The sequence below is a fragment of the Akkermansia sp. KLE1798 genome (genome assembly GCF_001580195.1).
GTDB lineage: Bacteria > Verrucomicrobiota > Verrucomicrobiia > Verrucomicrobiales > Akkermansiaceae > Akkermansia > Akkermansia biwaensis.
The window spans coordinates 57,672-115,342 of record NZ_KQ971082.1; the positions used below are offsets into that span (position 1 = coordinate 57,672).

The following is a 57,671-nucleotide window of genomic DNA, read 5'->3' on the forward strand; positions in this document are numbered from 1 at the left end:
GAAAATGGCAGATGCCCTCATCGCCCATGGCGGACTGCCTCACCATTTTCATGCAGAAGGCGCACATAAAGGGCCCCAGAAAACAGAAATTGGCAATCCAGCCGAGCACGGGAGCCCACAGGGCCAGGTACATCGCCCAGACAATCAGCACGCTGAAAACAAAAACCATGGGCCGTTCCCGGAAAGGATAGCCCAGAGAGGAAAGGTAGTTGGACATGTGAAAAGTTCTAGAACATTCTTTTTACATCGTCAACGCATTATTATCCATTTTCCAACAAATTCATGATGCCCTGTCAGGAATAAAAATCCTCCACCGTCCGGGCAATCCGTTCCATTTCCTCCCTGCCGCAGCGCTGGTCCACCGGCAGAGGCAGCAGGTTCAGCGCCAGCTTCCGTTCCTCTCCGTCAAACGGGGCCCATTCCAGAACCTCCGGCCACAGCAGGGGAATCAAAACATGCGCGTCTATCAGCACATCCCGCAATTCCGGCAATCCCGTCCGGAACGGATAGCAGTACGGAGCGGACATGGCGTTTACATCCGGAGACAGTCTGTTCAAATGCCCCAGCCGTTCATGGAGGAACAGGAAATTTTCCATTCTCCTGTGCCGTGCGCTTTCATAATCAATGCCGTTGATCAGGCGTTCCGTCAAACGGGACATGCGGCGCAGGGGGGAGGACTTCAGACGGCGTTCACTCCGTTCACATGCGCCCGAGGCCGCTTCCGGCCCGCAGGCCGCGCATTCCAGCAGAAAAGCGGCATGCGGGAGGGACTCGTCCCGCTCTTCCAGTTCCAGGCAGGGGCAGTCCATCACGGCCACGCCGCCGTCCGGCAGGCCGGAAAATTTGCGCGGGCTGTACAGGGCCGCCGTTCCGGGACGCGGCGGAGAATATAATGCCAGCGCATTGTCCACAATCAGCCTTCCCCCGTACCGCTCCGCCAGCACATCCACGCATGCCTCCTTGATGCCGAAGTAATTGGCGTACAGGAAATACTCCCCCTCCTCCAGAACGGGCAGGCTTTCCGGTTCCAGCCTTTCGTTAATGCGGTAAAAGGAACACGGAATCTGGAGCAGTTCCATCGGTTCCAGAATTGCAGCGCATGTGTACCAGGGAACATAGACGCGGCGCACGCCGCCCAGACAGCGCAGAATGTATTCCAGAGCCCGCCTCCCGGAATTCACGGCCACGCTCCGTCCGGCATGCCATTGCGGGAAATTGCCGTATTCCGGCAATTCCAGCCCGAAAAACCCGCCTATGTCCGTGCTCTTTTCCATGCACACCAAACCATACCATATGTTATCCCGAAAAGAAAGCTCCGGAAAAACTTCACAGCCCCGGCAGCCGTCAACGGTGACCGGACCGCCCCCCCAATCACGGTGAAAGAAAGAGAACCGGAAAATACCCTGGTTCCGCTTGCGGACTTTGAAAAGGGGGGAGGCGCCTCCGGGATTACCGGCTTGACCGGACATGACCGGGAAGGCAAGATCAGGAAGGAGTGGATACGGTCCATGCGCGGCAAGACCGAATCCACACTGCGGGGGCAATCCCCCGGAAACGGCGTCCCCTGAAAGGGCCGCCGCATTTTGAACGAATCATCCACAGAGAAGATCATCATCCCCATGCCATCAACATTCACTCTTCACAGCAACGACCTCGGCGGCGTAGTCCAGCAGCCCCAGCGGCATTTCAGCGTGGGCGGCGGCAACCGGTCCCCGCAGCTTTCCTGGACCAATCCTCCGGAAGGGACAAAAAGCTTCGCCGTCACCATTCATGACCCGGACGCACCCACGGGCAGCGGCTTCTGGCACTGGCTGGCCGTCAATCTGCCTTCCTCCGTCCGGGAACTGCCCTCCGGCGCGGGTGATCCCGCCCTGGGCCTGATGCCGGAACAGGCCGTCCAGATACGCAACGACGCGGATTTTGCAGGGTACAGCGGCAGCTTCCCGCCCGCGGGCCACGGATGGCACCTGTACCTGGTCACGGTGTACGCGCTGGACACGGATTCCCTGCCCGTGGCGGAAGACACCCCGGCCGCCCAGGTGGGGTTCCAGCTCTGGCAGCACACGCTGCAAAAAGCCTCCATCGTCTTTTACGACCGGGTGCAGGCGGAATAAAGACCGCACCGGAGAAAATCCCCGCCTCTACCGGGCTTCCGGCGCGGACGCCTTTCCGGCGTGCATCCAGGTCGCCCGGTGCCACAGCCCTTCCAGCACTCCATAGCGGTGGCGTTCCAGCCACCAGCGGCAGAACCATATCTGCCCGACCATGGCGACGCAGCCGATTGCAAAACTGGCCAGATACCCGCAACAGGGAGCCAGTCCCAGAGCATACGGGAAAAAGATCAGGGAACCGATCATGGACTGGGAAACGTAGTTGGTCAGGCTCATGCGCCCGTAGGTCAGCAAGGGAACCGTTACTTTCCTGAAATATTCCAGCCGGTACAGCAGAACGAAGGCGGCCACCCATATGCCGGTAAAGCAGACGTTGTGCCACATGGTAAAGATAGTATGCAGGGGGCCGGACAAGCCCGGAAGGTCCATCACCACATAAAACGTCACGGTCCCCGCCAGGGAAAGCAGAATGGCGCGGGTCCAAAACACGGCGTTCCGGTCATTCTGCAAAAAGAATTCCTGCCGCCCCAGCACGAAACCCAGTAAAAACAGCCCCGGCGCCTGCATCAGGCGCCCGGCCTCAATACCCCAGGCCAGGCTGGCCCACTGCCCCACCGTCAGATTCTCCCAGGCCATCAGCCAGAAATTGCCCGTATCCACGGCCGTTTTCAGGGAAGCGTACGATTCCGCGACGGACAGGGAGGGCGGCGCCCAGCCGGGATTCACCCACTGCGCCGCCGCATAAGCCCACTCCAGGGGCTGTGCCAGGAAAATCAGGGATAATATGACCAGCGTGGAGGTTTTCAAACGGCGGCACGGCACCAGCAGAAGCCCTGCGATGGAGAAAGTCAACAGCACATCGCCCCCCGGAAAAAACACCGCATTCATGCAGGCGAACACGGCCAGCAGGCACATGCGCCAGACAAACCTGCCCGCAAAGTCCCGGCCCTTCCGGGCCTGGTTGCGGTACTGGATGGCAAAGGTGAACCCGAACAACAGGGCGAAAATGGTATAGGACTTCCCGGCGAACAGGAAGAAAAAAGCTTCCTTGAACTCCTGGTTGGCTGCCTCCATCACCGCGGAAGAGGCCACGGGATAGGATTTATAAATGAAATGCTCCAAAAAATGCAGCAGCATGATCGCCATCACGGCAAAGCCGCGCAAGGCGTCCACCACATAAATACGTTTGCTGTCCGGAGAGGGTAAAAATTCCACAGAGACCGTGTATACATGATGGCGGAGCCATTTACAGCCCAAAATGCCGGAGAGGCATGTTTTTGGAAAAATTTCCTTCCTTCACTGCCGGAAAAACTACCACGACCGGAACGGGGCTCTTCCATCATATTCCTGAAAATTAAAAGGTCCCGCCCTCTTTCTGCTTGCAGAACGCCGGGGGGAATGGCATAAAATTATCCAGAACTCTAACAATTCCCCCTGCCCTTTCTTTCAAGAAGCCGGGGCCATCCGGCAGTTCCCCATGAATACCCACTTTTCTCTCTCCCCGGAAGAGCTTCGCACTGCCGTGCAGAAGCTTGACGCCCTGGCCTCCGCCATGAACCAGGTTCTGTTCGGCAAGGAAGATCTCATTGAACTTATCCTCACCGGCGTGCTGGCCCGCGGCCACATCCTGCTTGAGGGCCTGCCCGGACTGGGCAAAACGGAACTGGTCAAGGGGCTTTCCAAGGCGCTGGACATCACGGCAAGGCGCGTGCAGTTCACCCCGGACCTGCTGCCCGGAGACATCACGGGCACCCCCGTCCTGCAGGAGACGGACGGGAGAAAATCCTTCGTCTTCCAGGAAGGCCCCGTATTCGCCAACATCATGCTGGCGGACGAAATCAACCGGGCCTCCCCCAAAACCCAGTCCGCCCTGCTGGAAGCCATGCAGGAAAGGAAGGTCACCGTCATGGGCCAGTCCCATTCTCTTCCGGAACCCTTCTTCGTGCTGGCTACCCAGAACCCCATTGAACTGGAAGGCACCTACCCCCTGCCGGAAGCCCAGCTTGACCGCTTCCTGTTCAAAATCAACGTAGGCAGAAATCCCGCGGAGGTGCTGACCCGCATCGTCCTCAACCGTGAAATGGGCGTGGAACCCGCCGTTCCCCACGTGCTGGACGCGGAGGAACTTCTCCGCCTGATGGAACTTGCCCGGCGGATCGCCATCCCGGATGCCGTGGCCGGATACATCGGAAGGCTCGTCAACGCCACCCATCCCGGCGAATCGGAAGCGGCCCGCGGTGTCAAATACGGGGCCAGCCCCCGCGCCGCCCTGGGACTGGCCGCCGCCGCCAAGGCGCGTGCCCTGCGCCAGGGACGCCCCTTCTGCTCCTTTGAAGACGTGCAGGCCGTCATCCGTCCCGTGCTGGAACACCGCATTCTGCTGGACCACATGGCGAAGCTGGAAGGAGCGACTCCCGGAGACGTCGTGGAACGGCTCCTGAAAGAAATTCCAGCCCAGGACAAGCCCCTGCCACATTCTCTCGCCGCAGCTAAAATCCATTAATCCCACCCCCTGTTCAACCATGTTCCGCCAGTTGCTGAAACGCCGTGGACTGCTCTTCGCCTTTCTTCTGCTTCCGCCGTCCGCCCTTGCGGCCCCTGCGGGAAGCGCGGAAAAAGCCCCCCGAATTGAAGTAAGCTCCCCCTGCGACAAATTCCCGCGCAATTCCATCTCCCCGGCCCGCGTCCTGATAGAAAACGTCCCGAACGGGAAAGACACCCATACCCTTGAATTCCAGACTTTATGGAACGACAACAGCAAGCAGAGGTATTCCTTCTCCGTTCCTCCGGGGCAAACGCGGCAGGCTGTCATCTATCCGTCCATGACGGACATCCAGCTCTTATACCGGAATTCCGCGGATGAATCCATCAGCCTGTTCGCCGCCAATGAAGACGCGCCCTTCTTCGCCGTTCTTCAGGAAAAAACGCCGTCCGAATGGAATATGTTGTCCGACAGTCCCTTCAACGCGCAGGTGAATACCTTTGACCTGATGGACTGGCCGGCGGACTACCGCATGTATGCAGCTCAAAACTGCATCATCATTCCTGAAAAGCTATACGATTCTTACCTGGACGAGCCCCACAGGAAAGCCCTCCGCCAGTGGGTGCTGGGAGGAGGAAGCCTCTGGCTCATCGGGGACCGGGGGAGGAAAATCACCACCGCTCCTTTGGGCCGCGGTCTTATTCTGCACGTCCCTTCCCTGGAAGGCCTGACAGACAAGGAAAAGGAAGCGGCACTCCTCAAGCTGAAAACTGAAACCAAGGATATTTTTCCCGTAAAGGTTGACGGATATTACCAGACGCGCCTTCATCCGAAGGTGCCGGACGCCTCTCCCTACTTTTTCACCACGCCGTCTTTCCTGCTCGGCCTCATCCTGGTGGCCTTTGCCGTATTGGTGGGTCCGGTCTGCCTGCTGCGGTGGGCGCCCGTCGGCAAACGGCAGCGCCTGTTCATCCTGATTCCCGCCATTTCCCTGGGTGTTTCCATTCTTTTGGCGGCCGTCATCCTGATCGGGGACGGCACGGGGGGACGCGGCAGCCGTGCCGTGCACATCCTGGTCAATCCGCAAGATCATACGGGACTGATCACCCAGAGCCAGGTCTGCCAAACCCTTATTCTGACGAACAACGAATTCACGCTCCCGGAAGACGTCCACCTCCAGGGTTGCCGGCTGGAAGAAGAAAAATTCCAAACCTTCCATGAAGACGGATACGCCCGGGAGAAACTGGAAAACTACTTCCGGGAGGGGAACTTGTGCAGCGGCGGCTGGTTCACCAGCCGGTCCACCCTTGAACACAAGCTGGTGCGCCCCATCACCACCAGGGCGGCCGTTACCGTTATTCCCATGCCGCATCCGGACGGAGCGCCGGTCTTGCAGAGCACCTTCCCGGGCGCCCTGTCCAACCTCATTTACCGCGACGCCTCCGGAACGTACTGGCGCATTCCCAACCTGCCGCCCGGAGAAAGGAAGACAGCCGTCCGGAGTGAAAAAATACCTTCTGAAACACCGCCTCCGGGTCATTTCCACGCGGAAATGATATCCGCGCAAGGAGAATTGGGCCCCATTCCCACCCTGGACTCCATCAAGTGGGAAAACACCCGCATCACCGTCTCCGGCCCCGCCGCCGGGAACCAGCCCCTCCCCCAACAGCCATGACAGAGCCCATTTTGCTTGAAGTTTCCGGACTGTCCAAATCCTTTGACCAGGTTAAAGCCGTCAGCGGCGTCTCCTTCCAAATCGGGAAAGGACAGGTGGTCGGCCTGATCGGTGCCAACGGAGCCGGAAAGACGACCACCATGCGCATGCTCGCCACGCTGGAACTCGCCGACTCCGGAAGCATCCTGATCAACGGCATCAACACCGTGGACCATCCCCATGAGGTGCGCCCCCTGATCGGCTGGATGCCGGACTACTTCCACCCCTACAAAAACACCAGCGTCCGGGAATACCTGGATTTCTTCGCCAGGGCATACGATATTCCCGGTAGCCGCCTGCTCTCCGCCGTGAACGAAGTGCTGGACTTCACGGAACTGGGAGAGCTGCAAACACGGCTCATCAACAAGCTCTCCAAGGGGCAGACCCAGCGCCTGTGCCTGGCGCGCACTCTGATCAGCGATCCCGAACTCCTCATTCTGGACGAACCCGCCGCCGGTCTGGACCCCAAGGCGCGCATGGAATTCAAGAACCTGGTGCATCTGCTCAAGGCCAGGGGGAAAACCCTGCTCATCAGCTCCCACATTCTCTCCGAACTGGGGGAAATGTGCGATTCCCTGATTTTCATGGATGGAGGTTCCATCGTCCATGACGGCGACAAAAGCTCCCTGCTGCACCGCCAGGAGGAAACCGGCTGGCCCTTTGAAGTGAAAATCGCCGGAGAAAACACCGCTCCTCTGGAAGAATGGATGGCCATTCATCCCGGCTGGAAAGTGCGTTCCGTGCAGGAAAACGGCGTTACGGCCACCTTCTCTTCCTGTGAGCCGGAGCTGGTCGCCAGGGAACTCAGGCAGCTCTCCGCAGACCTGCCCGTCATCGAGTTCCACCGCAGCGAACGCCGGCTGGAAGAAGCCTTCGTCGATATCCTGCTTAACAAGGATAAAAAACCGGACTCCGCGTCCGGACAAACCGTCTCCCCCTCCTCATCCGCCTCATGAGCACGCCCGCCACCCCCTCCCCGGACTTTCCGTCATGGTTTCCCTCCGCCCTGGTCAAGGAATTGCGGCAGGGACTGCGCACGCTTTCCTTCATTCTGCTCCTCAGCCTGTTCCCGGCAGCGCTGGCCCTGTTCTTCCTGTTCAGCTTTATTCCGGACCCCACCGACAGCGGGACCCTTGTCAGTTCGGGCGTCTGCAACAGCATCTTCTGGACCTTCCTGATATTCGCCGTAGCGGGAGCCATTCCCTTCCGGGCCCTCTTCTCCATCAGGGAGGAGCTGGAATCCCGCAACAGCGAACTCCTGCTCCTTACCAGGCAGACCTCGGGACGCATCATCATGGGCAAGTGGGCCTCCTTCATGGCACAGGCCCTGCTCATCATTTTCATCTGCCTGCCCTTCGCCTTCATCAGGTACTATTACGGACAAATCAACCTGGTGCAGGACCTGACGGCCATCTCCTTCATCTATCTGGCCTGCGGCATTCTGACGGCATTCTGCCTGTGGGCGTCCGCACTGCCGCTGCTCCTGCGCCTGGCCACCATGGGCGCCCTGTTCCTCATTTGCAGCACGAGCCTCTCCCTGTTCAGCTCCGGCCTGGAAATCAACCTGTTCAAGGACGGATTCGGAATGGGGCTGCTGCGGACGGCCGTCATCCTGACGGACGTATTCCTGGTCATCCGCACCCTGCTCATCCTGGCCCAGCGCTGGTTCGCTCCCATTGCGGAAAACACCTTCGCCCCCCTGCGCAAGGCGCTCCTGCCCGTCTATATTTCCACCATCGTATTCATGCTCTTCATCCTGGACTCTCCTTCCCTGATGAAATCCCTGGTTACCGTCCACCTCATTTTCCTGTGGATCTACAGTATCTTCCTGATCGTCATCGAACTAACGACTCCTTCCACCCTGCTCCCCATCCATGTGCAGCAGACGAATGAAAAGCAGACGGGATGGTTCCAGCGCCTGTTCTTCCTGCCGGGGATGCCCGGAGGCTTCTTCTTCTCCATCCTGACAGCTTTTCTCATCGGCATTTCCGGCTATCTCTTCCATCTCATGGAACATTCCACAAGGTCTGGAAACGGAATCCAGTCCATTCTGTTCATGATCTGCCTGACCATCTTCGGGTGGTATGCCGTCGTCATGCCGGCCCTTGTGCTGAAACCGGCCTGGAAAAGGCTGAAAAACAACACCCTGCTCGTCTATATCCTTTTCTGGTGCGTTTCCTCCTTCTTCCTGGTCCTTCTGGCAACCATGGACGGATACCTGCCCCTCCTGCCCGGCAGCACCTTCTTCGCCCTCCTCAGCAAGGAGGAAATAGCCACATTCGACACTTCCGGCTTCTTCATCTTCTTTGCCCTGCTGGAAGTGATGGCGGCTTTCCTGATGATGGGACTGAGCAACGGAGAATGGTTTGCCACCCTGAAAAAAACCCTGAACTCCCGCCAGGACGGAGAAAAACAGGAAGACGGAGCGGAACAGCCCTGACAAAAGCCGCCTGAGCCGCAACCACGCCGAAATTTTTTCCCGCCATGTTCATGGAAAACGCATCCCCTTCCTCCACAGGCATCCGGCAGGAAGCCGAGCAGGCGGCCCGGCGCTTCCGCCTGCCTTTTTCCCGTCAGGCGTGGAAAGGGGTGCAGGGCGGCTGGGCGGGACGGGAAACCGGCAATTCCATAGACTTTCAGGATCACCGCGCCTACCAGTGGGGCGACGATCCGCGCGGCATCCACTGGGCGGCCTACGCCCGGACCGACCAGCTCACCATGAAGGTTTACCAGGCGGAATTGTCCCCCCTGGTGGACATTGCCGTGGATGTTTCCGAATCCATGTTTCTTTGCGAAGAACGGGCCGCGGCAACGGAGGCCCTGCTGCAATTCTGCATGCTTTCCTCCCTGCAGGCGGGCGCGCAGGTGCGGATGCACGCCGTCAAGGGACGGCACGGCATTCCGCTGGAAATGGAAGACGTCCACTCGGGCCGCTGGCGCGCCGGACTGCCGGAGCTGCCCGCGGATGAAACCATGCCCGTTCCCGCCTTCTGGCGCGCCAACGGCCTGAAAATATTCATCTCCGACCTTCTCTATCCGGGGGAACCCTCCGCCCTGCTGGCTCCGATGACCTCCCGGGGCGGCCTGTCCCTGATCCTAGCCCCCACTCTGCCGGAAGAAGCCGTACTCCCTGAAACCGGCAACGTCCGCCTGAAGAACTGTGAATCCGGCGCCACCCGCAACCAGTACCTATCCTCCGGCCTGTCCAGGCGTTATGCCCATGCCTATGCCGTCCACTTTGAACTATGGGCCGCGGCCTGCCGGCGGCACCAGGCCCTCTTCTCCCGCATTCCCTGCAACCTGCCTCTGACGAAAGCCCTGGCGGCGGAAGCCTTCAGCGGCGGAGCCGTGGAACTCGCCTGATTCTCAACATCCGCCTTCTTTCTCACCATGCTCCCTCATCTCACCAACACGGCCGGCCTGTGGGCGCTCCTGGGAATACCCCTCATCCTTGCCATTCACTTCCTTCAGCACAGAACGCGGGTACGCCTTACGGCCACCATGTTTCTGCTGGAATCCCTGGCCCCGGAGGCAGCCACGGGAAGGAACTGGGACAGGCTGCGCTCCTCCCGCGCCCTGTGGCTTCAACTGCTCGCGGTCCTGCTGCTGGCATGGGTGCTTGCCGCGCCGTGCTGGGTCCGGCAGGACGCGGAGCAGACGGTCGTCTTCATCATGGATGACTCCGCAAACATGTACCCTTTCCGTGAAGAAGCCGTTCAGGCCGTGGCCGAAGACATGGAAAACATCGGAAAACAGGGCATCCCCACCACCTGGGTTCTGATGGGAAGCCGCCCGGCGCGCCTGCCCTTCTACCGCGGAAATAACAGGAACGCCGCCCTCCAGTCCCTTTCCCGGTGGATGCCGGACGCCGCCACCCACGACCTTTCCGAATCCCTGCGTACGGCGGCCTCCATGGCCGGAGCCGGCGGCCTCACACGCTTGGTCACCTGCACCCCGGAACGGGTCCCTGCCGGCCAGCCGGCCCGCGGCGTGGGCAGGCCGCTTGACAACGCCGGATTTGCGGGCATCACGCACATGGAAGGGCCGGGAGAGCCGCACTGGAGAATCGCCGTAAAAAACAACTCTGCCGCCCCTGTCCAGAAAACCGTCTCCATCCGCGCAGGAGATGTGGCTCAGGAACAATCACTGACGCTCCATCCCGGCGCCGTCGCGGAATTTGAATATACCCTGCCGCCCGGCTGCGGCACGGCCGTGCTCCGTCTTGCGCCCGATGCCTTCCCGCTGGACGACGTTCTGCCGCTGGTACGCCCCACCCCCAAACCGGTCGCCGTGGAAATGCAGGTTCCGGAAAAAACGGCCGATGTTTTCCGGAAAATCTACTCCGGCCTGCCCGGCTTCTCCTCCGGCTCTTCCACGGACTCCACGGCCGCGCTCCGCATCCTTGTTGAAGACAAGGCAGACGCCCACCGGCCTCACGGCGCAGCCATCATTCTGGGGCGCCCGGCGGAAAAATCCTCAGGAATACGTACCGTGACGGCGGAACGACATCCCCTGACGGACGGCCTGAACTGGAGCGGGCTGCTTGTGCCCGGCACCGGAAGCATGGCTCCGGGGGAAAACGCTATGATGCTGCTCTGGCGGGAAAACACCCCGCTGGCGTGGCTGGAAGAAGGCGCTCTCTTCCTCAACTGGTCATGGGAAGACTCCAACGCGGACCGTCTGCCGGCCACCGTGCTGATGGTACGCCGTTTCATGGAAGCCGTTCAGGCCCGCGCACCCGGCGTCACCACGGGCAACCTTCCCGGAGGAACGCGCCTCCGTCTCCCCGGAGGCTCCCGGATCATCCACACGGCGCCGGACGGGGAGCGGAAAGAAGCGCCCTTCTCCGGGCGCCTGCCGGAAGAACCCGGCTTCATCGACATTACCGGGACGCCTGCGGAAACGGCTCCCCTCTTCCACGGGGCCGTCTGGTTCTCCGACGCCCGCATGGGCGACTTTTCCCACTGCTCCACTTTTGACAGCGGACTACAGTATCTGAAACAGGAAACGCAGCGGCATCTCGCGCCCGACCCTCTTGCCCCCCTGTGGCTGGCCCTGGCCGGGCTGGCCCTGATGGCCTCCTGGATACCGTCAACCCCCAACATCCTCCGGCGCCCATGATTCAATTTCTCTCTCCGGAATGGTTCTTTCTCATTCCCCTGCTGGTTCTGGCAGGCTGGAAATACAAGCGGCTGCGCCTGGCTTCCCCCGTGCGCCTGCTGATCCAGGCCGTGCTGCTTCTGGCACTGGCCCAGCCCGTGATAACCAGGGGCGGAAGCGACATGGACCTGTGGGTGCTGATCGACCAGTCCGGCTCCACGGACGGGGCCGCCGCCGCGGACGCTCCGGAAATTCAGTCCATTCTGGAACGCAGCAAGCGGCCGGGCGACCGCATCCGGCTGGTGGACTTCGCCCGTGAAGCTGTGCTCCGGGGACAGGGGGACCCTGTTTTCAATGGGGGCCCCTCCAACACATGCATGGCGGAAGCCCTGGCCTACACCCTTGCACAAATGGAGCCGGACCGCGTCAACCGCATCCTGATGGTCACGGACGGCTGGCCCACCACCCCTCTGGACAACACGCCGGAACAGCTCCTCCGCGCCGGGGTTCCCGTGGACTACCGCATGATCTCCGTCAACCGGGAGGCGGATATCCGCATCGATCATATCAAGGCCCCCGCGCGCATCCGTCCGGGGGAAGCCTTTCTGCTGGAGGTCGCCATCGCCGGGCCGCCCGGTTCCGGGGCCGTGGTCCCCTGGCGGATAAGCAGAAACGGCGGAACACCCCTGACGGGACAGGCGGTTCTGGTTGACGGAAAAGCCGTCGTACGGCTGACAGACCGCCTTTCCACCCCCGGATGCGCAGCTTATGAAGCATTCATCTCCCCTCCCGGCGATCCCGTGACGGGCAACAACCGGGCGGAACAGCTTGTGGAAGTAACGGGAGGCAGCAAGGTACTGCTCCTTTCCGGCTATGACCGGGACCCGCTTGTCCCCTTCCTTGCCGCACAGGGATTCGACGTCCAGCGCCCGGCGGATCCCCTGCAGCTGGACTCCGGCCACCTGTCGGGAGCCGGCCTAGTGATCATCAACAACCTCAGGGCCTCCGCCGTCTCCCGGAAATTCCTCCATGCCCTGAACTACTATGTGCGGGAACAGGGCGGCGGCCTGCTCATGGCCGGAGGCAGGCAAAGCTTCGGTTCCGGAGGCTATTTCTCCTCCCCCGTGGACGAACTGCTCCCCGTCTCCATGGAACTGAAAAAGGACCGGGTCGGCCTTCTCACTTCCATGAGTATCGTCCTGGACCGTTCGGGGTCCATGTCCATGTCAGCTTCCGGAGGCAAAACCAAGATGGACCTGGCGAATGCCGGCGCCTGCCAGACCATCCTGAACCTTGCTGATGAAGATTTTATCTCCGTCCTCGCCGTGGACAGCTCTCCCCACGCCATTGTGAACATGAGCCGGATAGGCCCCAACCGGGACCAAATGCTCCGCAGCGTCTCCCGCATCCAGTCCATGGGCGGCGGCATCTTCGTGGGGGAAGGGCTCAGGGCCGGATGGGAGGAACTGCAAAAAACACAGGCGGGAACCAGGCACCTGATCCTTTTTTCCGACGCCGACGACTCCGAAGAACCGGACGATTATAAAACCACGCTGAGCCAGATGACCCGGGCAGGCGCCACCGTCAGCGTCATTGCCCTGGGAACGAAAAAAAGCCAAGACGCCGACTTGCTCAAGGAAATAGCAGAACTGGGCCAAGGCCGCATCTTCTTCTGCGACCGCCCAGGGGATATTCCCGACATCTTCACGCAGGAAACCATCTCCGTGGCCCGGGCCGCCTTTCTGGAGGAACAGACGCCCCTGCACGGCACGGCCGGATGGAACCAGATTGCCGCGGCACAGCCGGACTGGCCCCGGACGATAGACGGGTACAACCTCTGCTACCTGAGGGATGAAGCCACTGCCGCCTGCATCTCCGCCGACAGCTACCAGGCGCCCCTGATCTCCTTCTGGAACCGGGGCGCGGGACGCGTAGCCGCCGTCACCTTGGCGCTGGGCGGCCCCTTCGGGCAGTCCGTGCAGAACTGGGAGGGATACGGAGACTTGGTCCAGACCCTCTCCCGATGGCTCAACAGGCAGGACGCGCCGCCGGGCTACTCCGTACGCACGGAAACCGCGGGGGACCGCCTCTTCGTCCACCTCTACTACAGCGAAGAAAACATTCCGCAGATGGCGCGCCAAATGCCGGAAATCACCGTGGAACTGGCCGGCCGGGACGGTACCCGCACCATTCAGGGAATCTGGGAGCATCTTCAGCCGGGAGCCTTCCGGTGCAGTTTCCCCCTGCCTCCCGGAACCACGGCGCGCGGCGCCGTCCGTATAGGGGGCAAGGCAATGCCTTTCGGCCCCGTCAACCAGAATCTGGACCCGGAATGGGCCATGTCACGCCCGGCCCGGCAGGCCTTTCTGGACATGGTGCACAGGTCAGGCGGCCGGGAAAGGCTGGACCTGGCCTCCATCCTGAACGAACCGCGGCCCACCTCCCGCCTTGACCTTCAGGCCTTCCTCCTGTGGGGGCTCCTGATCCTGCTTGTCACGGACGCCCTGCTCACGCGGACGGGGATTCTGCCGGGGACAAAACGCGCCGGGCGGGAATCCGCGGAATAACACCAGGCCGCAAGCCCGTCACTTGAAAATTCCTTTCAACGCGGACTGTTCCCGGGGCGTCAGGTTCTCCGACCAGACCGCATCCCCGCCGCGGGCAGGCTGCGCGGCACGGCCGCCGCTCTCCATGCCGCTGCCGCCTTCTTCCGGAGAGGGGGCGGAAACTTCTACTCCCGCCACAGAGCCCAGGGCGGCATGTTCCAGGTCTTCGTTGCTCACCTGGTGTCTCCGGGTCTCCAGCTTCTCCCGCTCTTCCGGCTGAAAAGCCAGAGGCGCATCACTGCGGCCGCGGGAAATCCCCATCTGTCCGGGCAAATCCCCTTCCCCCGCATTCCGGCACACTAAATCATCATCCGGAGACGCCACGGACGCCATGCCGCACTCCTCACACATCTCCTTCAACCGGGAGGAAGCATGCTTCAATCTTTCCTGCAGCCGGCGCAGAGTTTCCGGATCAATCCGGCGGGAAGAGGCGGAAGCCAGCTCATTCAACCGGGCTTCCATCGTACTATCCATCCGCAAGCCGGAATGATCCAGGCCTTCCATGGCGGCACGCAACGCCTGCACAGCCTCCTGCATGTCCTCCTGGTTTTGCGCGTTGGGGCTGCCGGACATCGCCAGCGCCTCATTCGCCTGCTGCAAACGGCCGCCCAGTTCCTGCATGGCCGTTCCAATCTTGTTCCTCAAGGCATCCAATGCCTCAAGCCCCGCGTGGGAATACATCTCTTCCCGGGACATCTGCTTCAGAACTTCCAACTGCTCACGAAACGGCTCCACAGACGTTCTTTCCACCTCCTCCATCTTCTCTACTTCATTCAACGCGGCCTCGGCCTGAACAAGAGCCGGCGGGACATCGGGAAGAACGGGCCTGATCTCCACCCGCGGCAAAGGAAGAAACACTCCGCACCAAGCCAGGGCCAGCCCTGCGGCCATCCACGCCAGCGGACTCCAGGAACGCACCCGCACCACGGGGCCGCCCTGCCGCATGGTACAGGCAGGCATTCCCTCATCCCCCCATTGCACCCCGGCGCTCAACGCCGCATTCAGTTCAAGCTGTTCATCCATCAACGCAGCCGCATCCCGCAGGCTGAACATGCGGCCCCGGAGAATCCGCCAGCCCCAAAACACCAGAAACATCAAAGCCGCTAAAACGGACACCCCCAACAGCCACGGCAGCTCCATCCCCATTCGGCGCCCTCCGTACGAGACGAGTCCCAGCACCGCTCCGGCCGCAAAACAGGGAATGCACAAGGCCTCCGCCACCATCACGGCATTCACCAGCCGCCGCAGCCGCAGAGCGCGCACCATCCCATCCTGTCCCTTTGCCGAATGCATAGTCACACATGTACTCAAAAATCAACCTCCCGGAAAGAGAAAAGTACAAATCTCCTCCCACTCAAAAAATGCGGAAGACAACCATTTAACCGCTGAATACGAACCATGTTTCACAGACGGATAAAAATATGGCCGGGATTCCTGACCGCATGGGACGCTTTCCTATTAACAAAGAGGATTCCTGCCCAGAAATATTCGGGATCAAATAGTCATCATGAAAGTCGTTATCATCAATACGACTTTTAAAATTTCCAGGAAGAGAAAAGAGAAATATCTGTGATCACAGACTGCCGGGGAAATAAAATGTATCTTCCCAGGAAGAATACGGCAGCATTCATTTCAAATGAGGAAATCCAACCCTCTCTATTGTTCTATTATTATTTCTGAAAAAAGTAAATGAGTGTTTTCAGAAATAAATTCTTTTATCATACAGGCATTCTTGTTAGCGATTTCTTTTGAGGGATATGTAATCGTCTGGAACAACGGAACATGAATATTCCAAGGAGGAAATTTTCCTTTCCGGAGTATGATGATTTCACCTTTCAGGAGACTTCCTATGGGTGAATCATATATTTCCAAGACAAGTGCTGCTTTTTTATTTGCTAACCGACTTTTCCTGGAGATAAAGGCACCAATAAATGAGAATTGACCGCTACCAAAAATGACTTTGCTTGAATACAAAGTATTTATAGAAGGAATCCCTGTAAAACAGATGACACTTATAAGAATCATCAAAGGAAGAGCCTCCAGGCAATTGGCAGCATACTCCAAACCTGCAAAAATTGCGTAAATACAGTATAATGCTGTCAATAAAAACCCGAGAGAAGGAATGAAAAACAATCCGGTTAGAAGGATTTTCCTCCACCAAGGTTCATATGACAACCTCTCAACTGTTAGAATTCCACCATCCAACGAAAAGACAAGCGAGTAGCTTCCACGAGTTGAAAGACATTTATCCAAAACAAGTCTTCGCGTCATGCCAATTTTATATTAATAAAGAATACGATGATTTACGGTATTTTTAGTAGGACAGGATAGAGTAATGTCCCCAGATTTTTTCCTGGGCAATTACAGTTTCCACCTTCTTATATAAGCCTGTGATATAATAGGATTCCTACATGACACAGGCACTTCATGCAACACTTTCCTGTAACGAAATCTTGGCCGCCTCCCTACTACCTGGTCTGGAACTCCTGCCGTTGAACCTTGATCACAGAATCGTGTTTCACCAGGAAAGATTTAGAAAAAATACCATGATAAAGCTTATTACGATTGGAATTGCTCCCATGATTAATCCCGCTATAAAACTTAAAAAAAACTCTCTGGGTGATTCTTCCCGATGAATATCCATCGGAAATATGACGCCTTTTTTACTCTCATTAAGACTATTCAATATAATTAAAAAGCCAAGTAAAAAAAACAATATCGGAGCAAGAGAGTTAGGGAATGGAAAACCAAGCACAATCAATCTGGTACTGAGAATGGCAAAAAGAATTACAGCAACCGTTAGAAATAACTTTTTGCTCATATATGGTTTAAATTTATAATTTATATATTCTTTTTTATCATTCATGATTTATACGATATTTCATAATTATACCTCAAATCCTCTTTCATTCTTTATAAACCTATTGAAACCTCCTACGGAGTCTTCTTGGAAAGAAAACGTATAATTGACCTCAACGCCGTCTCATATTCTAAATCTCTCCCAACAAATCCCTCCGGCCCCCACATGTAGCTGCGGGCGAACTCCGGTGTTTCCTGCGCAGGCCGAGTTCGGTAATCTGCGAGTAGCCTCTGTTGTCTCGCCGTTAACGACGACTTTTTTCTCGAAACGCCTGCCTATTGCGTATTTTTTTACCAAGCACAAATTCATTTTTTGATCTTGAAATACACAGCTGAAAATATTCATACTTATTACTAATGATTTTATAAGATTTGCAATGTTCGGGAACTAGGCAATTTGGAAGGAATTTCCTCTGGACTAACACATAAATTCAAACCTAGTTCATTAATGCTAAATAGGAATAATACAATGATCTAGAAATAAAATTAATTTATAATACCTTCTATATTTTTTAATTCCAAAATATTTTCTTTGAAATTGATATCAAATATTCCTTTAAATTCTAAATAAATAATATCAGCTGGTTCAGGAGATTCTTTAGAAGAGCATTCTATTGAATAATCAGATACTAGTTGTCCATTTTCTAATTTAAGCAATGTTCCATTTACAAATCGAATGGGATAATATTTCATGCTCCGACATTGATCCATAAATAATTTGAAATTATTTTTTTCAGTTACAGGAATAAATGCCAATTCATTATTTTTTCTTGTGATAATAAAAATAATTGTTTCTCTTTTTAACAGACAGGTCAAAACAAATTTATTCTTGTATTTAAGAATATATGGAGGGTCTATATATTCTCCAGGAATATCTTTCTTTAAATCGTTAATTTTAATACAATAACTTTTCCATATTGAATCCCCGGATGATTTCTCTATTATTTGAATATTATCAGTAATATTACTATAATGTTCCTTATTATTTTCTATAATCATTTTAGGATTATATTGGCAGTTTGATGTACTGAAAAGTAATACTAAAGATACTATGTATAATTTCATATGATAGTCATGTTGCTTTTTATGATATTTTTACCAAAGTTCTTTACTTTTTTTGAATAGATGCATGGGAAACTTTATCATTATCAAATCTTTCAGCAATTCCAGGATGTACTAAATGGTGAAACCTTCTTTGCACTTACCCTCTCTTTTCTATGGCCTGGATTTCCTTTTAATTCCTTCACTAATTTTACGTATATGCAATATAGGAATTAGAATTCCGATCTCGCTTCAACTTATTAAACGGGCATTTTCCCATGAAAATAAAATAGCATCATTGACTTTCTTTACAGAGTCAAACCATTTAGTTTTAACATGTAGATTGTATTTATCATGAAGGATCCATAAATCAAATATTTGATATTTCCTAAGTCTTTTAGAAATCTATGGCCCCCTAGCTTTTACCTATCTTATAGGCATCAAAACATGACGCGCTGACGATAAGTTTATCTATATCGTCAAATCCATATTTGTCAAGGAAAGTAGGGGAGGGGCCGTTGTAGTAAATCAGGCCAAACTCATCGTTTGTGGTTTCACAAAAGAGAGGAAGTTTTCAACGTATTATAGAAAAATATGATTCTTTTTCAAAAAAACCTATCCTGTTATTAGAACAGGATAGGCTAAAGATAATTATTTTATTATTAATTCAGTTTTTATTAAAAATTGATATAATTTTATAAAGGAATAAGAAGCTTATTAAAAAAATAATTGATCCGTAAAAAATAAAACTATCATACATAAGAACGTTGTAAGCCATTTCTCCATCAATAATTATTTCTGGATAAAAATTGCTTATAACTATTTTCATTATATGCATAGGAACATAAAACTCCATAACATCCGCGCCTATAAGTTTACATGCTAATGTAAAAATAAGCACTGTCATGATACTACAACTAATAAAACAAAATATAACCTTTGTCTTAATTTTCTTTAACTTCCAAAATTCCATAATATATATTTTGTTCCATCTGCTCCTTTTACTGTTTTGGATTCAGTTTCAAGGATAAATTCACGAGCTTTTTCAAAAACATCTTTATCTAGGAAAGTAATATATCCCAAAGATCTTGTTCCATGATGCATTCGAAAAGAAGATCTAAAAACTCCATTGATTTCTTTTTGATCAAAAAATACACCATATATCGCAATAAAAGCAAGCCATTGAATTTTGTCATTGTCATTCCACATTTTGTATATCCAAACTTCAAATTGGCTTCGAATCCCTCCAGATTGTCTTTTTATTACATAATATTTCCCCGGTGGTATGGGGCCATTATCTTATTACCTGTATTGCCTGGATTATTTTTCCCATTGTCATTGCCAGAAAATACTCTACCCGTGGCAGAGCGAAGGATATTGCCGTCTTTGCCTATTTTTCGTATCAATATTGGATGGGTTTTTACTGTATTCTGTGGTGAATATCAACTTGATTCAGGATTTTATTTTATGCAAAGGCATATAAATTTATACCACCACTCTCGGTAATAGGATCCAGTTGATCCATCGTCCGTCGAATGGATTGGGGTTGACAGTAATTGTAGTAGATCAGACCCAATTCATCGTCCATATCTTCACTGAAAATCAAGGTGACGTTTTGCAGAATGTCGTGCATGAAATAGAGATGTTCATGGCCTCCGTACCATTTTTTCCGGCGAGTCATCATTAGGATGCGTGTGGCAGCAGATTTCTCCGGATCCATATATAGTTTTGTGCATCAGAACAGGCTTTTCTGCATTCAGATCAAACTCCGAATTTGAAGATGGTCGCGGCTAAATTAGATATAATCATTACAAAACCTCTTCATTTTTTATTAATTTAATACTGGGAGAGTTTTTTAACACCAGATTAACAAGTTGAACAATACATGATTCCAGGAATGAGGAGTAGCGCAATAAAAGCACATATGAATCCTGATAGGGATAATAAGAAGTTCCCCATATCAAATTAACAATTACCAGTTCAGCAATACATATGCCATTCCTATAAAAGGGATGAACACAATTATGTTCCAGAGGAATAGATTCCGCTGTCATAGCTATCTCCCATGATTTATGGTCAAATGAAGCATCTGTCAGCTCGCAAATATACAAGGGGAGTTCTCTAAATGCACGGCTTTCTTCCGGATATGCTGCTGGACTTAAAATGCCTTGTACGAAATCAATGCTGTGTGGATTTTCAATAGGATTAAATTTATAAATCTGCATATCGCAGAGTTTTCCACTAGAACAAAAACCTGGTGCAACAATAAATCCTCCTTCAAAAGGATAAAGACCTCTTATTCCTTCCCAATAAAAAGGAATATTTTTATAAGAGGAATTATCCATAAAATTTTGGATATGAATTCCGAGACTATCAGCCTGTTGGCTTGTGTAAAAATGAATTGTATCTCTCTCTTTTTTCCCTTTGTTTTTTAAGAGAATATGGATGACAGCCCCACCCTTCATAAAATAAAGGGTATCTATGCTGGATTGGAAACCAATGTGTAGATGAGAATAATGCTCATGTGACGGAACACAACTGGTGTCCCTCCGAACGAAATTCCTCCATAAAGAAGAAAACCATTTTCTATCAAATTGATTCTGCGCATGTGGATATTCGCAAGCATTCGGCGGTAACTCTGGAATATATGAACATATTGAGTTGGAAAGCATATAATACATGCCATTTTTACACTTAAAGAAAATATAATCTCCTTCGCCAACAACATCAAAATAATATTTATTTATCTCGAAATTCATTTTTTATAAAAATTATTTAAAATATAAAAATAACCAATGCACAAAAAATTATTCAATCATATGCAAATTCTTCAACTAACGAACCGATCAACCAACCATCACCACATCCTATCCGCCCCAACTACCCCACCGCTACCAGTAAAGAAAACAGGCGAGGAAAATCATTCTGCCGTGAATAAGAATTTTTCTTGAAATCACCTGTCTATATAGCCTTAAGCATATTCCTCCGTAGTAGCGTTTCCTCATTTAGAACTTCACGAGTCCATTTTTCAGTGTTGCAGGAGACGTTCCAAATACAAATACGGATTTGACCATGTCTGGTTGTCTCGAAATTACCTCATATCCTTTCTCCTGTTAAGCAAATGCTTTGGATGTGTCCAAAGCATTCGACGGTAAATTGAGCTTTCGGTCTTGTTTCGTTACAAGAATCATACTCGATTCATTTGGTGGAAGTTAAAGTATGTTATCTAGTATTAGCAAGCTACTTATCGAGTATTGCATTCCAACAGAGAGAATGGCTGAAAAAGAATCATCCCCAGTCGGCGTGTCAGATTCCCTCAATATATTAGAAACTGTTGCAACAGTAATATTTCTTGATAACCTATATCGTATTTTCGCCTTTGCTGAATTCAATATTGAAAGAGAAGATTAGCTGCATATGATAATATTAAAAATATAATGATCCATTTAATAACTAATTTTATGTCATGTACAGTAGAGGAATTAGAATTCCGATCCTGTTTCAATTTATTAGGAGGACATTTTTCAATGAGAAACGCAAGGGCTTCATTGACTTGCTTCACGGAGTCGAACCATTTGGTTTTAAAATGTATAGTGCTTACATTTCCAATGAGCCATACATCAAAGATTTGATATTTCCTAAGTTTTTCAGAAATCTGTGGTCCCATAGCTTTACCTATCTTATAGGCATCGAAACATGCAGCATTGATAATAAGTTTATCTATGTCTTTATAGAAAATTTCATTTTGTTGCCACCACAGTTTTCTGATAATTCTGTCATTGTATAATATCAACTGATAAGTACTCAATTTAAGAGTTAAGTAAAATCCTATAGAAAAAATTGCTGCTAAAACAGACAATTCGCCATTATGGATATTGCCTGATTCTAAAAATTTCCATAAAAACAAAACTAATATAATTCCACAAGATATTATTGCAAGAACAAGTGCTTTACGTGGAACTAAACAGGCAATAATTGTTTTTGCAGTTGTCATTTTAGTATAGCATTTTAAGTATAATCTCTTATTGCTCTTAACAAGTGCAAAATTGCGTATGGATTTGATTCATTTGTGTATGATTAGTTGGAAGCCGTCTCAAAAATTCTCATCATCAAGCAAATCATCACGTTCGTAATTTGCCGTGGTATGATGCACGGTCCAAATGATCGGATGAAGTAGGGGTACAAACCGACACCTCGACCGCTTATATGGACACGTTCTAGAGGATGAGGACGTTCTTTTGGATTCGTTTCGTGCAAATCATATTTCATCCATTTCATGGAAGTCAAGCTGCGTCCGCCAATTCCGTCCGATTTCGATTACAACCTTGAGAAAAAGTGAAATTCTTAAATTGCATCTCTTTTCAAAGAGTAACAAATAAATATTTAAGCTTAGTTAAAGTCATAAGAGAATTGGAGACTGCCAACGATTGAGGAAAACTATAGTTATCAGTTTCAATTCTATGAGAAGCATGTGTAAAATTAAATACTAATTATACTGTAATTAGTATTTTACACATATGACATTTGTGCTGCGGTAAAGTGCCTAATATGAAACACCCGGCAAGTTACAACTTGCCGGGTGTCCAAGAAGACGTTAAAGCTCTATCTAACTGGAATATTCATCAAGATGAGAAACTATCGCCCTGAGGTATTTGCTCCCTTGTACAGGCCTCGGTTTTTAAAGGAAACCGATAATATTTCGCAACGCCATGCCTGAAAGCAACTTTCCAATACAGAATAGCAACTGAAAGACACAACAAACCTGTCATCCAAAGCCTTCCGACAGGAATATCATTCATTTCCAAAAGGAAAAAACCATAACAATCTTTTAAGAAGGCATACAGCAATAGAATAAGAGGAATACCAAGATACCATTGGCAATTACGAGCAATAAATTGAAAAAATTGATCACGTTTTAGTATTCCCCCGTTAACATCTTCAGGTGCAGTGGAAAGTATTGTTTCCCCGTCTTTCTCTAATAATACAAACGAGGGAATGTCCGGAACAGGATCCCCTATGCAATTATAAGAAGGAGTCATTTCATTTTGCAAAAAACCTTCAATTGGTCTCATTGCATTCCATATCAGACATAAAGCAAAGATACACCATTGTTTTTCTAAAGGCATGTTAACAATTATATTTTCATCATTTTCATTTAAAAGACGAGAACGTCCGTAATACCCGCAAAAGGAGGCAAACACAGCGTCATTGCTTACAAGTAACGTTTCCCGGTAATTCCTAAATTTATTTGCATCACCATAAGAACATCCTTGAGCTCTAGCCCACAAAAATCTACGAGCATTATCATCCTGTACGATCTTTAAAAACCCCAATTTGGGGTCTTCAAATTTAATTTCCCCATAAGAAATATATTGTGCAATATTTTTCCCGTTGAAAATAATATTCCCTTTACCCCATGGCATAAAGAGCTTATTTATCCATTGGATGGAATCACTCATTGATTTACGTATATCAACCTGAAGTTCTGAAGATTCTATAGATATATGCACACGGCATCTCTGAGGAAAGGCTTCTACGGAATATTGACCACAAACAGACCCGCCCATTTTCAATAATGATCCATTGAGCGTTCTTTTACCAAGTACAAATTCATTTTTTTGATCTTGAAATACACAACTGAAAATATTCATACCCTTAATAATAATTTTATAAAATTTAAGGTGCCCAGAAACTAGGCAATTGGAAGAAGTTTTTTCTAAATTAAGGCATAAATTTAATTCTAGTTCGTTAGCACTAGAATGATAAAATAAGTTCTTTTCAGATTATATTTAAATAATTCTTAATTTCCGTACGAAAAATGTGTCAATATTTTTTCTTTACCTATTGTTATATTTTTCAAAAGAAAAGAAATAGGATGATTTAGTATTCATAATATTCAATTTTTACATATGAAAATAAGGAATTTGCATTTTTAGAAATAAATTCTTTTATCATAGAAGCATTTTTGCAAGCTATCTCTTTGGATGGGTATGTAATCTTCTGAAACAAAGAAACATGAATGTCCCAAGGTAGAAAATTTCTTTTTCTTTGTATTCTGATTTTACCCTCTAATTGTCCCCCGAGTGGCGAAGCGTATACTTCTAGAGTAAGAATAGGTTTCCTATTTTCTACTTGAATTTTTCTTGAGACAAAAACACCCATAAAGGAGTATCGGGAGTTATCCAGACTACTCTTACTAGAATATAAGGTATCTATAGATGGAACTACCAACAAACAGGCAATAGTTATAAGAATCAGAAGAGGGAGAGCCTCCGAGCAATTGCTGGCGTACTGTGTATCTACAGTGATTGCATAAATACAATACAACGTTGCCAATGTGAATCCAATAGTAGGAATGAAAAGTAAACTTGTAAGACCTATTTTTTTCCAAAGAGGTTCGTAGGATACTTTTTTTACTGACAAGATTCCATTATTTACTGAAAAAGAAAGCGAGTAATTTATTCGATTTATTAAACATTCATTCAAGTCAAGCTTTTGAGTCATTTTATTTTCAAATAAATATTTAGTATTATGATTTACAGTATTTTTTTCATATAGCTAATGAAGAAACTGTTGCATAATTTCTTTCGGGGTAATTATAGTTTCCTCCTGCAAAAACTGTCTTATTAAATGATAAGATACCTATATTGATATAGGCACTCCAGGAAATATTTGCCTGAAGCGAAATATTACCATTACATAAATTAAGACACAAGTCTCCAAATCCTGAAGCATTTACACCGAAACGTTGTCGATTGGACCAACCGGTCGATTATTCCTGTAGCCACTGCGTCTGTATTCTGCGGCAGCAAATGCTTCTACGGATATGCATACTTTAGTGTTAGATAATTTGTTACATTTATCGTAAGAAATTTTCGCTTTGCCTCCTACCCTGAGTCCAGCGTCCATATGTATACCCAAATATTTGGATGTGAGCTGATCAATTTCTTTAACAAGCGAAATTTGTTTTCTCCCGCCATGTTGTCATCAGCCGTAATGAGACTGCCGAAAGTTCGGTATTCATACAAGCAGGACGCCCTCGGCCTTCGGCGAAAATGGAAGTGACGTTCTTCAGAGCGTCGTGCATGAAGTAAAGATGTTCATCAACCTCCGTGCCGTTCGTTTTCCAGCACATCATCATCAAGATGCGTTGGAAGCAGGTTTCACCAGCCCCATATGCTGGAGGAAGTTTTCATCAGTGTCTGATTGCGCTCCTCGTTATAAGAAGGGATAAAGGATTTGGCGTCATTTTTGATGATATCGGAAGACTGGTTGAGGGCATTGGCTGTATGATCTACGGTATTATCTAATTTGAAGGTAGTATTGTTGTTGCCAATGTTGACGTAGTTCGGAGTCCTTTTACTTTCCTAATTTACTCCGTCCATTTCATGAAAGTTAATTATGAAAAAGAAACTTGATCATTCTTAACAAATATAAAAACACCTGGCAAGCAATAACTTGCCAGGTATTAATTAATTCAAATTATAATTATATATCAGTAATGATCAATTTCTTTACAAGTATCAGAAAATTCTTCCGCCGTGGGAAACCAATAACCGAATATGCGCATATTAAATAAATAACAATCTCTCATTATATAACAATCTTTTTTTCCGTAGTCTTTAGAAATCCTGACTTCAAATGGATAGATGAAAATCGGGTTATCATTATTTTTCTCACTATAAAACACACTATAAATAGCTGTCAACAAGGAAACAATCATCCAAATACTAATAATTATAAATATTTTTTTCATATTATTTATCAAGATGATTTTTTTAATTTATCAATACGCATATATATTCACAGAAATTAAATTATTCAAATTTATTTATTTTCAATTCCCGTAAAAAATTTTGTTTCATGATAGTTGAATTTCAGTAGAAATTGTATCAGTAATATTTTACTCAAAAATTATAATCCTTACAAAAGAGCTCCTTCCGATAAATCGGAAGGAGCTCTTTATAGAATTAAATAAGCTTCATATATTAATTTTATAAAAATAAAAACATTAGTTATATTTTTTGATTTTCCAATTACATATTATTCAATTTATTCCATATCTGTTTGATTATACCACAATTCCTCTGTCCATTTACTAACTAAATTCCACAGTTTTTTTCTATCTACATCGGAAAAATTAGCATCATAATCATAAAGAATTGTCATAATTAGGGTACATTCTTCTCCAGAAAATGTAGCATAAATCTGATAGTTGGGAAACTGATTAGCGAGTATTTGATTAAATTTAGATAATTCTTCAATTTTTACATTTCCTAATATTAAAGGAGGATCATAGCTAAAGCTATATGTATTTTCAACTTCTCCTAGCAAATGAGATTTTTTTAAATATTTATTAAAAATTAAAATAGATATACATGCTAAAAAAATAGCAATACTACAACATATAATATATTTCTTCATCATAATATTTCGAAATTTTAATAAGGAAATTGATAATCAGACTTAAGTGGTTCTTCCGGAAAATCCATTGTTTGTTCTGAAGGATTTCCCCCATTTAAACATTTTTTATAAAATTCTCTTACTGAATCATTATAATTTTTAATATTTGTTTTCAATTTTTCTCTTTCTTTTTTATATTGATTACGCACTCCATTTATATTCTTCAGTTTTCTACGAGTATAATCATTGACATCGAATTCAAGATTCTCAACTACTGATTGTTGAGATCTTAGCGAAATAGTTGCCGTTCCATATGCCACAGCTAATCTATAACAAGGTTTACACCACTCACGTTCTAAATAATTAATTTCTTTGGCAAGCATATTCCAATATTTTAGATTAATACTCCCATGATATAATTCATGCTTAGTATCTTTGTCAAGGGATTTACTTTTTACCACCTTGATCGTCATTTCCAGATCACCTTGTACAGAAACAGCTACATTTCCAAAATCTAAAAAAGTATTAGGAAGTTTTACTTGGGCAGCAAATTTACGCTCTGTTGCTCCATTTTTACCTCCAGAAATAGAAGGAACTTTTTGCACATGATATTCTCCTATATTGTGTTCTTTCAATTTAAATCCGAGTTCATCGTATAAATTTGTTGGTCTATTTTTAACTAACCCATACAAATTAACACCTCCTCTCTCCAAGAAAGGATCTCGGTTAATCCAGCGCCCATCGAATGGGTTGAGATGGCGGTAGTTGTAGTAGATTAAGCCTAATTCATCGTCCATGTATTCGCACGAGAAGCGGAACTTGTTTTCTTCCGCCATGTTGCCTTCCGATGTGATGAGACCGCCAAAGGGACGATACTCATACAGGGCGCGGCGGCCTCGGCCTTCACCGAAAATCGAGGTGACATTCTTCAGAGCGTCATGCATGAAGTAAAGATGTTCGTCAACCTCCGTGCCGTTCGTTTTCCACCGCGTCATCATCAGGATGCGCGTGGAGTCAGGTTCCGACGGATCCCAAATGTAGCTGCGGACGAGTGCCGGCGTTTCCTGCGTCAAGTCGAGTTCGGCGATCTGCAGGTAGACTCTGTAAAGAAAGCGCGCGTGGAAAGTCGTTTCACCGTTGACGACGACTTTTTTCTCGAAACGCCTGCCCATATAGTCGTAAGCGCATTCCACTGTGGTGGCACCATTTTCGTTTTCAAACTTCACGGGTCTGTTTTCGGCGTTGTAGGAGACGTTCCAGATGCCGGTGGCGGTTTTCACCTTCGTCTGGTTGCCGTCCTCGTCGTAGGAAGGAATGAAGGATTTGTCGCCATTCTTAACGATACCAGCGTACTGGTTGAGATCATTGGTCGTATAATCCGTAGTATCGCCGAATTCGAAGGCGCTCTTGCGGTTCCCGATGTTGTCGTACTGGTAGCCGAATCGGCCGCCAGGACGAAGTTGGTCACCAATCAGTTCACTGCGGCTGTTGTAGGTGAAGAGGCGTGTCGTTTTGGGTGTTGCGGTGTTCCACGTGTCTTTGCGCTGCGTGGGACGTCCCAGCTTGTCAAAGTCATATTCGTGACGGGCTGGCGAATAGACACTGTTCGGTCGCTGGTAATCAATGACAGTGACAAGATTGCGTTTGTCGTCATACGTGTTCTTGCGACTCATTCCGTTGGGGTAGTCAAGTCCTTCCACGAATCCGCCGCCGGCGGCATAGGACCAGGTAAACGGCGCCGCGGCCCCATCCAGACTCAAGGAAGCGATGCGGCCACAATCATCGTAGGCAATTTGCGTATTCTGAATGTCCTGGACATCATTTACCAGGCGATAACCCATACTACGCCCACAGGAATCAAAATGTTCGGACACCCGATAAGTCGAGCTGTCCATTGTCACACTTTCAGATTCGAGCTCTCCATATACATTGTACGTCATCAAGCGCAGGCCGGAAGCGTCGACGAGGCGGGTGATCTGGCCCAAATGATTGTAGACGATTGTTTGTCCCGGCGTGTCGTCGGAGAAGGAAACGCCCGTCAACAGGCCTCGTTTGATGTCGTATGTGCAGGTTTTGACGATGCCTCGGGCGTTGGTTTCAGTAGAGAGCTGATTGAAAGCATCGTAGGACTTGTCGACATGCGAACTGTCGGCGTAGGTTTTACTCGTTTCAAGGCCAGTTGCGTCGTGATAGGCCCATGTCGTCATATCGCCATCGGTGCGGTCCGCCGGATCGGTAGAGATATCCCCGGCGGAGGTACGGTAGGTGGTGAGCGCCACCATACGGCTGGCGTCGTCGTAGGCGAACAAGGCTGGCTGGATCGCTGTCCCCCATTCCGCGACTTTGCGGCCGAAGAGGTCGTAGCGGTAGCATGCTGTGTTGCCGAGGGCATCGGTCACGACGGACGGCTGGCCGGAGGCGGCATCGTATTCCGTTGTCGTTGCGTGCCCCGCCGCATCGATGAGGCGAACAGTGCGCCCGGTAATATCGGTTTGCGCCGTGGTCGTGTTACCGCGCCCATCCGTAGTCGTCAACGTCATGCCGGTTGCCGTAAAAGAGCGGTTTTTCATCATGGCAATGCCTGTGTAATCGGTTTGAGAAAGCACAAACCCGTCGATGCTGACAACTTGTGCTGTCACACTCGAGGAGGGAATTACACTCTTTTGGATTTTCTTCGTATTTTCAGCATACTCTATCCATTCCATGGAAGTCAAGCCGCGTTCGTCAATGTTGACCGACTTCGATTCCAGCGCGGATGAAAGTTCGGAGACGAGCTGCTTCTGTACGGAGACAAGAGGCTGTCCCTCGGCATTGTACCGGGTTTGCGTCGTAACCGTATAGACACCGTCTTCGGTATTTTCAACACCATAGGCGTATTCCTGAACAGGAGAATTCAAGACGGAAGGCTCGTCATCACAGGCCAGGGTTTGCTTCACAAGGTTGCCGAAAGCGTCGTATTCATAGAGAGTAGGAGCCATGGAAACGGCGTTGGCGCCGGAACCCGTGTCACGCCCGGTGCGCACGATCTTACCTTCCGCATTGTATTCACTGCGGTCATAGATGAAGCCGGAAGTGGAGGGAGTCACCTGGGCAACGATTTGCCCGAAACCGTTGGTCAGAGTCTGGGAGAGAATCGTCGACCGGTCGGCCAGATAGACGGTTTCCCGCAGACAGTTGCCGTCGAGATCGTAGACGTGGTAGAGTTGGCGCTGTCCCGTGCCGTACTCGTGCATGATGCTGCCGTCGGCGTGAAGTTCAGTGACGAGGGTAGCCCCGGCAGGTGTCGTGACAGTGGTTGTTAGTCCGTCTTCGCTGTAGGCCGTAGTAGTGACGCGACCCAGAAGATCGGTCTGAACGACGGGACGCCCCAGTTGGTCGTAGACGATCGATTCCACAGTCGCCATGGCCCCGGTATCGCGGCGCGTCTGCAAGGGGCGGCCGGCGGCGTCACGGGTGTAGGTAACGATGGTTTCCGGAGTGACGAGGGTTTCGCCGTCCCGGATTTCCGAGCGGATGGTTTCCACAAGCTGAAGCGCGGAATTGTAGCCGTAGGTGGTCGTGATGCCGTCTTCATCAGTTTCACTCAACTGGCCGCAGCACATCCAGGACGCGGTGCTGACGCGGCCATTGCCGCGCGTGGTCCTGATGAGCCGGCCCTGTTCGTCGTATTCGTGGACGGCCGTGGAGAGCAGAAGCCATTGTTCACCATCCCAGATGGACTTCCGTTCGAAAACGACGGTATCATCAGGCGCGATGCAGCTTTCTTCTTTCGTGCTCTGGCCGGCGACGAGTTCACCGTTCGCCCGGGTGGTTGCGGTACGCTTGTGGACGGCGCCGTGTTCGGTCGAGGCCTCGTAATCGTAACAGGTTTGGATGCCCATGGCGTCCTGCGTGAATTTCGTTTTACCGGCCGCATAGGAATAAACCGCCGCTTCTCCGTAAGTTTCGGAAATCCGGGTCTGCCGTTGTTCGCTCCCGGCCGCGGCGACGGTCATCGTGACGCGTTCGGCAAGGGGGGAGTCTTCATAGGCGTAAGTTGTGGCCGTCAGTTCGACTTCCGTGCCGTCGGACAGAACACAGGATTCGGCAACACGAGCCGGACGGTTGTCGTAGAAGCGCTGATCGGCGTACACGGTGCGGATGGTTTTCTCCCGGCCGCCCGCCCAGGACGAGGCTTCCAGGATGATGCGGCCTTCGCCGTCGTATTCATAACGCGTATAGCCGCCGGTCGGCCGGTTGACACGGGAGAGGCGGAACTGGCTGTTGTATTCGTAAGTCGTCGTGCGCGCCAGCGGCGTGTTGAAGGCCTCCGTTTCGCTCATCAGCAGCCAGCCGCCGTCAGTGTATTGTTTGACGGAACGGTTGCAGGAAACGGGTTCGGCATCGTTGATGCCCTTGACGGATTCGATGCGTTCCACCATGCCTCCGTAGAGACGGTTTGTTTCAATGGTGCGGATGATGGCGTCATCCCCTTCTCCCGTGGTGATGGTAACTCTGCCGGGTTCCTCGCGGCGCGTGATGGTGTGGGCGGGCAGACCGCGCTGTCGGCGCGCAATGACGGTGGTACGCACGCCGTTTTCTTCAAATGACGTGTACGCTGCCGTCTTGAAGGGTTCTCCCGTTACTTCGTATCCCCCATCTTCCCGTACCGTGACGGCGGCAGGGGCAAACCATTCCATGAGGAGGGATCCGTTTTCACCGGTACGGGTGCGCATCAGCCCTTCCGCAGCACTGTAGCTGCTCACCAAGCTACCTTCTTCATCATAGGTGTTGATCACATTCCGGAAGTAATCTTCCGCCAGAACAACCTTGCCGGAAGCGGAAGTCATGCTGACAACCTCTCCCATTGCCGCCGAAAAACGGACTTTCTGCCCGTCAGCGTCCACCAGAGAAAGAAAAGCCGGAGAACCCTCCGTGCAAGGGGCGAGATTCTCATCCAGCAGCTGCACCCTGAAGTCACGCTTGCGGGAGATGCCCGCAGGCGGCGCTACATCCGAACCGGGCTGAATATTGAAATAAAGTGCGGCCCCTGTCGGCGGCGCCATGGTGATGAGGCCGGACTTTGTGTCCAGACTCGCATGCCAGGACCACGGGCTTACATATTTCAGTCCGCCGCAGGCTTCAGCCGTTTCATGAACATCTCTTGTAGAGAGGAGGCTGAAAGCTGCGGGAGACGGCGACGGAGATCCTCCCTTGGCCAGGAATTCGGCCAGGGACATGCAAGTCTCCACACCGGGATCGCCCGGCAGCTTTTCCGTGGCAATCGTATATTCATTGCCTTCCGAATCAGTGCAGGAACCGCATTTGCAGCAGATTTCCTTGTCTTCCGGAGGCACGTCGGAAGAAGAACTGCTTGACGATGAAGGAGGATTGTCGGAGCTGGAAGATGAAGAGGACGAACTGGAAGAGCTCGAACTGGAGGAAGAACTGCTGGAACTGGAAAATGAACTTTCGGTTCCTCCATGGGCCGTCACTGTGATGGAATAACTGCACAATGACTGGTTGTATTCATTATGCGGCATATCGATGTTCTGGTGCGTGATGGAAACCGTATAGGTGCCGGGGGACAATTCAAACGAATCGGACTTGGACCATTCCTGGTGGCCTCCCAATTCACCGGGTTCATCGGCGGCGGAGGTCAGATCCAGCTCGAACGTGCCGCCGGGGCCGGAAATGGTGAGTTTGCCCCAGTCATCCACCGTCAGGCTGGCCACAGCCGTGGCCCCGCCTTCCGGGACGGTAAAGGTATCGTTGACGGGGGGCATGAAAACATCGGCTCCGGCAGACGTCTGAACAAAGTTGTCGGATTTCTCATAAATGACGGAGTCTGCGCTGTATGGCTGAAGTTGTGTGGACATGGTATTGAGTAGGGTTGTGGCGCGCGGCGCGCCAGGTTGATTTGCCGCGGCAGATTGTCCGGCGGCGGGGTTGGAGTTGATCATGTTTGCGGAATCCCTGTTAAAAGAGGGATTGTCGTTTTGCTTGTCGTTGGTAAACATAGCGTTATAATTTTTGTTTTACTGCGGCGCGGAATGCGCCGACTGGGTTGGTTTAATATTCCTTCCCCTCTCTGCGCCATGGAGGGCGGCGGGGAAGAAAAAGGGAGTGGAATCCATGCCCGTCAGGACACGGACTCGGGGAAAGGTATCGGCCTGCTGCCGGCGGCGGGGGTCAGGAAGAACGAACCGCGGGAGAATCCATGGCCGTCAGCTTTCAGGGTCTCCGGTTCCCAATTGTCCCAGAACAGCGTGAGAACCCCGTCCTGCAGGGTGTAGCGCCCGGTACAACCGCTGGCGCCGCGCATGAAACGGTCATGGGTAAAGAACAGGAGCTCATCTCTCCAATAAGGATGTACGGCGTCGTAAACGGCCACCGGTTTATCGTAAAAGAGGGCCTCAATGCCGTGCAGTCTTCCCGGAGAGCACCAATGCGCGCTCACCCGGTCATTCAGGCGGTGGGGCGCCGGAACATGGCTGAGGAAGAGGCGGGGCGTGGCATGGATGCGCGCGCCCAATTCCCGCGCCAGTTTGCCGAAAATGACATCCTCAGCCCCGGCGACAGGCACCCGATCGCCGTGTGCCACCATGTCTTCCACAAGAGCCCGGCTCATCAGGTAGCCTGCGCCACCGCTGGGGAAGCCCCTGTCCGCCAGGGACATATCGCCCACAAGGTCATAGCGGCCATCGCAGAGGCTTTCCAGACGGTCAAGCACCAGGTAAGTGTCGTCGTCACATTTGAAAAGCCAGTCGAACTCGTAATGTTCCAGGGCATATTTATAGAAGGCAAGCCCCTTGGCGGGGAGGTGTCTGTAATCGTCTTCCACCCACAGGGCAACGACATCGGGCTCATTGGGCAAAGGGGTGCGGCGCCCCAGGAAGAACCTGCATTCCACCCCCTCCTGCAGATGGGAAAGCCACGTCTCGCGGCAGGCTTTGCGACGATCCGCCGCACCTGTACAACTGCAGATTCCCACCAGAATGTTCACTTTCTTTCGCGGTCCGGGGGCAGGCCTCCCGGCGTGGTCCGGCAAATGCCTGTCCAGCAGTTCGCCTACGAGGCTGTTGCGGCGCATATTCTCCCACGCATCCGGCTCCCGCCTGGCCATCTCGCCCCAGAGGTGGACGCACCAGGCATTGGACAATTCCGGTCCGGCGAGACGTATGTTGCCATTATAGCAATCGCGCCACCGCGTCCAGGGAACCGGGTACATATGGGAAGACGGAGCAGCCTGGCCAAAGAGGCCATAATGGCGCAACGCGCGCGTCATCCCGGTAGGGCCGCAGAACCCCCACGGCACCTGGCGGCGGCGGTCGGCAACGTCCGGCACCCGGCGGAGCAGCTCCTTCTTGGCCCGGACTTCTTCCGGAGAGTCCCACGGAACGGGTAGTGCCGGATCTTCAGCCAGACAGCACAAAGTTGCGGGGATAGAATGACCGGAAGGAAAGGCCATGGCGCCCACGGCCACCACCTCCGACCACTCCTTGCAAAACCAGAAAGGGGAGGAAGGCAATTCATCCCCCAGGCAGATGACGTCCATATCCACCCAGAAACCGCCTTCCTGTGAAAGGAATTTCATGCGGAACCAATCGGAAAACGGCGCCAGGCTGTTGTGAGAATCATGGAAAATCGCATCTTCCGGCAGGATATCCCGCGCGTCGCGGACAAGCGTTCCTGCGGGAATATTGTCATAACTCTTGTAGGTAAAAAGCTGGAAGGCATGGCCATGATCCAGGAAAGACTTGATGCAAAGGACGGACATCAGGGGGAGTTCCTCTCCCACCCAAAGGCTTGTAACGGTTCTAGTATTCATTGTTGTATGGGTACAGGTTCATGACGGAATTACAGTTTTATCCAGTGGGGCAGATAAATGTCCCGGTAGTCTTCCATGCCGCCGACAAACCAGTCGTGCGGAACGATGACCTTCCGAGTATTTCCCAGCCACGCGCCCCACCAGGAAAAGGAAGAACAGGAAATGACGAGTTCCTCCATCGCCGTCATGCGATGGAGGGATTCGCACGGAGCGCCGCGGTCGATCTCCAGCGTAAAGCGTCCGAATTCCGGCACACGCGCAAGCATGTCCGCCGCCTCATCCGGCTCATCGCTGAACAGCACCAGGTGACGCACTCCGGGCGACAAATGGCCGGCGGCACGCCGCAGGAAATCAAGGTCCAGAACTCGGTGCTTGTCACGGAGCCGTTTATAGTCCCCGAGCCGGATGTGAACACCAAGGGTGCCGGATTCCTTTTCCGCGATGAAGGGCGCAAAAAGCGCCCGGATGAACGCTTCCTGCTCTTCAAAATACCGCACGCTCTGGAAGTAGCCGCAAAGGCCGCCTTCCCGGATGTTGGACGGAATCGGACAGTAGGAAAAGGAGGGTTCCTGCCAGGATGGAGGTTCATTCGTGCCGCACGGCGTAGAAGGGAGCACCCAGCCGCCGAGCCAGGAGCGCAGCATCAGGGAAGCATCGTTGTAGGTCCAGGGAACCTGGCACTCCACCCCTACGGTCCGGGCGTGGGAACAGGCGGCCGCCAGCGTGAACATGATGTTGCCCAGGCGCATGCCGGGCAGAAAACAGGGAGAAACATGAATTTTATCCATAAGATCGGCTTCCTGATAAATGTTTATTCCGGAAGTTTTGCCATGGCTTCAAAGACCTGCTTCCAGCTCTCCATGGAAACTTCCAGGCCGCCCAGCTCCAGACCGCGCAGGCGGGCGGCCTCCGCCATGTCGTTGCGCAAACTGGGCTCATAGGCCATTTTGGAGGCGTAGTAGATGAAGTCCCTTTCATGATCGCAGAGCCACCCCGTTTTGCCGTGCTGCACCATCTGCCGCCACCCTCCCCGGTTATCCACAATGAGCACACTGCCGCTCGCCATGGCCTCAAAGCCGATGCGGGGCCAGTTTTCCGTGGTATCCGAAGGCTGCAGAACGATGCGGGAATGCCTGTAAAAATCCTGCTGGGAGACCTCGCGCTGATTATGGGCAATCTGGATCCAGTCGAAGGGACGGCCGATCTTGGCTTCGCTTCTCTTGTCAAAACCGAGGAAAAGACCGTGCTTCATGACGGGCGCCACGAAGGCATCGTAGATATGCAGAGTACTGGCGGAGAATTTGTCCGCGTCCTGGCGGGAAATGCGCCCGCAACCGAAGAAATCCTCATCGCGTTCCCGGATAAAAGGAAAGGAGTCGGCATGGAAATAGGGGCTGAACGTCATGAAACAAATCTCCGGGCTTTCATTAAGCTGGCGCAGGACGGGCATGACGTTTTGTCTGACAGCCTCGTTCTGGTACAGAAACATGGCTATTTCCCCCTTTTCCATCGCCTCCCTTTCCCTGGGAAAGAGCCAAGTCATGCAGTTCACGAAAACCGTCCGCCTCGTATGCCTGCGTATCTCCGGCAAGGCATTGAGGAACTCGGCGTTGCAAAAGCCTAAAACCGGATCACCGGATTGCACGGCAGACCAGTCTCCGGGAGCATGCATGATGACGCCGAGGCCTGCCATCTCGTTATAGAGGGGTTCTCCGTGATAATCCCAGGACGGAATGAGATGGACTTCCATGCCCAGCTTGCGCCAAACGAGAATCTGGTGGTGGAGTTCCGTTCCCGCTCCACCATAAAGGCTGGGGAACCCGTTGACGAATAATCGTTTGATTGGAATGCTCATGATTGCTGTCTTTAAATGCGGCTGATAAGAAAAGATTTAACCGATGCTCCTGATGAAGGAGGCGAACTCCGGCGTACTGCGGCCCGCACTGCGTAGCGCAGGAATGAAAATGCCATTGTGCTCCAGCTTCCTATACCTGGTCGTAAGCTCCCATTTTCCGGTGAACAATTCGTTCCGCAGGGCAAATCTGGAAGCCGTGAGAATATCGCGCCCCGCAAGGTAATAAGCCATGCCGCGCAGAGACCAGGCGGCCAGCCCGAAAGACTTGCCTCCGTATTCCAGAGGAAAGGCGTAATCCACACCCTCCGGCGCCTTGAAAAGCGCCTGCACATGCAGAATGGGCGTGAAAGAAGGCTGGTTTCCCTTCCCCCTTCCGACCGTGCCTCCGACGGCTTTCACTTCTTCCAGGGAATTGAAAACGGCTGGCTTCTCCACGGAATCAAAGGGAAGTTTTTCCATGAATTGCTTGCGCGCGGAAAGCACGGAAAGCTCCAGGGGAACGCTCCCGTCGGAAAGCACGACCTCCCTGTTGAAGACGATACTGCCGGGGGAAAATATTCCGGAAAGGGCGCCTACGCTCTGAACGATGTTCAGGCGGGGAAGAACGATGTCGTTGCTTCTGATATCTCCGGTCACCGAGCCCACAGGAAGCAGGGTTTCATGGGAGGGGACTGCCGTGGCATCTGTCGTGGAGCAGGAAGCGGGATTCTCCGGACACTGAGGCCGGGAACTGGAAATTTCGTATGGATTGGTTGTATTCATGATTATGTTTTTCAACTGTTGATGGGTATTGGAAAAAGCGAATAAACGGCCCTCATAGGTGCGTCCCGCACGGGACATGTGTTAGGAGGAAAAGTCGTTCATCTGCCTTCCTACGATTGCTTGCCGCGTTTCCGGGAATTCGTCGCCCATTTCTCAAAAAAGCGAATTTCTCCTCCCGGATTCGTTTCCGGAGGCGGCGCGCCTTGCTTTCCTCCAGATGAATCTTCCTGGCGGCCCGGGACAAATTTCCTTCGGCGTCAATCAAGGCGTCAACCAACGCCCTTTCCAGCGGAGTCAGAGATTCCATTTCACGTGCGAGGTCTTCCCTGAACATCAACCCGGAAAGAAATTCCGAGCGCTCATCAGCGTAGATTTCCCGGCCATCCTCGTACTCAAGCGGACGGGCTTCCCGCAGCAGCAGCCTCTTCTTCCGGTTTCTCTCGCGCAAATAACGCTCCGGATCAAAAACGGTTACATTGCCCAGATATGTTTTCATGCTGGCTCTGCCGCCTTTCCGGTAACGGCGGCAAACCTCCCAGCATCGGAGCCTGAAACGTTGAAGAATATCCAGATACTCTTCCTCGGATATCGGAAAACCGATGGATTTTGCTTTTGAACGGAGGCGCTGGGCGAGATACAAGGCGTGGCTTTCCACGACTTCCGGCAGTGGTTGTGATTGCTTTTCATGCATATTCACCAACCCTGTGCGAACTTATCCAGCTAGCAAAAAACACGCAGCATCAGCAGCGTCAATCTTCTTTGATTTTCGTTTATTTATAAAAAAAATCGGCTAGCTGGACGAATAAGTTCATCCAGCTAGCCGCTAATGGGGAAATCAATAACCGTCTGGCCGCCTACCTGCGCCTTTCCGGCTCTCTTTCAAGGGAGAGCATAAATTCCAAAGGACGGATATAAGATTTACAGGGAAGTACCTGAAACCGGCGGTACATGCCCTGCCGTGATTTTTCCCTCTTCTTTTCAAACGGATCCCTTTCCGCCAGCCGGGGCAGTCTTTCCATCAGAACTTTCCGCAAATCCGACCTGGCTTCCGCCTCATTTCCGATTCCGGCCCTTTCCAGAAGCTCCTTGTCCAGACAGGCCACATCCGGATTCATCACGTACAAAAACAGCATTTTATAAGCCGGCTTCGTGGAATCCTTGGCCGCCGCCGCTCTTTGCCTGCTGAAAAAACGGTTTTCTTCCCGGTAGGAAAATCTCATGAATTCTTTCAGTTCCCCACCGCCCCGTGAATGGGAAAAAACTATTTCCCGTTCATCGGTCACGGAAATCCAGATATCCTCCCACGCTGTGCCAGACGGAAGCCCCTCCCCCGCGCGCGAATGAACGGGCATGCCATCCCTGATCCATGCCCAGGAATAGCCGTGTGCCCAGGCAAATCCGTCTTTCGTCGTCACCATGACGTCGGAAACGGAAACAACGATGCCCTTGTACTTTTCAACGATTGCAGCCTCCATGGCTCCGGTACGCCAACGGCTGCCCATCACAAAAAGAAGGAAGGGGTTTTCCGGCTGTGCCTGCCGGATGGTGCGCAGGCATCTGGAAACCAGGCGTTCATCAAAAGCGAAGGCAAAATAGGCGGCCATGGGAAAGTCAAAGAGCTTGATGAGGCACTCCGGAATCAGTTCCGTCCCGCTCATCCCCCGTTCCGTTTTTCCGCAGGAACGGGCAATATTCAAAGCTATCTTCCTGAACACCAGGGCATGAACGAAAAGCTCGCTCCTCTCAACCGGCTCCCGGCAATAGGGTTCCTTTAACACGTAGAAACGCCTGCGGTCTTCTTCTCCGGGATTCCCGCCGTACTCGTAAAAGGGATCGTCCTCCGGGGGCAGTGCCACCACTTTCAAAGGATTGCCGATATCGTCAGGGTTGTAATAATCACTGGATATCCCGGCAAGTTTACAGCCGCACACCCAGTGGCCCGGGTAGAAATCTCCTCCCACCCTGGCTTTCCATATCCAATCGGGTGACTCCAGACTCTCACATTCAATGATGATATCGAGAATATTGCGGTAATTAAGCTCCATGAGTCCGATTGTACAACTGGTCAAAGCCCGCCTGTTCAAAATACATGTCAATGAGCCTGTACTGTTCATTTTCCAGTTCCAGGCCATTCGAATCGGGAGTCAATGAAACGGTCTTGGGGTTGCCTTCCTCGAATTCAAAATGAAAAAACGCTTTGTCCACATGGAACCCGCTGGGGACGACAATCTGGGGACCGTCTTCGTCGCAAAGTTCGGAAAGACTCTTGTAAACGCCCGTAAATCCCCGCATCAAGACCTCTCTTTCCGTCTTCCTTCTCGCATGGAGCGGCCTGGACATGAAAAGTTTATAAATGGTAACTTTTCTAAGCCCCGGAATATTGTTGAATAACTCAATATCGGCAATGGACTTTTTATTAAATACGCCCAGGGAGTAACGGTTTCTTAATTCCCAAATATCCGAGCCGAACAGCATGCGACCGGCAATCACGGCGTAGGTTCGCATCATCCATTGGATTCTGGCATTAACTTGTAAATTGACGTACAGACATTTCGAACTCCCCCTGTAGATGACAATGTCCGTATTCCCTGGAGTACGTGTGCTGCTGACGATCTCTTTGGCCGACATGTCCACTTCATCAACGGTTTCCTGGTAATGCCCACGTTTGATGGTGAACCAATAATCCGAGGAAATCCGGTCGCAGTTGATGACGCATACATCAGTCATTCCCTTCTCCGACAATATTCGGGACAGATATTGCCGACAACCTTCTTTTTCCTTCTCCCTTTCCTCTTCCGTAATAATGGGAAAAGGAAGCGCATCGCTTATGGGAGGAAAAATTCGATACGATTTCCCCTTTTTAATGGAATGCAATTCCTCAATCTGCCTGAGCAAGTTAATATTTCCGGCCAGAAAATGCAGGACGGCAAGCTCGATTCCATTGGAAAAGTCTCTGTCCACGGAAACTCCCAGCGATTCGGCGTATTCCCGCAAATCTACAGTCGCTTCCCCGGAACTGCACGTTTGCAGAAGACGAAAAATACGGTAAATCCTGTCCGTCTCCTTCTTAACACCGTACATCCGATAACAAATACCGGAAATGATGGTTTGTCCGAGGGCTCCGCGATATGCCTCCAGCTGTTGACGATCGGAAAAAGGTTCGGGAGGAATTACCGTAGGAAAATCGGTTACCTCTTTCCTGAGGTATGCTTCCAATTCCCTGAGATATTCATAACGAAGGGATGGCAGAAGTTCGCGGATAATAAACGATGTTAACCGATTATTCATAATGGCGTTGGTTGGTGCATTATGGTATCTTTATGGGTAAAATACAAGTGTCGTTTCCTGTGACGAATTTTGCTGATCAGGGCAAGCAATAAAAGTATCCGCGGAATCTCTTCGAATCGCGGCAACAGCATCAAATCAACTTGTGCGGAGAGCCTGTGGCCTCCATCTGCCTTGTGGCGGGGAGGAACCGAAGAAGTCCTTTCTCCAGAACCTTTGGTGTTCCCGGCAAGCCGGAGGAGACTTCTCCCGCAGAGCAACTTTTCAACACCAACCAACAATCACATGTTCAAATACATTCTCAATCGACTGACGGAACGTTCCACATGGCTGGGGCTCCTTGCCCTGGCCACAGCTTGCGGAGCCACTATCGAACAGACGCTTGCCGACCAGATCATCGCCGCAGGAATGGCGGTGGCAGGTCTCATCGGCATTGTCACGAAAGACCGGAACAAGGAACAAGAAGACCACGACAATGGCTGACAGCATTTCCGACCTGCAGAAAGACCCCTTCTACTGGCAAAGACTTTTGCGCCTGGCCGGGTATTACCACGGTACCATTGACGGTATTACAGGCAGCGGCACACGGGACGGAGCGGAACTCTGGGCCCGGGATGCAGATCGGTACAGAATGGAGACCAACCGCTTCGACGAACGCACCGAACGAAACATCTCCACCCTTCTGCCGGAAGCGCAAAAGGCCGCCCGGCAGTGGTTCCAAATGGCCCGGAATGAAGCCCGGAACCGGGGATATGAAGTAAAAATCATCTGCGGCACACGCACGTATGCCGAACAGGATGCCCTTTACAGACAACGCCCGAAGGTAACCAATGCCCGTGGCGGCCGGAGCTGGCACAACTTTGGCTTGGCCTGGGATTTCGGAATTTTCCAGGACAGCAAATACTTGGAAGATCATCCTCTTTACATCACTCTGGGCAAACTTTGCACAAAGGTTGACGGGCTGGAGTGGGGAGGCACATGGAAAACCTTTGCGGATCCGCCGCATGTGCAACTCAACAAATTCGGCAGCATTTCGGAGGCGCGTCGAAGCTTCGAAACATGACCCCTCCTTCACCATGACCCAGACCGTTGTCACTACAAGTGTCGTTTTAGCCAATACCCTCGCGGTTGTTTGCATGGCAACTTCGGAACTCAATCCCCTGCTTGAATATGTCCAGAACGGTGCCTCCGTGGCAGCCGTGATGGGCATCTTCCTCTGGAGGGAAATGAAACGCGCCGAACGCTACGAAAAACTCTATGACCAGGAGCGCAGGCAACGCATTACCGCTGAAAGAAAATGTTCCGCCTGCGTCTTCATGAAGCTGGCCCAGGAGGAATTCGCAGGCATCCACGCCAAAAAAGAAAAAGGAACCTATCCTGAAAATCACAGGCATTCCTTAAAAACGGATTTATAAATCTTATCCTTGCCTGAAATGGAAAGAATCTTCCTGGTTTCCCCCGTTTTCAATGTCCCTTCACGGCCTTTTGATTCTACATCAAAACCGGCACATGGAGCAAACCAGCCGTCAAACCATAGAAAAAGAAACCAGTAAGGCCCTGCAAGCAGTTAACTTGCAGGGTCTTGTTTGGTGCGCCCGAAAGGACTCGAACCTTCACGGGGGAACCCCCACTAGAACCTGAATCTAACTCTGGCTACTGATTATCAATAAAAAACTACTGTGTACACAGATTGTACACACTTTCGGTTTGTCAATAGAAATAAGACATGGGATACTGTGAACCGTGAGAAGATCCCGGAAAAAGCTGTATGGTTCACATGCCTCTCTTTCCCCGAGAAAGCACCGGGGCAAGAAAAAATGGCTGGTGCGCGATATGTCCGGTGACAGGGAAACTCACCGACTCTTTGATTCCTACGAAGAAGCTCTTGAAGCCTATCAACGGCTTCAGCATCAGTCTTTGGATGATATGCTTCCGGAACACTTGCGGAAGCAGGAATGGAGGGAACATGTGGATGAAAGCGATTACAACGCCATCCTTTTGTGGCGAGAGTTTAGGAACATCTATGATGAAGTGACTCACCAATCTTCTCTTCCTCTGTATCTGGTAGTACGTGAAGCCTTGAAGAACCTGAAGCAGGAAATCGCCGACGGAGTGAGTTATGGCCGGAAAGACGCTGATGGAAATTGGATCATGACGAGTACGGACGAGCAAAACCTGAATCGCCTTGAGGAATTGACCAACCTGTTTTCTCTAACCAGATACCTTGCGAACAAGAAAGAGCAGGTCAAGGTGGACTTCAAAAGAAAGTTCGGTCCCCTCGCAGGGCAATATCGGGAAGTGATCGATAAGAAGCTCGAATCAAACCTCATCAAAAAAGCGCACCATGGGAACATGGTCAAGGAACTACAAAAGTGGACGCAAGATTGGGAAGAACTTCCTCTGAATCAAATCACGCCGGACATGATCGAAGAAAAGCTGAATTCCTTTCGATATCGAAACCAGACCCTCAGCAATGCCTCGAAGAGACGTTACCGGGCGACCCTTCATGGCTTTTTCGTCTGGGCTCAAAGCCGGGACCTTATCGCATACAACCCTGTCGAGAGGACACTCGCCCCCAGAGCAGAATCTGCTGCCATCGGAATCATTACTCCCTCCGATCTTAAGAAACTTCTTCAGGCCGCACTCGAACATGATCAAGGAATGCTGTTTCGTCTGACTCTGGCGGCCTTTTGCGGCCTTCGTCGTTCAGAATGCGTCAGAATCTCGCCGGAGGCCATTCTCGATGAGAAGAATGAAGTTTTTGTCTCGGCTTCTATAGCCAAGACCGGGAAGCAACGATTTGTCCCCCTTCCTGAGGCAGCCAAAGCCTGGCTTGCGTTGGCTGAATATGAACCTGTATCCGGCCAGTCAGACTGGCAATACTACGAGGGACAGCACGGAAACCGCTTGGCCAAACTGGCGAAGCAGGCAGGCATCACGCTGCCGCGTAACGCCCTGCGCCATTCGTTTGCTTCATATGCAGCCGCCAAGACACACGATATCCCCCGGGTATCCATGTGGCTTGGACACTCGGGAACCAACATGACGGAAAAGCACTACCGGGAAGGTGTTCGTGCTGCCGAAGGCGAAGCATGGTTCCATGTATTGCCGGAACAAAAGACGAATAAATTTGAACTTTAGCACCAGACTGTTTTTAGCAAGACCGGGAACATCAATCTCGGCCTTCTTTTGCATGGAAGCCACCTTCATCAGTTGTTCGTAATACATATGTTTTCGTTGTTAAAACTCTTCGTGGACAGGTACGCGCAGAGAGGCGGCCAGAGCCTTGGACTTTTGGTTGTGCGGCATCACGTAGGAGCGCACTTCGTCCACCCCGGCTGCTTTTTCGCGGAGGATCTTCGCAACGGCTTCCTTAGCGAAACCATGCCCCCGGTATTCCGGGAGAATGCCGATTGAGTAGGAGCCGATGAGGCGTCCCCCTTCCATCATCTGCTGCCATCCGACGAAACCAGCCGCCTGCTTGGTCATCTTGTCCCGAATGAGATAGACGCCGTCGTGTCCGGGAATGCCGAGACCGTAGGGCCAGTAGCTGGGGTCTTCGTTGTAGATGCGATCCATGATGGCCTGTGCTTCCATGCGCCCTGAAAGATCGTAGGCAGACTTTACGCCGGGCGATGGGAAAGCGATGTAGTCGACGACGTAGGCCTGCTTGGCCTGCATGTCGAGGGCGTCGTTGGCTGTTCCTTGCAGTTTGATGGAGAGGTCGTCGAGATTGCCGGCAGGAGGAGCGCCTGCCTTGGCCGCAGCTGGAGCCAATCCAGGGGAAAGAGGCAGGGTGTTCGTAACGGGGCGCCGGGCAAGCTGATTGGCTGGCATGTGTGGACCTTGCTGTGGTGGAGCGGATGCAGTTTTATTCCAAGGCTGTTGAGTTCCCCATATTAACCCGTTAGAAGAACGTGTAAGAGGTTGAGGCGAAGGTAAACTTTGTGTTTGAGGTTGCCTTCTTGCGGCCATGTAGGCGTCTACTTGCTGCTGCTCAGCTCGACGTTTTTGCGCCTCTTGCTGATCGAGTTGTTTGGCCCTGTCTATAGCAACCTGGGGGGCAGCGAGAGCCGAACCGCCGGGAATCATGGTCGCCAAATTAGTAACAGCATTACTAGCCGCATCCTGCCATGACGCATACTTGTCGAGATCTTCGTCGCTAAAGTCATCGTCCAGGTCGGCGGTGTAGCCGGCGGGCGATGAGCCTGTATTTGCGAAAGATGCTTGCGCTTCGGCTTTCGGGTCACCTTCTTCTACGGGAGGGGCTACCTTGTTTGCTACGGAAGAACCGATTAGAACTCCGCTGAGACCTCCTGCTCCCATTCCCAGAATGCCGGTCAGAGCAGTTGCTGTATCCCCTGCACCGAGATGTTTTGCCAGGTGCACGGCTCCTGCGCCGCCTCCTAATGCGCCGATAGTACCGCCTACGCCAGCTCCAAGAGATTTCGCCAGCAAATTGGCGAGACCGGGAGAGGTGGATGCCGCTTTTGCCAAGGCGGGAAATTCGATGACGTTGTCAGATTGATGAGACTCTGTAGGTTTATTCACCAGCTGTTGAGCCTTCCATTCTTCATATGGGATGAGTTTGCCTGTCTCCGGGTCTCTCTTGAAGGAGTTGGCGCGTACGTTCTTCCGGGCTTGCAGTCTGACTCCTCGGTTGAGTCCTTCGATGAGCGCTGGGCTGAGGTTTGGCATATCGATGGGCAACTCGACTTCTGCGGCCGTGTTCGGGTCTTTCTTCAGTGCGGGCATCTTGAGCTTGATCTTGCCCATCTCAGACTTGGGATCTTTGCGGGTGAGGTATTTGCCGGTGGCAACGGCTCCCGTTGCGAGGGCGCCGGCTCCCAGCAGGCCAAGCAGGATGTTGAGATTTCTGGAGTTGGAGGCTACGATTGAGTTGGCCTTATCTATAGAAGTAACCCAAGTAGTGCGCTGTATCATACGCATAGCGTTATGATACAGCGCACTACTTGATAAGAGTAGAAAAATTATTTTGGATTGGAATGAACCCTATATTTCTCATAATGACTCATATATAATACATATTTCTTGATTTTGCTTACTATATGATACATATTTCTCTCATGAAAACCACATCCCCATTGCCGGGCCCAGTGAAAGCGGCGCTCAAGAAATTGGGGGCGGACATCAGCGATGCCCGTAAGAGGCGGCGTATCCCTACGACACTGATGGCTGAACGGGCATTCATTTCTCGGGCAACTCTGGGACGACTTGAAAAAGGTGACCCCAGCGTATCCCTGGGCAACTATGCCGCCGTCTTGTTCGTCCTGGGGCTGACCGACCGTCTCAAAAACCTTGTCGATGCCAATAATGATCCCGTAGGCAGGACTCTTGAAGAAGAACGCTTGCCCAAACGCATCCACCTTCCCAAGACTCATGAGTGATACTCCCATCGACGTATTCATTGACCTGCCTTCCTCTCAGGAGCCAGTACGAGCAGGCAGATTGTGGTCGTACTTTCGCAAAGGCCGGGAATCTGCCTCCTTCGAGTACAACAAGGAATGGCTCGCAAATCCGTACAGATTTGCACTGGAACCACTCCTGCCTCTGGCTGACGGTACCTTTCATACCACTCCCGGGCAAAGTGTATTCGGAGCGATTGGCGATTCCACCCCTGACAGGTGGGGGCGCGTTCTGATGCGGCGGGCTGAGCTGGCACGAGCGCGAGCAGCCAATGAAAGTCCGCATACGCTCTCCGAACTGGACTATCTGCTCATGGTGAACGACGAGGCTAGACAGGGAGCGCTGCGCTTTTCACAGGATGGTGGAAAATCGTTCTGCACCCCTCCGGGTACGACGCCGATTCCTCCTCTGGTCAATCTGTCTCGTCTGCTGCATGCCGCCGATCACTTCTGCCGGGACGATGAAAACGCCGAAGACTTGCGGTTGCTCCTCGCTCCCGGCTCTTCCCTGGGGGGAGCCCGACCCAAAGCATCAGTCAAAGATAAGTCCGGTCAGCTTTGTATCGCCAAGTTCCCTCGGCATGATGATGAATACAACATCGTTGCATGGGAAGCCGTCGCCTTGACTCTGGCATTCAAAGCCGGGCTTCAAGTCCCGCGTTTCGAACTGGAAACAATAACTGACAAGGATGTTCTGATCGTCTGGCGCTTCGACCGCACACAGGAACGGCGAAGAATCCCCTACCTGTCGGCCATGAGCATGCTGGGAGCCCGGGATAACGAACAGCACAGTTACCTCGAAATCGTGGATGCTATCCGCCAGTACGGCGCTACGCCCAGGCAAGACTTGCGCCAGCTATGGCAGCGAATCGCCTTCAGCGTCATGATTTCCAACACGGATGACCATCTTCGGAATCACGGGTTCCTTCAGGCCGGGGGAACAGGCTGGTCTCTATCGCCACTGTTCGACGTGAACCCGACTCCCGTGGATATACGCCCCCGCTACCTCAATACGGCTATCGACTGGGAAGATACATCCGCATCCCTGGATGTCCTCCGCAGTATCGCTCCTGAATGCGGGATCAAGATCTCTGAAACGAATGACCTGCTGAACCCGATTGCCCGGGCAGTCAGCCAGTGGCGGCAGGCGGCGGAATCATTCGGCATCAACAAACAGGAACAGGATCGCATGGCCTCTGCCTTTGAACATGGAGATGGATTTATGGCAGTATTGACGTAAGAGAGGGAATGAACCTGATTTTGTTTGTCTAGCCTTCGGAAATTTCAACCCTGTGATGATCATTTAGAATCCAGGTGTCCCCGGAGATAGCCAATATCGACTGACTAGGATTTATACTGTAAACAATAATAATCATGAATAATGACTGGACGGATGAAGAATTAAGGGCAGCAGTAGATGTTTATGTTGAGATGCTTCAAAAACACCATTCCAATAAGCCTTTTACAAAAAAGCATTACTATGAAGAACTTCATCGTAAATATGGACGCACGGAGAAATCCTTTGCGTACAGGATGCAGAACATATCCTATGTTCTGGCGTTAATGGGGCGAAACTGGCTACCAGGATTAAAACCGGCTAAAAATATTGGAGCAAAGAATGCGGCGAAAGTTGAAAAAATGTTTGCTGAAGCGGAAGGAGTATCCTTTATTCCCGTTGCGAATTTTGAAACTGCTGTGCGTGAAGAATTGGACAAACCATTACTTCATGAACCAATAGGGAATGTAACTCCAAAAATCATACAAACTAAGATCTCGGCTTACCAACGTGACGCGAAGGTAAAAGCATGGGTATTGAAAGTAGCTAACGGAATTTGTGAAGGATGTAGAAACGTCGCCCCTTTTTATGGCACGGATGGTATCCCATACCTAGAAGTTCATCATATTAGACAGCTTGCCGATGGTGGTTCCGACACGATAACGAATGCAGTTGCGTTATGTCCAAACTGCCATCGAGAAATGCACTACGGCATAGATAGAGATAGTTTGATTTCAAAACTTTATAGCAAAGTGCCTCGATTAATTCGGGAATAATCTCATGAACGATTTACCCATGCGGATCCTTTTCACGAATGCCTTTCCGGTCTGTAAGATTGCTTCCGGGGCGCTACGGAAGTAGTTTACGAGGAGAGGCACCAAAGGGACTTTCTCCTTTACCGGAACCTCCCTGCGACAGCTAAAAAACAGCTCGACTTCATGATGAAGAAGAGCTGCTGAATGGCGGCCTTATCCGTCCCTGGCTTCCAGCGTCCTGACGATCGCCTCGGCTCCCCGTTTGTACACGGTCACGGCCAATAGCTCTCCGTCGCGGAAGACGGCCCAGAAGCGGGTGCCCTTGTACTTCTCAATCGTCAGCATCAGGCAACTCCTCCTTTCCGGGATGATGGCGGGACTTGAGCAGATGTCTCAGTACGGCCCCGATATTGGCTTCATACATGTCCCGTGTGCGCTTGTTGCAGGCCACAGCGTACAGGCATCGCACATCAAGGATGTCGATGGCTTCACCGCAGAGCCGAATGCAGCTTTCCAGTGTATCCAGTTCCGTCTCCGGAATCGGCGAATCCAGCAGGATGCTTTCGTCCTCGTCCAGAGACTTCTGCTGTTCTTCCGTCAGTTCAGGGAGGTTCACCAGAGCCGTCATGGACGGGCCGTGAATCGGCAGCTTGCTCAACCCCAGCGAAGGATCGTTCTGATGACTGCTGTAAAGAGACACCGCCTTCTCGATCCGGGCCAGTAGTTCCGTGTCCAGTTCCATGTACACGTACGGGGCGTCCGTATTGTATCCGCTCGTGGAGCGCAGTTGCGCGATGATGGGCATCGTCTCCATGTCTCATTCCTTTTCTGTCAGGGTTACTTGCGGAAGAAGGCGATGACGCCCAGGATCAACAGCACGGCGAGCAGATACGGAGCCACGGCCACCAGAGCCGACAGGATACCGACGACGACCGGTCCCAGCAGACACAGCAGTACGAGTACCACCAGAGCAATGAGGAGGTCTTTCATGTTCATGGCTATGCTGATGCGTGAGCTCTTGTCCGGGATGATCGACGAGCCGGAGCAGCAGCTGACACCCATTGCTTGAGCGCCTGTCGTCCGGCATAGGTAATCAGCCAGCAGTCGGACCGAAGCAGGAATTCTTCTTCCTTTGTGCGGATGATGAATTCCTTCCCTGCCAGACCACGGACGGCATGCCTGACGCTCTCCTGTTCGATGCCACGGCATTCCGCCATGATCTCCTCATCACTGCGTTCAAAGTCGCCGTGAAGGTACAGGAGAATGGACAGTTCCAGCCCGGTCAGCAATGGAGTCCGTTCCATACGTTTCAATCTCGGATGATGTTTTCTTCTCATGATTGTCTCAGGTCAGTTGTTCAGGGCGTAGCTGTCGGCCAGATCCCAGAGCTCCCGGTTCAGGCGCGTATTGCCGTCAATGCCATTGAGCGCCCGCAGGGAGCGGCGGCGATAGACGCCATCCTTCTGAGGCTTCAAGGGAACGCCTCCCCGAATCAGGTTTTCCTGAACCCGGTTGAAGCACTGCCAGACAGTAGCCGGACCTCCCGCCGTAAAGCCGATGTCGTTCCAGCGCCGGGGCGACAGAAGAGCTTCAGGACGTATCCTGTCTTCATAGTCGTCTCCCATACGCAGTTGTGCCGCTTCATGAACAAAGTCCACCTGCCTTTTGTAAGGTAGTTTCACTCCCTGCATGCGGCGGATGTCGTCCATGATCCGGGGCGTTTCAGAGGCCAACTGAAGACTGGCCGCAATCACATCCTCCCCGGTATGGCCCATATGGCAGATGTTGATCGCGGCAATACGCGCCCCGACAATCAGACCGTTGGTACACACCAGCCGGAAGATCCCGGCCATGAGCTGGTAGGAACAACTGCCGTTGTGGCTGTTGATCATGACCACTTCGATGCGCTGCTCACGGTGATGTTCCAGCACATCCCGGTGGGCGAAGCGAATCAGGTGCTTGCGGGTAGGAGTGCCGTCCGGTTTCCGGGTACGCTGTTCCTGAGCTCCGACGACGAGAAACCCGGCTTCTTCCATCTGGTCAAGCAGAGAGTCGGACGAGACGAAGCGGTATTTCTTCGAGCGGCTCTCGTCTTCGCGGTCGGCGAAGACGGAGGGCGCGACACGCCGGATCTGGAATCTGTCCAGCGGGCTGTTGTCGCGATTGCGATAGAGTTCGCGTGTGGATGTGTGAGTATTCATATTCATTGATGATTGATTTGTTGCAACAAAAAGCCCGCCCCCGGAACAAGGCCGGGAGGCGGGCTCAGACAGGAAGCAGAGAATCTACTTCCTCAGGAATATATGACGTGGAGGGATAGAGATTTTTCAAAGTGATCGGTTCAGCAGAAATTGATCCTTTATTTTATTTCATGTTGATTTACTGATCAATTTTCGCTAAATCTATCATACGCATTACGCATGTCTGCTCCGCTTATCAAACAATTTGGAACTGTTCCCATTCATACACATATCCTCAAGTCAGTTCTCGAGGACTACAAGGCTCCTATGGCCAGGATTGCAAGACTACAAAAAAAGGGACAGCTTCTTAATCTACGTAGAGATTTGTATATATGCCTTCCTGAAGAAGGTTCTCCCTCTCGGGAGTTGATCGCCAACCATCTACTTCACCCCTCTTATGTTTCATATGAAACTGTCTTGTCGGCGAAAGGAGTCATTCCTGAACGGGTACATACCACCAAGTCCGCATGTATGAAGAGAAACAAGGTATTTGAGAATGCTACTGGACGCTACGAATACCTTCATGTGTCTGATGCATATTTCCCCATTGGCCTAATCAAGCAAACGACTAATGAGGGATACTGTTATATATCAGCTTCAACGGAAAAAGCGTTGTGCGATCTGATTATTTCTTTTCCAAACCTCCGTATCCAATCAGTAAAGGCCATGCGCTTCTATTTAGAAAATTATCTAAAGACAGATTGGAATATCATCTCAAATATGGACACCAGTATTATCCGTGCATGTGCTGAAACAACAAACAAGAAAAAAAATGAACTGAAGCTATTGGAAAAGGCTATTTGTTATGAACGTGTTTGATGAAATTTTAACCTCCTATAAGGTAATGCAACAGATTGCGCTTCGTGTCCTTTACAACAAGGGAGCAAATCAAAATAGGACAAGGAGTCATCAGTAATGTCTGAGAATAAACAGGGGCTGGCATATTCCGTGGTTTCGTACTTTTGTGGATGTGGTGGTCTGGATTTGGGCTTTCGCGGTGACTTCAGATACCATGATGAAGACTACAAGCGATTACCATTCGTAATCCGAGCGGCATACGACTATGAGCCGCTTTGTGTCGAGACTTATAACGGTTATTTCGGAGAAGGACATGCTTTCGTCAAAGATCTTTCCACGGTTGATGTGAATTCTGTTCCGAAAGCGGAGGTACTTATTGGTGGTTTTCCTTGTCAGGAGTTTTCTTCTTGTGGCCCTTTGGGAGGTCTACAGTCTGAGCGAGGGAGACTGTATCAGACGCTTATTACATATATGAATAAGCATAAGCCCATGGTTGTTGTGGGTGAAAACGTCATTAACCTTGAGCGTATGGAAAATGGAGAGGTATTGAAGACCATTAAGACCGATCTCACTAACGCTGGGTATAAAGTTGAGGTTTGGAAGATGTTCGCTCCTGACTATGGAGTTCCACAGCGTAGGGCGAGATTATTCTTTATCTGTGTAAGGAATGACATTCACGAAGTAAATGGATTTCCTGAAATTCCAAAGCCTAGATTTGAGGGGAAGCACAGGAGCATTGAGTGGGCTATAGGTGATTTGGTCAACGTAACAGATGAAAGTGTACCAAACCAGAGCCAATATTTCGGTGCTTCCCGCGCGAAAAAGGGCAATGGGCAAGGCGACGAGAGCAACAAAAAAGATTTGCCTGCCTATACAATTCGGGCAAATCCAAAGTCGAGGGTTCAGTTCCACTACTCGTTGGACCGAAGGCTGACCGTTCGTGAGTGTGCGAGGATTCAAACGTTCCCCGATAATTTTAAGTTTATTCATGCCAAGACAACAAGCATCTCTCAAATAGGGAATGCGGTACCACCAATGCTTGCGTATATAGTGGCAAAGACCATAGTGAATTATCTGAAAACTGTGAAAGAAGAAGAAAGAAATGTGTAATATGAACACACTCGATATAACGCCGACTCCGAGAATCTTGCGGACATTGGGCGAAATACCGTTTCAGACGTGGCAATGTGTCGCTGAACTGATTGACAACTCTATCGATGCGTTCCTTTCTGATAAAACCGCAATACCGGAAGAAGACGAGCGGAAGATTGTCGTGACGTGGGCTTCCGACTCAGTCGCTACGGATGACCGCGCTATCGAGGTTACAGACAACGCTTGCGGTATGTCGATAGAACAGCTACAAAATGCTGTTCGCGCGGGATATTCAAGCAACGATCCCATTGGTAATTTGGGGCTTTTCGGTATGGGATTCAACATCTCGACCGCGCGCTTGGGTGAAGTCACAACCATTATGACTACAAGGAGCGGGGACTCCGATTGGGTCGGCATCAAGATTGACTTCCAAAAGTTAATCGATACCAGGCGTTTTGATGCTCCTATTATCCACAAAGCGAAAAGTAATCCCGCTGAACATGGTACAAAGATAACCATCTCGCGACTTCGTCATGGCATACTTACTGAGTTGCCGAATAAAGAGAATGAAATTCGACAACGACTAGAGGCGATTTACGCATCACTTCTAAATAATCAGGAAATCGCTATATACGTTAAAGGCAGACAGTTGCGCCCGCGAAACCATTGCGTTTGGTCTGAGTCTCGCTATGTGCGCTACAGCGACCAGAATGTATCAGCCCGCATGATGATAGATCGAAATCTTGGCGACGCTCTCTTCGACTTGAGCCGGAACTGCTATTTGACTGCCGATGAAGCGGAACAATACTATGTTGACCAGCAAGAGGGACGTGATTTACCGGCCCATATCGTAGAACGAGGTAAGAGGTTAACTGGCTGGCTTGGAATTCAACGGTACGCCGACCCAAACGATTTCGGCATCGATTTCATACGGAATGGGCGAAAAATTCTCATATCCGATAAGTCACTGTTCCAATACGAAAACCCCATCACCGGGCAAAAAGAACTTCAGTATCCCTTGGAATTGGGTACTTCGGTAGGTGGTCGTATTGTTGGCGAGTTGCACGTTGACTACCTGTTGCCGACATACCAAAAAAACGACTTTGACCGTTCTGATAACTCTTGGGCTCAGACAGTAGAGGCGATTTGTGGTGTGGGTCCTTTCTTACCTAAATCAAGAAAGGCTTTGGGATTTTCCGAACAGAATCCCTCTCCTCTCTGTGTTTTAGTCAACGCCTTCCGTAGGGTTGACAAAGGCACAAAGTGTCTCTTTGCTCCTAACGATGTGGCAAAAAGATATGCCACCGAGTTTAGAAAAGGGATGCGCGACTACCTAGACGACATTTTGTGGTGGAAAGCCGCTCAAGAGGAAGACCAAAAGCAGAGTACCGGGGGTGCGAGGGCGACTACCGCAGTCAATACGGGAGAAACTCCGTCTGACGATATTAGCGCATACATTAGTGGGACGGTAATATCGCCGCCACAGGTAATCGTTCGTGGTAACCCAACAGACGACTCGCAACCGAGCTCGCTGCCGGTGACTACTCCCCAACCCGTTCCCTCGCCGGAAACGTCTAAGTTGGATGAGTTAATTCAAAGGGCTATTTCCGTAAGCCAGTTGAGTGGGCGTAACTATAAGTTTGGTAACACCGGCTCGTTAAATGTGAGGGTGTATGAGTTAAGCCGTGGCTCAATATTTTATCGCGGTGAGAAAAAGCCATGCTTCTTTCAGTCTGACGGCATAGACTGTGACTTTGTCTATGACCCGTCGCATCCGTTGCTCGCTCAGTACCCAATAACCGCGAAGATGCTCCTATTGCAGTATCTGTCGGAGAAACTGAAAGCTCGTGATAGTCTGCCTGATTTGGTATCGGTATACGCCGAACTAGTGGAGACGACGATGCAAGAAGCCAAAATAGATCGTCAATCGCTTCAAGATAGAGCAAGTAGCGCGTTTGACCTTCTGAGAGAAAAGCTAGCGGTTGCTCTCAGAGACCGCGCTGCTGACGTGGTTAATTGTGTCCACGAATCGGCGGGAGAGGTCGAGGAAACTGTTACGAACCTAATTCAGTCAAACACTACCTTGCTCACAGCTTTCCAGTCTGGAATAGAAGAAGGATATGATGCTATTGATTATGTACCGCCTAAAACGTTGTATAGACTGATTGAACGATTCCCAGAGGATGTGTTTGACGGAAAGGTGCTTCAAACTCCCTATATAACAATCAATTTGCAAGATGAAAAAGCGACCCTCCGTGCTCGAGATGAGTCCAAAGACCGTGCCCTATCATTTATCAAGGACGCTCTTAGGGTAATTTCCGGCTATAGCCAGCGTGTTCAAAAGAACGAACTCGCACGCGCGTCGTTGAGCGTGGACTTCTTGCTTAAGGAGCTGAACGCATGAATTTTTACACGGACGACATATCTAACGGGTATAACTGGAAAGGCCTTGAACGGGTAATTGCCCGATTAATGGAACATTTGGGTTGGAATGACACCACTGTTATCGGTGGAGCAGGCGACAAAGGGTGTGACATCCTCGCCACACGACCAGAAGGCCACCAGATTAGGTCTTGGGTTGTTCAGGCTAAGGCTGTTTCTGGCGACCGCTATATAGGACCTCAAGCTTTGAAAGAGGCTATTGACGCTTTGTCATTCTATGACGCTAACATTGCCGCTGTTGCCACTAACGGGGAGTTTACCAAAACCGCTCGTCAACGTCAGAAGCAGCTTGAGAAGAACGGATACACCCTAAAACTTTGGAATGGCGCGTTTATCCAAGCCCTTATAAACCAGATGCCCGTCGACCATGCTAGTCGGCGAGGATTGAGGCGGTACCAAGACAAAATTGTCCAAAAGGTACTCGCGGCATTTGAAAGAGGAGACAAGCGAGCGTTCTACATTGTCGCCACGGGACTTGGCAAAACGGTCATCGCCGCGACTATTGCCCGTGAACTTTGGGAAAAGGGATGTCGGCGCATTCTCGTACTGTGCCATGCCACTGACTTGGCTCTTCAGTTGGAACAGGGCTTTTGGTCACAAATAAAAAAGGAGGTGCCAACTTCGGTATTCTTCGACGGCTTGCCGCCACGCGACACGGAAGGTATCTCCTTTGGGCTTTATCAAAGCCTATATGGTTATCTTCCGGGAGTTGAGCCAGGCCAGTTTGATGTCGTGATAGTTGACGAAGCGCACCACGCACTCGCACACGGCTTCAGAACTTGCCTGGAACATCTAAAACCAAAGTTCTTGATCGGCATGACAGCTACTCCTTGGCGCGGTGACGGGCAAAGCCTTACAACTGTTTTCGGAGAGGCTTTGGAAAAGGTATCGCTTGTTGATGGTATGGCGATGGGTTATCTCTCCAAAGTGGATTACCGAATTTTGTGCGACAACGTAGACTGGGATAATATGGAGCGGATAAGTAGGCAGAATCTCTCAATCCGCGACCTGAATAAACGTCTATTTCTGCCTCAACGTGACGAGGCCGTCATTTCGGAGATTAGGAAAGTTGTCAAGGATATTCCTAATCCAAAGATAGCTATATTCTCGCCTTCCATTGAACATAGTAATCGTTTCGCTGATATGCTTTCAGCGGCGGGAATTCCCTGTGCTGCTCTGTCGAGGGTTGATAAAGCGGAACGGAGGCGGAGGCTTTTGGCGTTCGCAGCGGGAACTTATCAAGCGGTTAGCGCGGTAGATGTCATGAACGAGGGTATCGACATACCCGACGTCAATATCCTTTTATTCTTGCGGGCTACGCACTCACGTCGGATATTCGTTCAGCAGCTTGGGCGAGGGTTACGCTTGTCGGACGGCAAAGAGAAAGTCATCGTATTGGACTTTGTATCGGATATTCGCCGTATGGCCGATATCATTGAAATGAACAGAGAGGGAAAAGTCAAAGGAGCGGAAAATGAGGTCATTTACCTTCAGGAAGGATTTGTATCTTTCTCTGACGCGAGAATGGAGAGTTTCGTAAACATGTGGCTTGAAGATGTAGCGGATTTGGGTGGCTCTGACGACGAGACTAATCTGAAATTTCCAGAGGGATTTTGATATGACACAAAAACTGCCAAACAAGAAGAGAAACCAAATTGAGACACTCATATACGCTAGAGCCGATGAGATGAGCTACAGGACTTTAAGCCGTCCTGAGAGTTCTCTATTTTTGGACTCTCTTGTTGAGGATTCCGCTGTTGGTGGCGTGTTGCGGGAATACTACCCAAAGGAAAAAGTTCGCACATACATCAAGGATGGAATTCTCAATGCCTACATGAAACGGTTTACGAAATGCGCTCTCGATGGGGTGTCTCCGACTGACACAATTCAGCGAATATACGGAGTCCCATCGTTTGTTATTCAACAATGCACAGGAAAAGACTCACGGGTATCGGTTTCTCGCTCTGATGACGGTCGTATTTTTGTCATCAGCGGTGGAACCGTTCTAAAATGGGAAACTGCGCTGAGGAAAGCTCTAGAACTAATAGCGAGAGAAGCGGGACTATCAGTAGATGGGAAAATGCCTGAAATATGCCTTCATCTTGTTGCCACGAATAACAGTCTCACTGTGGCAGATAAGAAACATATTAAAACCGCGCTCGGAGCCGTTGGAGTAGCGGCGGTATTCTGTAACGATTGACTTTGTGGTTTAGGAGATGCATATGTCTAGGACTTTAGAAATGACCCATAAGATTATGTCTGCGGTGAAGTCCAAAAATACGAGACCAGAACTCGCGCTTCGCCACGCTCTTTGGGCACGCGGTTTGCGTTATCGAGTAAACGTAAAATCTCTCAAAGGCAAACCGGATGTGGTTTTTACGAGGGCGAAAATTGTGGTTTTTTGTGACGGTGACTTCTGGCACGGACATAACTGGGCAATCCGAGGCTTATCGTCGTTAGAGGAAGAACTGGATAAATATACGCAGTTTTGGCGGGACAAAATTCTCGGTAATATCCAACGAGATAAGGAGCAGACCGTTCATTTGGAAAATGAGGGGTGGAACGTGATAAGAATTTGGGAGAGCGATATAAAAAAAGACGTCGTAAAGTGTGCGGATATTATTGAAGAGGCGTATCAAAAGGCCATATCAAAGTAAGAAAGTCTCAATGAGAAATAAACTGTTCCCAGGGGCTGCCGTCCATTCGAGAAGGCTAAAAAGAAGCCAACCTTACGGCAGGCTTCTGAATGACTTCCACACTACTTTCTACACCACCCGGAACATTCTTTCCTGTACTGGCACCAGGAGCATTGCATCCCGGGCTGTGGATGGAAACGCTCGGTAGTAATGCCTTCGTAGGCAATCCTGTACAGGTCGGCGACGCGCTGCTTACGCTGTTCGTCAGCAGGCGGAATCTTGACCCGGATTACCTGCGGCGTCTTTGTCTTGATCAGATAGATTAGATCCAGTGATGGAGGAGAGCCTCCTGTGGCTTCTTCGATCATCATCTGGTAGGTGACCAGCTGGAGTTCATGATCAAAGGCGGCGTACCCGACGTCCGGTTTGGCGGCAGCGGATTTGTAGTCTACCGCCGTCAAATCGTGCTGGACAAGGTCGATAACGCCGCGCACGGGAACCGGCAGGTCGGGGATGGTGGCTGACAAGCCGACTTCTACTCCTAGGGGCATTTGTGAAGCAACTTCATCGGAGCTCATGTAGGCCTTGACCGTGTTCCAAGCACAGGAATGTACCTTCTGGCGTGTTTCTTCGTCGGCGTAGTCCACCGGCCCTTCCGTCTTCTCCAGCTCCAGGAAGTGAGTGGAGAAGGCTTCTTCCATGGCCGTCTCACTGCTGTCTTCTCCCCGCCATCGGGCGAGGTTGAAGGATTGGAGTGTGGCGTGGATAGCCTTGCCGACATGCAGGGCGACCGTTGTCGGCTTCCGTATCTGCGCTACCCTCTCGAAGAAGAAGCGCAGGGAACACGACAGGTACGATTTGACCGAGGAGGGAGACAGGTAGTCCGGGCGTACGGCAGAGGGAGAAGAAGCCTCCGAAGGAAACTTCTTCATCAATGCGATAGCCGGGTGCAGGGAGGATGAACGTATGGGGCGGGTT

General features: G+C 50.9%; 51 protein-coding genes (2 of these 51 cut by a window edge). 22 read left to right on the top strand and 29 right to left on the bottom strand.

The genetic code is table 11. The features are described 5' to 3' along the window. Positions 1 to 217: the beginning of a hypothetical protein gene (locus HMPREF3039_RS06895; RefSeq protein ID WP_067570184.1), read on the bottom strand. 461 nt of this gene lie to the left of the window's left edge; only the first 217 of its 678 coding nucleotides appear in the window; its start codon is at positions 215 to 217; its stop codon lies off the left edge, out of view. A 76-nt stretch (positions 218 to 293) separates the two neighbouring features. Continuing rightward, complete coding sequence (locus HMPREF3039_RS06900; RefSeq protein WP_067570186.1) at positions 294 to 1,274, bottom strand: hypothetical protein; 981 nt, start codon at positions 1,272 to 1,274, stop codon at positions 294 to 296. Positions 1,275 to 1,376: 102 nt separating this feature from the next. On the opposite strand from HMPREF3039_RS06900, the gene HMPREF3039_RS06905 reads away from it, so the two are divergent. Then, the gene (locus tag HMPREF3039_RS06905; protein ID WP_067570188.1) at positions 1,377 to 1,568 is read left to right on the top strand and encodes a hypothetical protein; all 192 of its coding nucleotides are present in this window, start codon (positions 1,377 to 1,379) and stop codon (positions 1,566 to 1,568) included. 51 nt (positions 1,569 to 1,619) lie between these two features. Further along, on the top strand, positions 1,620 to 2,114 hold the full coding sequence (locus HMPREF3039_RS06910; RefSeq protein ID WP_067570190.1) for a YbhB/YbcL family Raf kinase inhibitor-like protein: 495 nt from the start codon (positions 1,620 to 1,622) through the stop codon (positions 2,112 to 2,114). 27 nt (positions 2,115 to 2,141) lie between these two features. Here HMPREF3039_RS06910 and HMPREF3039_RS06915 read toward each other — a convergent pair whose 3' ends face one another. Beyond that, a complete protein-coding gene (locus tag HMPREF3039_RS06915; protein WP_067570321.1) occupies positions 2,142 to 3,326 on the bottom strand; it encodes a DUF418 domain-containing protein in 1,185 nt (394 codons plus the stop codon). 262 nt (positions 3,327 to 3,588) lie between these two features. Between HMPREF3039_RS06915 and HMPREF3039_RS06920 the strand changes: the two genes are divergently transcribed. Genes HMPREF3039_RS06920 through HMPREF3039_RS06950 form a run of 7 tightly spaced genes read left to right on the top strand, consistent with a single transcriptional unit; the run spans position 3,589 to position 13,974 of the window. Next, positions 3,589 to 4,614, top strand: a complete 1,026-nt coding sequence (locus tag HMPREF3039_RS06920) for an AAA family ATPase (RefSeq protein ID WP_067570192.1) — start codon at positions 3,589 to 3,591, stop codon at positions 4,612 to 4,614. A 19-nt stretch (positions 4,615 to 4,633) separates the two neighbouring features. Then, positions 4,634 to 6,268: a hypothetical protein gene (locus tag HMPREF3039_RS06925; RefSeq protein WP_067570194.1), complete on the top strand. Its 1,635-nt coding sequence runs from the start codon at positions 4,634 to 4,636 to the stop codon at positions 6,266 to 6,268. Further along, complete coding sequence (locus tag HMPREF3039_RS06930) at positions 6,265 to 7,263, top strand: ABC transporter ATP-binding protein (protein ID WP_067570196.1); 999 nt, start codon at positions 6,265 to 6,267, stop codon at positions 7,261 to 7,263. The genes HMPREF3039_RS06925 and HMPREF3039_RS06930 overlap by 4 nt, the downstream gene beginning before the upstream one ends. Further along, positions 7,260 to 8,747, top strand: coding sequence for a hypothetical protein (locus tag HMPREF3039_RS06935; protein WP_067570199.1), 1,488 nt, complete (start codon positions 7,260 to 7,262; stop codon positions 8,745 to 8,747). The genes HMPREF3039_RS06930 and HMPREF3039_RS06935 overlap by 4 nt, the downstream gene beginning before the upstream one ends. 50 nt (positions 8,748 to 8,797) lie before the next feature. Beyond that, positions 8,798 to 9,670 carry a DUF58 domain-containing protein gene (locus HMPREF3039_RS06940; RefSeq protein ID WP_197483307.1) on the top strand — a complete coding sequence of 291 codons (873 nt, stop codon included), beginning with the start codon at positions 8,798 to 8,800 and terminating at the stop codon, positions 9,668 to 9,670. 27 nt (positions 9,671 to 9,697) lie between these two features. After that, the gene (locus HMPREF3039_RS06945; RefSeq protein ID WP_067570203.1) at positions 9,698 to 11,428 is read left to right on the top strand and encodes a BatA domain-containing protein; all 1,731 of its coding nucleotides are present in this window, start codon (positions 9,698 to 9,700) and stop codon (positions 11,426 to 11,428) included. After that, a complete protein-coding gene (locus HMPREF3039_RS06950; protein WP_082770151.1) occupies positions 11,425 to 13,974 on the top strand; it encodes a VWA domain-containing protein in 2,550 nt (849 codons plus the stop codon). The genes HMPREF3039_RS06945 and HMPREF3039_RS06950 overlap by 4 nt, the downstream gene beginning before the upstream one ends. 18 nt (positions 13,975 to 13,992) lie before the next feature. Here HMPREF3039_RS06950 and HMPREF3039_RS06955 read toward each other — a convergent pair whose 3' ends face one another. The 19 genes from HMPREF3039_RS06955 to HMPREF3039_RS07050 all read right to left on the bottom strand — a co-directional run bounded on the left by HMPREF3039_RS06955 (position 13,993) and on the right by HMPREF3039_RS07050 (position 40,031). Beyond that, complete coding sequence (locus HMPREF3039_RS06955) at positions 13,993 to 15,279, bottom strand: hypothetical protein (RefSeq protein WP_067982258.1); 1,287 nt, start codon at positions 15,277 to 15,279, stop codon at positions 13,993 to 13,995. Positions 15,280 to 15,669: 390 nt separating this feature from the next. After that, entirely contained in the window at positions 15,670 to 16,284 is a 615-nt protein-coding gene (locus HMPREF3039_RS06960; RefSeq protein WP_147549791.1) for a hypothetical protein, read from the bottom strand. 247 nt (positions 16,285 to 16,531) lie between these two features. After that, positions 16,532 to 16,879: a hypothetical protein gene (locus tag HMPREF3039_RS06965; protein WP_067570209.1), complete on the bottom strand. Its 348-nt coding sequence runs from the start codon at positions 16,877 to 16,879 to the stop codon at positions 16,532 to 16,534. A 479-nt stretch (positions 16,880 to 17,358) separates the two neighbouring features. Beyond that, positions 17,359 to 17,937: a hypothetical protein gene (locus tag HMPREF3039_RS06970; protein WP_147549794.1), complete on the bottom strand. Its 579-nt coding sequence runs from the start codon at positions 17,935 to 17,937 to the stop codon at positions 17,359 to 17,361. Positions 17,938 to 18,867: 930 nt separating this feature from the next. Continuing rightward, positions 18,868 to 19,200, bottom strand: coding sequence for a tlde1 domain-containing protein (locus HMPREF3039_RS13305; RefSeq protein WP_082770152.1), 333 nt, complete (start codon positions 19,198 to 19,200; stop codon positions 18,868 to 18,870). Between the two features lie 178 nt (positions 19,201 to 19,378). Next, the gene (locus HMPREF3039_RS06980; RefSeq protein ID WP_067570215.1) at positions 19,379 to 19,633 is read right to left on the bottom strand and encodes a hypothetical protein; all 255 of its coding nucleotides are present in this window, start codon (positions 19,631 to 19,633) and stop codon (positions 19,379 to 19,381) included. A gap of 88 nt (positions 19,634 to 19,721) precedes the next feature. Further along, complete coding sequence (locus HMPREF3039_RS13730) at positions 19,722 to 20,672, bottom strand: hypothetical protein (protein WP_147549798.1); 951 nt, start codon at positions 20,670 to 20,672, stop codon at positions 19,722 to 19,724. 629 nt (positions 20,673 to 21,301) lie between these two features. Beyond that, positions 21,302 to 21,907, bottom strand: a complete 606-nt coding sequence (locus HMPREF3039_RS06990) for a hypothetical protein (RefSeq protein ID WP_147549801.1) — start codon at positions 21,905 to 21,907, stop codon at positions 21,302 to 21,304. A 628-nt stretch (positions 21,908 to 22,535) separates the two neighbouring features. Continuing rightward, positions 22,536 to 23,564 carry a hypothetical protein gene (locus tag HMPREF3039_RS06995; RefSeq protein WP_147549804.1) on the bottom strand — a complete coding sequence of 343 codons (1,029 nt, stop codon included), beginning with the start codon at positions 23,562 to 23,564 and terminating at the stop codon, positions 22,536 to 22,538. Positions 23,565 to 23,793: 229 nt separating this feature from the next. Further along, entirely contained in the window at positions 23,794 to 24,417 is a 624-nt protein-coding gene (locus HMPREF3039_RS13735) for a hypothetical protein (RefSeq protein WP_147549807.1), read from the bottom strand. A gap of 1,548 nt (positions 24,418 to 25,965) precedes the next feature. Continuing rightward, positions 25,966 to 26,340, bottom strand: a complete 375-nt coding sequence (locus tag HMPREF3039_RS13740; RefSeq protein WP_147549810.1) for a hypothetical protein — start codon at positions 26,338 to 26,340, stop codon at positions 25,966 to 25,968. A 14-nt stretch (positions 26,341 to 26,354) separates the two neighbouring features. Then, entirely contained in the window at positions 26,355 to 32,315 is a 5,961-nt protein-coding gene (locus tag HMPREF3039_RS07005; RefSeq protein WP_082770153.1) for an RHS repeat domain-containing protein, read from the bottom strand. Between the two features lie 122 nt (positions 32,316 to 32,437). Further along, positions 32,438 to 34,126: a hypothetical protein gene (locus HMPREF3039_RS07020; protein WP_082770154.1), complete on the bottom strand. Its 1,689-nt coding sequence runs from the start codon at positions 34,124 to 34,126 to the stop codon at positions 32,438 to 32,440. Between the two features lie 29 nt (positions 34,127 to 34,155). Next, positions 34,156 to 34,914 carry an alpha-1,2-fucosyltransferase gene (locus HMPREF3039_RS07025; RefSeq protein ID WP_067570233.1) on the bottom strand — a complete coding sequence of 253 codons (759 nt, stop codon included), beginning with the start codon at positions 34,912 to 34,914 and terminating at the stop codon, positions 34,156 to 34,158. Between the two features lie 23 nt (positions 34,915 to 34,937). Next, entirely contained in the window at positions 34,938 to 35,981 is a 1,044-nt protein-coding gene (locus HMPREF3039_RS07030; protein WP_067570234.1) for a glycosyltransferase, read from the bottom strand. 36 nt (positions 35,982 to 36,017) lie between these two features. Further along, the gene (locus tag HMPREF3039_RS07035) at positions 36,018 to 36,743 is read right to left on the bottom strand and encodes a hypothetical protein (protein ID WP_147549813.1); all 726 of its coding nucleotides are present in this window, start codon (positions 36,741 to 36,743) and stop codon (positions 36,018 to 36,020) included. A 52-nt stretch (positions 36,744 to 36,795) separates the two neighbouring features. Then, complete coding sequence (locus tag HMPREF3039_RS07040) at positions 36,796 to 37,434, bottom strand: hypothetical protein (protein ID WP_067570240.1); 639 nt, start codon at positions 37,432 to 37,434, stop codon at positions 36,796 to 36,798. 163 nt (positions 37,435 to 37,597) lie between these two features. Further along, complete coding sequence (locus HMPREF3039_RS07045) at positions 37,598 to 38,788, bottom strand: hypothetical protein (protein WP_067570242.1); 1,191 nt, start codon at positions 38,786 to 38,788, stop codon at positions 37,598 to 37,600. Continuing rightward, positions 38,778 to 40,031 (bottom strand): hypothetical protein, encoded by a 1,254-nt coding sequence (locus HMPREF3039_RS07050; RefSeq protein WP_147549816.1) that lies wholly within the window; start codon positions 40,029 to 40,031, stop codon positions 38,778 to 38,780. Before HMPREF3039_RS07050 ends, HMPREF3039_RS07045 begins: the two co-directional genes overlap by 11 nt. 282 nt (positions 40,032 to 40,313) lie before the next feature. Here HMPREF3039_RS07050 and HMPREF3039_RS07055 point away from each other — a divergent pair, with 282 nt between their 5' ends. From HMPREF3039_RS07055 to HMPREF3039_RS07070, 4 genes are all read left to right on the top strand, one after another. Further along, positions 40,314 to 40,511, top strand: a complete 198-nt coding sequence (locus HMPREF3039_RS07055) for a hypothetical protein (RefSeq protein WP_067570245.1) — start codon at positions 40,314 to 40,316, stop codon at positions 40,509 to 40,511. Then, positions 40,504 to 41,091 (top strand): M15 family metallopeptidase, encoded by a 588-nt coding sequence (locus tag HMPREF3039_RS07060; RefSeq protein ID WP_067570247.1) that lies wholly within the window; start codon positions 40,504 to 40,506, stop codon positions 41,089 to 41,091. The genes HMPREF3039_RS07055 and HMPREF3039_RS07060 overlap by 8 nt, the downstream gene beginning before the upstream one ends. A 13-nt stretch (positions 41,092 to 41,104) precedes the next feature. Further along, the gene (locus HMPREF3039_RS07065; protein ID WP_082770155.1) at positions 41,105 to 41,443 is read left to right on the top strand and encodes a hypothetical protein; all 339 of its coding nucleotides are present in this window, start codon (positions 41,105 to 41,107) and stop codon (positions 41,441 to 41,443) included. 418 nt (positions 41,444 to 41,861) lie between these two features. Continuing rightward, positions 41,862 to 43,169, top strand: coding sequence for a tyrosine-type recombinase/integrase (locus tag HMPREF3039_RS07070; protein ID WP_067982282.1), 1,308 nt, complete (start codon positions 41,862 to 41,864; stop codon positions 43,167 to 43,169). 99 nt (positions 43,170 to 43,268) lie between these two features. On the opposite strand, the gene HMPREF3039_RS07075 is transcribed toward HMPREF3039_RS07070, so the two are convergent. After that, on the bottom strand, positions 43,269 to 44,972 hold the full coding sequence (locus HMPREF3039_RS07075) for a GNAT family N-acetyltransferase (RefSeq protein ID WP_067982285.1): 1,704 nt from the start codon (positions 44,970 to 44,972) through the stop codon (positions 43,269 to 43,271). Between the two features lie 143 nt (positions 44,973 to 45,115). Here HMPREF3039_RS07075 and HMPREF3039_RS07080 point away from each other — a divergent pair, with 143 nt between their 5' ends. From HMPREF3039_RS07080 to HMPREF3039_RS07090, 3 genes are all read left to right on the top strand, one after another. After that, positions 45,116 to 45,436, top strand: a complete 321-nt coding sequence (locus HMPREF3039_RS07080; RefSeq protein ID WP_067570325.1) for a helix-turn-helix domain-containing protein — start codon at positions 45,116 to 45,118, stop codon at positions 45,434 to 45,436. Next, positions 45,429 to 46,694 carry a type II toxin-antitoxin system HipA family toxin gene (locus HMPREF3039_RS07085; protein WP_067570254.1) on the top strand — a complete coding sequence of 422 codons (1,266 nt, stop codon included), beginning with the start codon at positions 45,429 to 45,431 and terminating at the stop codon, positions 46,692 to 46,694. Before HMPREF3039_RS07080 ends, HMPREF3039_RS07085 begins: the two co-directional genes overlap by 8 nt. Positions 46,695 to 46,828: 134 nt before the next feature. Then, positions 46,829 to 47,506 (top strand): HNH endonuclease, encoded by a 678-nt coding sequence (locus tag HMPREF3039_RS07090; protein ID WP_067570255.1) that lies wholly within the window; start codon positions 46,829 to 46,831, stop codon positions 47,504 to 47,506. Positions 47,507 to 47,698: 192 nt separating this feature from the next. Here the strand turns inward: HMPREF3039_RS07090 and HMPREF3039_RS14485 are convergent, their stop codons facing one another. Genes HMPREF3039_RS14485 through HMPREF3039_RS07105 form a run of 5 tightly spaced genes read right to left on the bottom strand, consistent with a single transcriptional unit; the run spans position 47,699 to position 49,686 of the window. Then, positions 47,699 to 47,830 carry a hypothetical protein gene (locus tag HMPREF3039_RS14485; RefSeq protein WP_256151000.1) on the bottom strand — a complete coding sequence of 44 codons (132 nt, stop codon included), beginning with the start codon at positions 47,828 to 47,830 and terminating at the stop codon, positions 47,699 to 47,701. Then, positions 47,817 to 48,299: a hypothetical protein gene (locus tag HMPREF3039_RS07095; RefSeq protein WP_067570257.1), complete on the bottom strand. Its 483-nt coding sequence runs from the start codon at positions 48,297 to 48,299 to the stop codon at positions 47,817 to 47,819. Before HMPREF3039_RS07095 ends, HMPREF3039_RS14485 begins: the two co-directional genes overlap by 14 nt. A 23-nt stretch (positions 48,300 to 48,322) precedes the next feature. Next, positions 48,323 to 48,451, bottom strand: a complete 129-nt coding sequence (locus HMPREF3039_RS14490) for a hypothetical protein (RefSeq protein ID WP_269447938.1) — start codon at positions 48,449 to 48,451, stop codon at positions 48,323 to 48,325. Positions 48,452 to 48,483: 32 nt separating this feature from the next. Further along, a complete protein-coding gene (locus tag HMPREF3039_RS13745; protein WP_067570259.1) occupies positions 48,484 to 48,789 on the bottom strand; it encodes a hypothetical protein in 306 nt (101 codons plus the stop codon). Positions 48,790 to 48,834: 45 nt separating this feature from the next. Continuing rightward, positions 48,835 to 49,686 carry a DUF932 domain-containing protein gene (locus HMPREF3039_RS07105; RefSeq protein ID WP_167506762.1) on the bottom strand — a complete coding sequence of 284 codons (852 nt, stop codon included), beginning with the start codon at positions 49,684 to 49,686 and terminating at the stop codon, positions 48,835 to 48,837. Between the two features lie 219 nt (positions 49,687 to 49,905). Here HMPREF3039_RS07105 and HMPREF3039_RS13750 point away from each other — a divergent pair, with 219 nt between their 5' ends. The 6 genes from HMPREF3039_RS13750 to HMPREF3039_RS07135 all read left to right on the top strand — a co-directional run bounded on the left by HMPREF3039_RS13750 (position 49,906) and on the right by HMPREF3039_RS07135 (position 56,714). Beyond that, entirely contained in the window at positions 49,906 to 50,544 is a 639-nt protein-coding gene (locus tag HMPREF3039_RS13750) for a type IV toxin-antitoxin system AbiEi family antitoxin domain-containing protein (RefSeq protein WP_147549823.1), read from the top strand. A gap of 96 nt (positions 50,545 to 50,640) precedes the next feature. After that, positions 50,641 to 51,633 carry a DNA cytosine methyltransferase gene (locus HMPREF3039_RS07115; RefSeq protein ID WP_067570264.1) on the top strand — a complete coding sequence of 331 codons (993 nt, stop codon included), beginning with the start codon at positions 50,641 to 50,643 and terminating at the stop codon, positions 51,631 to 51,633. Between the two features lies 1 nt (position 51,634). Then, the gene (locus HMPREF3039_RS07120; protein WP_067570266.1) at positions 51,635 to 54,019 is read left to right on the top strand and encodes an ATP-binding protein; all 2,385 of its coding nucleotides are present in this window, start codon (positions 51,635 to 51,637) and stop codon (positions 54,017 to 54,019) included. After that, positions 54,016 to 55,674, top strand: coding sequence for a DEAD/DEAH box helicase family protein (locus HMPREF3039_RS07125; RefSeq protein ID WP_067570268.1), 1,659 nt, complete (start codon positions 54,016 to 54,018; stop codon positions 55,672 to 55,674). The genes HMPREF3039_RS07120 and HMPREF3039_RS07125 overlap by 4 nt, the downstream gene beginning before the upstream one ends. 1 nt (position 55,675) lies before the next feature. Beyond that, on the top strand, positions 55,676 to 56,257 hold the full coding sequence (locus HMPREF3039_RS07130) for a hypothetical protein (RefSeq protein WP_067570270.1): 582 nt from the start codon (positions 55,676 to 55,678) through the stop codon (positions 56,255 to 56,257). A gap of 22 nt (positions 56,258 to 56,279) precedes the next feature. Then, a complete protein-coding gene (locus tag HMPREF3039_RS07135) occupies positions 56,280 to 56,714 on the top strand; it encodes a very short patch repair endonuclease (RefSeq protein WP_067570272.1) in 435 nt (144 codons plus the stop codon). Positions 56,715 to 56,815: 101 nt separating this feature from the next. On the opposite strand, the gene HMPREF3039_RS07140 is transcribed toward HMPREF3039_RS07135, so the two are convergent. Continuing rightward, positions 56,816 to 57,671: the 3' portion of a RecB family exonuclease gene (locus HMPREF3039_RS07140; RefSeq protein ID WP_067570274.1), read on the bottom strand. The gene runs 14 nt beyond the window's last position; the window shows 856 of its 870 coding nt (coding positions 15–870); its start codon lies beyond the right edge, outside the window; its stop codon occupies positions 56,816 to 56,818.

Coding starts and splice junctions, on each gene's coding strand:
- HMPREF3039_RS06990 (WP_147549801.1), bottom strand. CDS start 21,907: ATGACAACTGCAAAAACAATTATTGCCTGTTTAGTTCCACGTAAAGCA.
- HMPREF3039_RS07125 (WP_067570268.1), top strand. CDS start 54,016: ATGAATTTTTACACGGACGACATATCTAACGGGTATAACTGGAAAGGC.
- HMPREF3039_RS06940 (WP_197483307.1), top strand. CDS start 8,798: ATGGAAAACGCATCCCCTTCCTCCACAGGCATCCGGCAGGAAGCCGAG.
- HMPREF3039_RS13735 (WP_147549807.1), bottom strand. CDS start 24,417: ATGACTCAAAAGCTTGACTTGAATGAATGTTTAATAAATCGAATAAAT.
- HMPREF3039_RS06920 (WP_067570192.1), top strand. CDS start 3,589: ATGAATACCCACTTTTCTCTCTCCCCGGAAGAGCTTCGCACTGCCGTG.
- HMPREF3039_RS07070 (WP_067982282.1), top strand. CDS start 41,862: ATGTCCGGTGACAGGGAAACTCACCGACTCTTTGATTCCTACGAAGAA.
- HMPREF3039_RS06910 (WP_067570190.1), top strand. CDS start 1,620: ATGCCATCAACATTCACTCTTCACAGCAACGACCTCGGCGGCGTAGTC.
- HMPREF3039_RS06950 (WP_082770151.1), top strand. CDS start 11,425: ATGATTCAATTTCTCTCTCCGGAATGGTTCTTTCTCATTCCCCTGCTG.
- HMPREF3039_RS07020 (WP_082770154.1), bottom strand. CDS start 34,126: ATGAATACTAGAACCGTTACAAGCCTTTGGGTGGGAGAGGAACTCCCC.
- HMPREF3039_RS06925 (WP_067570194.1), top strand. CDS start 4,634: ATGTTCCGCCAGTTGCTGAAACGCCGTGGACTGCTCTTCGCCTTTCTT.
- HMPREF3039_RS06945 (WP_067570203.1), top strand. CDS start 9,698: ATGCTCCCTCATCTCACCAACACGGCCGGCCTGTGGGCGCTCCTGGGA.
- HMPREF3039_RS07105 (WP_167506762.1), bottom strand. CDS start 49,686: ATGAATACTCACACATCCACACGCGAACTCTATCGCAATCGCGACAAC.
- HMPREF3039_RS06970 (WP_147549794.1), bottom strand. CDS start 17,937: ATGAAATTATACATAGTATCTTTAGTATTACTTTTCAGTACATCAAAC.
- HMPREF3039_RS07045 (WP_067570242.1), bottom strand. CDS start 38,788: ATGGAGCTTAATTACCGCAATATTCTCGATATCATCATTGAATGTGAG.
- HMPREF3039_RS06935 (WP_067570199.1), top strand. CDS start 7,260: ATGAGCACGCCCGCCACCCCCTCCCCGGACTTTCCGTCATGGTTTCCC.
- HMPREF3039_RS07030 (WP_067570234.1), bottom strand. CDS start 35,981: ATGAGCATTCCAATCAAACGATTATTCGTCAACGGGTTCCCCAGCCTT.
- HMPREF3039_RS07025 (WP_067570233.1), bottom strand. CDS start 34,914: ATGGATAAAATTCATGTTTCTCCCTGTTTTCTGCCCGGCATGCGCCTG.
- HMPREF3039_RS07005 (WP_082770153.1), bottom strand. CDS start 32,315: ATGTTTACCAACGACAAGCAAAACGACAATCCCTCTTTTAACAGGGAT.
- HMPREF3039_RS07120 (WP_067570266.1), top strand. CDS start 51,635: ATGAACACACTCGATATAACGCCGACTCCGAGAATCTTGCGGACATTG.
- HMPREF3039_RS07095 (WP_067570257.1), bottom strand. CDS start 48,299: ATGGAGACGATGCCCATCATCGCGCAACTGCGCTCCACGAGCGGATAC.
- HMPREF3039_RS07115 (WP_067570264.1), top strand. CDS start 50,641: ATGTCTGAGAATAAACAGGGGCTGGCATATTCCGTGGTTTCGTACTTT.
- HMPREF3039_RS13750 (WP_147549823.1), top strand. CDS start 49,906: ATGTCTGCTCCGCTTATCAAACAATTTGGAACTGTTCCCATTCATACA.
- HMPREF3039_RS06965 (WP_067570209.1), bottom strand. CDS start 16,879: ATGAATGATAAAAAAGAATATATAAATTATAAATTTAAACCATATATG.
- HMPREF3039_RS13730 (WP_147549798.1), bottom strand. CDS start 20,672: ATGAATTTCGAGATAAATAAATATTATTTTGATGTTGTTGGCGAAGGA.
- HMPREF3039_RS06900 (WP_067570186.1), bottom strand. CDS start 1,274: ATGGAAAAGAGCACGGACATAGGCGGGTTTTTCGGGCTGGAATTGCCG.
- HMPREF3039_RS07055 (WP_067570245.1), top strand. CDS start 40,314: ATGTTCAAATACATTCTCAATCGACTGACGGAACGTTCCACATGGCTG.
- HMPREF3039_RS13740 (WP_147549810.1), bottom strand. CDS start 26,340: ATGATGAAGAAATATATTATATGTTGTAGTATTGCTATTTTTTTAGCA.
- HMPREF3039_RS07035 (WP_147549813.1), bottom strand. CDS start 36,743: ATGAATACAACCAATCCATACGAAATTTCCAGTTCCCGGCCTCAGTGT.
- HMPREF3039_RS07090 (WP_067570255.1), top strand. CDS start 46,829: ATGAATAATGACTGGACGGATGAAGAATTAAGGGCAGCAGTAGATGTT.
- HMPREF3039_RS07085 (WP_067570254.1), top strand. CDS start 45,429: ATGAGTGATACTCCCATCGACGTATTCATTGACCTGCCTTCCTCTCAG.
- HMPREF3039_RS07040 (WP_067570240.1), bottom strand. CDS start 37,434: ATGCATGAAAAGCAATCACAACCACTGCCGGAAGTCGTGGAAAGCCAC.
- HMPREF3039_RS14485 (WP_256151000.1), bottom strand. CDS start 47,830: ATGCTGACGATTGAGAAGTACAAGGGCACCCGCTTCTGGGCCGTCTTC.
- HMPREF3039_RS07050 (WP_147549816.1), bottom strand. CDS start 40,031: ATGAATAATCGGTTAACATCGTTTATTATCCGCGAACTTCTGCCATCC.
- HMPREF3039_RS06955 (WP_067982258.1), bottom strand. CDS start 15,279: ATGGTGCGCGCTCTGCGGCTGCGGCGGCTGGTGAATGCCGTGATGGTG.
- HMPREF3039_RS06960 (WP_147549791.1), bottom strand. CDS start 16,284: ATGACGCGAAGACTTGTTTTGGATAAATGTCTTTCAACTCGTGGAAGC.
- HMPREF3039_RS07075 (WP_067982285.1), bottom strand. CDS start 44,972: ATGATACAGCGCACTACTTGGGTTACTTCTATAGATAAGGCCAACTCA.
- HMPREF3039_RS07065 (WP_082770155.1), top strand. CDS start 41,105: ATGACCCAGACCGTTGTCACTACAAGTGTCGTTTTAGCCAATACCCTC.
- HMPREF3039_RS06930 (WP_067570196.1), top strand. CDS start 6,265: ATGACAGAGCCCATTTTGCTTGAAGTTTCCGGACTGTCCAAATCCTTT.
- HMPREF3039_RS07080 (WP_067570325.1), top strand. CDS start 45,116: ATGAAAACCACATCCCCATTGCCGGGCCCAGTGAAAGCGGCGCTCAAG.
- HMPREF3039_RS06995 (WP_147549804.1), bottom strand. CDS start 23,564: ATGAATATTTTCAGTTGTGTATTTCAAGATCAAAAAAATGAATTTGTA.
- HMPREF3039_RS07135 (WP_067570272.1), top strand. CDS start 56,280: ATGTCTAGGACTTTAGAAATGACCCATAAGATTATGTCTGCGGTGAAG.
- HMPREF3039_RS07130 (WP_067570270.1), top strand. CDS start 55,676: ATGACACAAAAACTGCCAAACAAGAAGAGAAACCAAATTGAGACACTC.
- HMPREF3039_RS06980 (WP_067570215.1), bottom strand. CDS start 19,633: ATGGATCCGGAGAAATCTGCTGCCACACGCATCCTAATGATGACTCGC.
- HMPREF3039_RS07060 (WP_067570247.1), top strand. CDS start 40,504: ATGGCTGACAGCATTTCCGACCTGCAGAAAGACCCCTTCTACTGGCAA.
- HMPREF3039_RS13745 (WP_067570259.1), bottom strand. CDS start 48,789: ATGGAACGGACTCCATTGCTGACCGGGCTGGAACTGTCCATTCTCCTG.